Origin of the sequence: Paraglaciecola sp. 25GB23A (assembly GCF_040012495.1) — a bacterium.
In the GTDB taxonomy this organism is placed as follows: Bacteria; Pseudomonadota; Gammaproteobacteria; order Enterobacterales; family Alteromonadaceae; genus Paraglaciecola.
Genome location: NZ_JBDYKM010000002.1, coordinates 115,343 through 173,013, shown reverse-complemented (window position 1 = coordinate 173,013; position 57,671 = coordinate 115,343). Strand labels below are relative to the sequence as shown.

At 39.7% G+C, this 57,671-nt stretch carries 57 protein-coding genes and 4 tRNA genes (2 of these 61 running past the window's edge); 15 read left to right on the top strand and 46 right to left on the bottom strand.

Annotated features, from left to right (window positions below; all coding sequences use genetic code 11):
* The 5 genes from kdsB to ABKW31_RS05975 all read right to left on the bottom strand — a co-directional run.
* A protein-coding gene (gene kdsB / locus ABKW31_RS05995; protein ID WP_348615368.1) for a 3-deoxy-manno-octulosonate cytidylyltransferase crosses the window boundary here: on the bottom strand, nucleotides 1-326 show its beginning. Its footprint begins 433 nt before the window's first position; the window shows 326 of its 759 coding nt (coding positions 1-326); it begins with the start codon at nucleotides 324-326; its stop codon lies beyond the left edge, outside the window.
* Between the two features lie 56 nt (nucleotides 327-382).
* Nucleotides 383-580: a Trm112 family protein gene (locus ABKW31_RS05990; RefSeq protein WP_348615367.1), complete on the bottom strand. Its 198-nt coding sequence runs from the start codon at nucleotides 578-580 to the stop codon at nucleotides 383-385.
* Between the two features lie 16 nt (nucleotides 581-596).
* Nucleotides 597-1,595 carry a tetraacyldisaccharide 4'-kinase gene (gene lpxK, locus ABKW31_RS05985; protein WP_348615366.1) on the bottom strand — a complete coding sequence of 333 codons (999 nt, stop codon included), beginning with the start codon at nucleotides 1,593-1,595 and terminating at the stop codon, nucleotides 597-599.
* Complete coding sequence (msbA, locus tag ABKW31_RS05980; RefSeq protein WP_348615365.1) at nucleotides 1,588-3,360, bottom strand: lipid A export permease/ATP-binding protein MsbA; 1,773 nt, start codon at nucleotides 3,358-3,360, stop codon at nucleotides 1,588-1,590. Before msbA ends, lpxK begins: the two co-directional genes overlap by 8 nt.
* A 207-nt stretch (nucleotides 3,361-3,567) precedes the next feature.
* Nucleotides 3,568-5,802, bottom strand: a complete 2,235-nt coding sequence (locus ABKW31_RS05975; protein ID WP_348615363.1) for a DNA internalization-related competence protein ComEC/Rec2 — start codon at nucleotides 5,800-5,802, stop codon at nucleotides 3,568-3,570.
* Between the two features lie 82 nt (nucleotides 5,803-5,884).
* Between ABKW31_RS05975 and ABKW31_RS05970 the strand changes: the two genes are divergently transcribed.
* Both ABKW31_RS05970 and ABKW31_RS05965 read left to right on the top strand, forming a co-directional pair.
* A complete protein-coding gene (locus tag ABKW31_RS05970; RefSeq protein ID WP_348615650.1) occupies nucleotides 5,885-6,427 on the top strand; it encodes a DUF2062 domain-containing protein in 543 nt (180 codons plus the stop codon).
* Between the two features lie 227 nt (nucleotides 6,428-6,654).
* The gene (locus ABKW31_RS05965; protein WP_348615362.1) at nucleotides 6,655-9,870 is read left to right on the top strand and encodes an SNF2-related protein; all 3,216 of its coding nucleotides are present in this window, start codon (nucleotides 6,655-6,657) and stop codon (nucleotides 9,868-9,870) included.
* Between the two features lie 117 nt (nucleotides 9,871-9,987).
* Here ABKW31_RS05965 and ABKW31_RS05960 read toward each other — a convergent pair whose 3' ends face one another.
* Complete coding sequence (locus ABKW31_RS05960; RefSeq protein ID WP_348615361.1) at nucleotides 9,988-10,407, bottom strand: DUF1801 domain-containing protein; 420 nt, start codon at nucleotides 10,405-10,407, stop codon at nucleotides 9,988-9,990.
* A 165-nt stretch (nucleotides 10,408-10,572) separates the two neighbouring features.
* On the opposite strand from ABKW31_RS05960, the gene ABKW31_RS05955 reads away from it, so the two are divergent.
* Nucleotides 10,573-10,998 carry a DUF805 domain-containing protein gene (locus tag ABKW31_RS05955; RefSeq protein WP_348615360.1) on the top strand — a complete coding sequence of 142 codons (426 nt, stop codon included), beginning with the start codon at nucleotides 10,573-10,575 and terminating at the stop codon, nucleotides 10,996-10,998.
* Between the two features lie 224 nt (nucleotides 10,999-11,222).
* Here ABKW31_RS05955 and ABKW31_RS05950 read toward each other — a convergent pair whose 3' ends face one another.
* The 4 genes from ABKW31_RS05950 to ABKW31_RS05935 all read right to left on the bottom strand — a co-directional run bounded on the left by ABKW31_RS05950 (nucleotide 11,223) and on the right by ABKW31_RS05935 (nucleotide 15,120).
* Entirely contained in the window at nucleotides 11,223-11,642 is a 420-nt protein-coding gene (locus tag ABKW31_RS05950; RefSeq protein ID WP_348615359.1) for a hypothetical protein, read from the bottom strand.
* Between the two features lie 356 nt (nucleotides 11,643-11,998).
* The gene (locus tag ABKW31_RS05945; protein ID WP_348615358.1) at nucleotides 11,999-12,601 is read right to left on the bottom strand and encodes a DUF4202 domain-containing protein; all 603 of its coding nucleotides are present in this window, start codon (nucleotides 12,599-12,601) and stop codon (nucleotides 11,999-12,001) included.
* 796 nt (nucleotides 12,602-13,397) lie between these two features.
* Nucleotides 13,398-14,375 (bottom strand): hypothetical protein, encoded by a 978-nt coding sequence (locus ABKW31_RS05940; RefSeq protein WP_348615357.1) that lies wholly within the window; start codon nucleotides 14,373-14,375, stop codon nucleotides 13,398-13,400.
* A gap of 571 nt (nucleotides 14,376-14,946) precedes the next feature.
* Nucleotides 14,947-15,120 carry a hypothetical protein gene (locus ABKW31_RS05935; RefSeq protein WP_348615356.1) on the bottom strand — a complete coding sequence of 58 codons (174 nt, stop codon included), beginning with the start codon at nucleotides 15,118-15,120 and terminating at the stop codon, nucleotides 14,947-14,949.
* Between the two features lie 220 nt (nucleotides 15,121-15,340).
* On the opposite strand from ABKW31_RS05935, the gene ABKW31_RS05930 reads away from it, so the two are divergent.
* Together ABKW31_RS05930 and ABKW31_RS05925 are read left to right on the top strand one after the other, a co-directional pair.
* On the top strand, nucleotides 15,341-16,249 hold the full coding sequence (locus ABKW31_RS05930; protein ID WP_348615355.1) for an HNH endonuclease family protein: 909 nt from the start codon (nucleotides 15,341-15,343) through the stop codon (nucleotides 16,247-16,249).
* A gap of 167 nt (nucleotides 16,250-16,416) precedes the next feature.
* Nucleotides 16,417-17,361, top strand: a complete 945-nt coding sequence (locus ABKW31_RS05925; protein WP_348615354.1) for a hypothetical protein — start codon at nucleotides 16,417-16,419, stop codon at nucleotides 17,359-17,361.
* 161 nt (nucleotides 17,362-17,522) lie between these two features.
* On the opposite strand, the gene ABKW31_RS05920 is transcribed toward ABKW31_RS05925, so the two are convergent.
* From ABKW31_RS05920 to ABKW31_RS05825, 20 genes are all read right to left on the bottom strand, one after another.
* Nucleotides 17,523-18,458 (bottom strand): HNH endonuclease, encoded by a 936-nt coding sequence (locus tag ABKW31_RS05920; protein WP_348615353.1) that lies wholly within the window; start codon nucleotides 18,456-18,458, stop codon nucleotides 17,523-17,525.
* Nucleotides 18,459-18,879: 421 nt separating this feature from the next.
* Nucleotides 18,880-19,059: a hypothetical protein gene (locus ABKW31_RS05915; protein ID WP_348615352.1), complete on the bottom strand. Its 180-nt coding sequence runs from the start codon at nucleotides 19,057-19,059 to the stop codon at nucleotides 18,880-18,882.
* A gap of 129 nt (nucleotides 19,060-19,188) precedes the next feature.
* Complete coding sequence (locus ABKW31_RS05910) at nucleotides 19,189-19,476, bottom strand: hypothetical protein (RefSeq protein ID WP_348615351.1); 288 nt, start codon at nucleotides 19,474-19,476, stop codon at nucleotides 19,189-19,191.
* A 476-nt stretch (nucleotides 19,477-19,952) separates the two neighbouring features.
* Nucleotides 19,953-20,195, bottom strand: coding sequence for a hypothetical protein (locus ABKW31_RS05905; protein ID WP_348615350.1), 243 nt, complete (start codon nucleotides 20,193-20,195; stop codon nucleotides 19,953-19,955).
* A gap of 254 nt (nucleotides 20,196-20,449) precedes the next feature.
* Nucleotides 20,450-21,526: a hypothetical protein gene (locus tag ABKW31_RS05900; protein WP_348615349.1), complete on the bottom strand. Its 1,077-nt coding sequence runs from the start codon at nucleotides 21,524-21,526 to the stop codon at nucleotides 20,450-20,452.
* 292 nt (nucleotides 21,527-21,818) lie between these two features.
* Entirely contained in the window at nucleotides 21,819-22,184 is a 366-nt protein-coding gene (locus ABKW31_RS05895; RefSeq protein WP_348615348.1) for an HGGxSTG domain-containing protein, read from the bottom strand.
* A 313-nt stretch (nucleotides 22,185-22,497) separates the two neighbouring features.
* The gene (locus tag ABKW31_RS05890) at nucleotides 22,498-22,926 is read right to left on the bottom strand and encodes a hypothetical protein (RefSeq protein ID WP_348615346.1); all 429 of its coding nucleotides are present in this window, start codon (nucleotides 22,924-22,926) and stop codon (nucleotides 22,498-22,500) included.
* Between the two features lie 8 nt (nucleotides 22,927-22,934).
* On the bottom strand, nucleotides 22,935-23,183 hold the full coding sequence (locus ABKW31_RS05885; protein WP_348615345.1) for a hypothetical protein: 249 nt from the start codon (nucleotides 23,181-23,183) through the stop codon (nucleotides 22,935-22,937).
* Nucleotides 23,180-23,425 carry a hypothetical protein gene (locus ABKW31_RS05880; RefSeq protein WP_348615344.1) on the bottom strand — a complete coding sequence of 82 codons (246 nt, stop codon included), beginning with the start codon at nucleotides 23,423-23,425 and terminating at the stop codon, nucleotides 23,180-23,182. The genes ABKW31_RS05885 and ABKW31_RS05880 overlap by 4 nt, the downstream gene beginning before the upstream one ends.
* The gene (locus ABKW31_RS05875; RefSeq protein ID WP_348615343.1) at nucleotides 23,422-23,733 is read right to left on the bottom strand and encodes a helix-turn-helix domain-containing protein; all 312 of its coding nucleotides are present in this window, start codon (nucleotides 23,731-23,733) and stop codon (nucleotides 23,422-23,424) included. Before ABKW31_RS05875 ends, ABKW31_RS05880 begins: the two co-directional genes overlap by 4 nt.
* A gap of 11 nt (nucleotides 23,734-23,744) precedes the next feature.
* Nucleotides 23,745-23,999 carry an AlpA family phage regulatory protein gene (locus tag ABKW31_RS05870; RefSeq protein ID WP_348615342.1) on the bottom strand — a complete coding sequence of 85 codons (255 nt, stop codon included), beginning with the start codon at nucleotides 23,997-23,999 and terminating at the stop codon, nucleotides 23,745-23,747.
* Nucleotides 24,000-24,091: 92 nt separating this feature from the next.
* Nucleotides 24,092-24,667: a hypothetical protein gene (locus tag ABKW31_RS05865; RefSeq protein WP_348615341.1), complete on the bottom strand. Its 576-nt coding sequence runs from the start codon at nucleotides 24,665-24,667 to the stop codon at nucleotides 24,092-24,094.
* Nucleotides 24,668-24,691: 24 nt separating this feature from the next.
* Complete coding sequence (locus tag ABKW31_RS05860; RefSeq protein WP_348615340.1) at nucleotides 24,692-25,936, bottom strand: integrase domain-containing protein; 1,245 nt, start codon at nucleotides 25,934-25,936, stop codon at nucleotides 24,692-24,694.
* 163 nt (nucleotides 25,937-26,099) lie between these two features.
* Nucleotides 26,100-26,186: transfer RNA gene (locus ABKW31_RS05855), tRNA-Leu, on the bottom strand.
* 43 nt (nucleotides 26,187-26,229) lie between these two features.
* A tRNA-Cys gene (locus tag ABKW31_RS05850) sits at nucleotides 26,230-26,303 on the bottom strand.
* A gap of 116 nt (nucleotides 26,304-26,419) precedes the next feature.
* A tRNA-Gly gene (locus ABKW31_RS05845) sits at nucleotides 26,420-26,494 on the bottom strand.
* Nucleotides 26,495-26,703: 209 nt separating this feature from the next.
* A complete protein-coding gene (gene pgsA, locus ABKW31_RS05840; protein ID WP_348615339.1) occupies nucleotides 26,704-27,264 on the bottom strand; it encodes a CDP-diacylglycerol--glycerol-3-phosphate 3-phosphatidyltransferase in 561 nt (186 codons plus the stop codon).
* A 93-nt stretch (nucleotides 27,265-27,357) separates the two neighbouring features.
* Nucleotides 27,358-29,184 carry an excinuclease ABC subunit UvrC gene (gene uvrC, locus ABKW31_RS05835; RefSeq protein WP_348615338.1) on the bottom strand — a complete coding sequence of 609 codons (1,827 nt, stop codon included), beginning with the start codon at nucleotides 29,182-29,184 and terminating at the stop codon, nucleotides 27,358-27,360.
* A 3-nt stretch (nucleotides 29,185-29,187) separates the two neighbouring features.
* Nucleotides 29,188-29,832, bottom strand: a complete 645-nt coding sequence (gene uvrY, locus ABKW31_RS05830; RefSeq protein ID WP_348615337.1) for a UvrY/SirA/GacA family response regulator transcription factor — start codon at nucleotides 29,830-29,832, stop codon at nucleotides 29,188-29,190.
* A 662-nt stretch (nucleotides 29,833-30,494) separates the two neighbouring features.
* Nucleotides 30,495-30,586 (bottom strand) — tRNA-Ser (locus ABKW31_RS05825).
* Nucleotides 30,587-30,853: 267 nt separating this feature from the next.
* On the opposite strand from ABKW31_RS05825, the gene ABKW31_RS05820 reads away from it, so the two are divergent.
* The 5 genes from ABKW31_RS05820 (at nucleotide 30,854) to ABKW31_RS05800 (ending at nucleotide 33,021) form a co-directional block, all read left to right on the top strand.
* A complete protein-coding gene (locus ABKW31_RS05820; protein WP_348615336.1) occupies nucleotides 30,854-31,522 on the top strand; it encodes a Bax inhibitor-1/YccA family protein in 669 nt (222 codons plus the stop codon).
* A 71-nt stretch (nucleotides 31,523-31,593) separates the two neighbouring features.
* Nucleotides 31,594-31,983, top strand: coding sequence for a sulfurtransferase complex subunit TusD (gene tusD, locus ABKW31_RS05815; RefSeq protein ID WP_348615334.1), 390 nt, complete (start codon nucleotides 31,594-31,596; stop codon nucleotides 31,981-31,983).
* Nucleotides 31,980-32,372 (top strand): sulfurtransferase complex subunit TusC, encoded by a 393-nt coding sequence (tusC, locus tag ABKW31_RS05810; RefSeq protein ID WP_348615333.1) that lies wholly within the window; start codon nucleotides 31,980-31,982, stop codon nucleotides 32,370-32,372. Before tusD ends, tusC begins: the two co-directional genes overlap by 4 nt.
* Nucleotides 32,372-32,659, top strand: coding sequence for a sulfurtransferase complex subunit TusB (tusB, locus tag ABKW31_RS05805; RefSeq protein ID WP_348615332.1), 288 nt, complete (start codon nucleotides 32,372-32,374; stop codon nucleotides 32,657-32,659). Before tusC ends, tusB begins: the two co-directional genes overlap by 1 nt.
* A gap of 23 nt (nucleotides 32,660-32,682) precedes the next feature.
* Nucleotides 32,683-33,021: a TusE/DsrC/DsvC family sulfur relay protein gene (locus ABKW31_RS05800; protein WP_348615331.1), complete on the top strand. Its 339-nt coding sequence runs from the start codon at nucleotides 32,683-32,685 to the stop codon at nucleotides 33,019-33,021.
* Nucleotides 33,022-33,172: 151 nt separating this feature from the next.
* Here the strand turns inward: ABKW31_RS05800 and serS are convergent, their stop codons facing one another.
* From serS to lrp, 6 genes are all read right to left on the bottom strand, one after another.
* Nucleotides 33,173-34,462: a serine--tRNA ligase gene (gene serS, locus ABKW31_RS05795; RefSeq protein ID WP_348615330.1), complete on the bottom strand. Its 1,290-nt coding sequence runs from the start codon at nucleotides 34,460-34,462 to the stop codon at nucleotides 33,173-33,175.
* Between the two features lie 10 nt (nucleotides 34,463-34,472).
* Complete coding sequence (crcB, locus tag ABKW31_RS05790) at nucleotides 34,473-34,865, bottom strand: fluoride efflux transporter CrcB (protein WP_348615329.1); 393 nt, start codon at nucleotides 34,863-34,865, stop codon at nucleotides 34,473-34,475.
* The gene (locus ABKW31_RS05785) at nucleotides 34,866-36,215 is read right to left on the bottom strand and encodes a replication-associated recombination protein A (protein ID WP_348615328.1); all 1,350 of its coding nucleotides are present in this window, start codon (nucleotides 36,213-36,215) and stop codon (nucleotides 34,866-34,868) included.
* Nucleotides 36,212-36,847, bottom strand: coding sequence for an outer membrane lipoprotein chaperone LolA (gene lolA / locus ABKW31_RS05780; protein WP_348615327.1), 636 nt, complete (start codon nucleotides 36,845-36,847; stop codon nucleotides 36,212-36,214). The genes ABKW31_RS05785 and lolA overlap by 4 nt, the downstream gene beginning before the upstream one ends.
* Nucleotides 36,848-36,854: 7 nt before the next feature.
* Nucleotides 36,855-39,269: a DNA translocase FtsK 4TM domain-containing protein gene (locus tag ABKW31_RS05775; protein ID WP_348615326.1), complete on the bottom strand. Its 2,415-nt coding sequence runs from the start codon at nucleotides 39,267-39,269 to the stop codon at nucleotides 36,855-36,857.
* Nucleotides 39,270-39,440: 171 nt separating this feature from the next.
* Nucleotides 39,441-39,926: a leucine-responsive transcriptional regulator Lrp gene (lrp, locus tag ABKW31_RS05770; protein WP_306022235.1), complete on the bottom strand. Its 486-nt coding sequence runs from the start codon at nucleotides 39,924-39,926 to the stop codon at nucleotides 39,441-39,443.
* Between the two features lie 139 nt (nucleotides 39,927-40,065).
* Between lrp and ald the strand changes: the two genes are divergently transcribed.
* Nucleotides 40,066-41,199 carry an alanine dehydrogenase gene (ald, locus tag ABKW31_RS05765; protein ID WP_348615325.1) on the top strand — a complete coding sequence of 378 codons (1,134 nt, stop codon included), beginning with the start codon at nucleotides 40,066-40,068 and terminating at the stop codon, nucleotides 41,197-41,199.
* Nucleotides 41,200-41,264: 65 nt separating this feature from the next.
* Here the strand turns inward: ald and pyrF are convergent, their stop codons facing one another.
* The 9 genes from pyrF to gyrA form a co-directional block, all read right to left on the bottom strand.
* Nucleotides 41,265-41,960 (bottom strand): orotidine-5'-phosphate decarboxylase, encoded by a 696-nt coding sequence (gene pyrF / locus ABKW31_RS05760; RefSeq protein WP_348615324.1) that lies wholly within the window; start codon nucleotides 41,958-41,960, stop codon nucleotides 41,265-41,267.
* A gap of 1 nt (nucleotide 41,961) precedes the next feature.
* On the bottom strand, nucleotides 41,962-43,131 hold the full coding sequence (gene lapB / locus ABKW31_RS05755; protein WP_348615323.1) for a lipopolysaccharide assembly protein LapB: 1,170 nt from the start codon (nucleotides 43,129-43,131) through the stop codon (nucleotides 41,962-41,964).
* The gene (locus tag ABKW31_RS05750) at nucleotides 43,131-43,403 is read right to left on the bottom strand and encodes a LapA family protein (RefSeq protein WP_348615322.1); all 273 of its coding nucleotides are present in this window, start codon (nucleotides 43,401-43,403) and stop codon (nucleotides 43,131-43,133) included. The genes lapB and ABKW31_RS05750 overlap by 1 nt, the downstream gene beginning before the upstream one ends.
* Before the next feature lie 160 nt (nucleotides 43,404-43,563).
* A complete protein-coding gene (gene ihfB / locus ABKW31_RS05745) occupies nucleotides 43,564-43,845 on the bottom strand; it encodes an integration host factor subunit beta (protein ID WP_348615321.1) in 282 nt (93 codons plus the stop codon).
* A gap of 92 nt (nucleotides 43,846-43,937) precedes the next feature.
* Nucleotides 43,938-45,608 carry a 30S ribosomal protein S1 gene (gene rpsA, locus ABKW31_RS05740; protein WP_348615319.1) on the bottom strand — a complete coding sequence of 557 codons (1,671 nt, stop codon included), beginning with the start codon at nucleotides 45,606-45,608 and terminating at the stop codon, nucleotides 43,938-43,940.
* A gap of 98 nt (nucleotides 45,609-45,706) precedes the next feature.
* Entirely contained in the window at nucleotides 45,707-46,405 is a 699-nt protein-coding gene (gene cmk / locus ABKW31_RS05735) for a (d)CMP kinase (protein WP_348615318.1), read from the bottom strand.
* A 106-nt stretch (nucleotides 46,406-46,511) separates the two neighbouring features.
* Nucleotides 46,512-47,795 carry a 3-phosphoshikimate 1-carboxyvinyltransferase gene (aroA, locus tag ABKW31_RS05730; RefSeq protein WP_348615317.1) on the bottom strand — a complete coding sequence of 428 codons (1,284 nt, stop codon included), beginning with the start codon at nucleotides 47,793-47,795 and terminating at the stop codon, nucleotides 46,512-46,514.
* Nucleotides 47,795-48,880 (bottom strand): 3-phosphoserine/phosphohydroxythreonine transaminase, encoded by a 1,086-nt coding sequence (gene serC, locus ABKW31_RS05725; RefSeq protein WP_348615316.1) that lies wholly within the window; start codon nucleotides 48,878-48,880, stop codon nucleotides 47,795-47,797. Before serC ends, aroA begins: the two co-directional genes overlap by 1 nt.
* Before the next feature lie 128 nt (nucleotides 48,881-49,008).
* Nucleotides 49,009-51,696: a DNA topoisomerase (ATP-hydrolyzing) subunit A gene (gyrA, locus tag ABKW31_RS05720; protein ID WP_348615314.1), complete on the bottom strand. Its 2,688-nt coding sequence runs from the start codon at nucleotides 51,694-51,696 to the stop codon at nucleotides 49,009-49,011.
* Between the two features lie 278 nt (nucleotides 51,697-51,974).
* Between gyrA and ubiG the strand changes: the two genes are divergently transcribed.
* From ubiG to yfaE, 4 genes are all read left to right on the top strand, one after another.
* Nucleotides 51,975-52,688: a bifunctional 2-polyprenyl-6-hydroxyphenol methylase/3-demethylubiquinol 3-O-methyltransferase UbiG gene (gene ubiG, locus ABKW31_RS05715; RefSeq protein WP_348615313.1), complete on the top strand. Its 714-nt coding sequence runs from the start codon at nucleotides 51,975-51,977 to the stop codon at nucleotides 52,686-52,688.
* A gap of 551 nt (nucleotides 52,689-53,239) precedes the next feature.
* Entirely contained in the window at nucleotides 53,240-55,555 is a 2,316-nt protein-coding gene (nrdA, locus tag ABKW31_RS05710) for a class 1a ribonucleoside-diphosphate reductase subunit alpha (protein ID WP_348615312.1), read from the top strand.
* A 77-nt stretch (nucleotides 55,556-55,632) separates the two neighbouring features.
* Nucleotides 55,633-56,763 (top strand): class Ia ribonucleoside-diphosphate reductase subunit beta, encoded by a 1,131-nt coding sequence (gene nrdB / locus ABKW31_RS05705; RefSeq protein WP_348615311.1) that lies wholly within the window; start codon nucleotides 55,633-55,635, stop codon nucleotides 56,761-56,763.
* 5 nt (nucleotides 56,764-56,768) lie between these two features.
* Nucleotides 56,769-57,038 carry a class I ribonucleotide reductase maintenance protein YfaE gene (gene yfaE, locus ABKW31_RS05700; protein ID WP_348615310.1) on the top strand — a complete coding sequence of 90 codons (270 nt, stop codon included), beginning with the start codon at nucleotides 56,769-56,771 and terminating at the stop codon, nucleotides 57,036-57,038.
* Nucleotides 57,039-57,105: 67 nt separating this feature from the next.
* Here yfaE and ABKW31_RS05695 read toward each other — a convergent pair whose 3' ends face one another.
* Nucleotides 57,106-57,671 carry the 3' end of a cystathionine gamma-synthase family protein gene (locus ABKW31_RS05695; RefSeq protein ID WP_348615309.1) on the bottom strand. It continues 673 nt past the right edge of the window, so 566 of the gene's 1,239 nt are visible here — the last part of the coding sequence; its start codon lies beyond the right edge, outside the window; its stop codon occupies nucleotides 57,106-57,108.

Sequence of the window (57,671 nt, the reverse complement as noted above, 5' to 3'; positions counted from 1 at the left end):
ATATTAATAGCCGGAATAAAAGGTTCGTCGCCTTGCACATTAACCACTAATTCATGGGATAAAAAACCTTCCATATCAATAACTTCAGCTAGACGTTCGGTACCTGATTCGTGATGAGCTGCAGTCATGCAATAGTGACCACCAAAATCACTGACAACTTTGGCAATTCTGAGGTCGTCAGTTGCCACTATTACCCTACTTGCCCCCGACTCGACCGCACGTTCATAAACATGTTGCACCATAGGCTTACCGTTGATATCCACTAAGGGTTTACCTGGAAAACGGGTAGATGCATAACGAGCGGGAATGATCACACTAAAATTCATGGTAAGCCTCTTATCAACATGGAATTATTCAACTGGGGTTGACTGAGCATTGCGCCCTATTTTACTAACTGTTCTAGTTCTTCACTACTGACTGACTTAGCTTCCGACTCAAGTAGAACCGGAATATTATCAATAATGGGATATACTAATCGGTCAAATTTACAAATGAGTTGGGCATTATTCGCTTGATAGACAAGGCTACCTTTGCACGCAGGACAAGCTAGTACTTCCAATAATTTTTTATCAAAGGCCATAATATTCTCTTTATATCTATGTTGATTGTGCAGTATTTATGTTGCGCAACTTGCTTAATAATTGTTGAGCAAAAGACTCAGATAACTGGGCTTGCACTGGCAAATACCAACAATCTTGATGGGCAAATTCACGACATTTCACTGCGTCTTTTTCGGTCATTATAATGGTTTCTGCTGGCAGATCATTAACACTAAACTGATGATGGTCGACAAAACTTAAGGTGTTGTGTAGTTTTAGAGGATACTTCGCCAACAAGTCGAAAAAACGTTGCGGATGGCCAATGCCCGCCAAGGCAGTCACTGGGCCCATTAACTCACTCACTTTGCAGCTAATATTAGGGTTTTTAACGTTAATTAAATCACCCGGTAGCAAACTCATGGCAAATTCATGCTCTACCTTAGTCTGGCCATTTATGACAATAAAATCAGCACTTTTTAATCGCCATGCTCGCTCGCGTAATGGCCCGGCCGGCAATAAAAGTTGATTACCTAAACCCCGTTTACCATCCATTACCACGATTTCAATATCGCGCTGTAAGGCGTAGTGCTGTAAACCATCGTCACAAATTATCACATTACACTGAAATTGCTCGAGTAAATACTGGGCTCCGCGGGCACGAATGGGATCAACGACCAGAGGACAGCTTACATGCTGACGCATTAACATCGGCTCATCGCCTACCTGCGTAACTAAACTTTGCGCAGTCACTGCTAGCGGATATACCGTACTATTGCCGCCATAACCTCGGGTTAATATGCCCGGTTGGAAACCTTGTTTTTGCAGTAACTGGGCCAAATACACCACTAAGGGGGTTTTTCCGTTGCCCCCAACGCTAATGTTACCCACTATGATAACCGGCGCCGCAATTTTGGTTGATTTTTTAAAGCCTGTTCGAAAGGCAAAACGCCGTAATATGGCGAGTAAGGCAAACACTAGGGTCAATGGTAATAATACGATGATCACTGGCCAGTGATACCAACGCGGGGCATACCATAGTTGGGTAAGGCTAAGCACTCGTTAACTCTTCACCAAATTGCATGTTGTGTAATTGTGCGTAGGTACCCTGTTTTCCAAGTAAGTCTTGATGATTTCCCTGCTCAATAATTTGACCACTTTCAATCACCAATATAGTGTCTGCATTTTCAATAGTAGACAGGCGATGTGCCACCACGATACTGGTACGGTTTTGTTGTAATTTGTATAAGGCATCTTGAATCAAACGCTCTGACTCAGTATCAAGGGCCGAGGTAGCCTCGTCGAGTATCAAAACTGGGGCATCAATAAACAAAGCGCGCGCAATGGCTATACGCTGGCGTTGCCCGCCAGACAGCATAAATCCGTTTTCTCCCACTATGGTGTCTAGGCCATTAGGAAGTTGTGTTAAAAATTCCATAACATGAGCCGTTTTAGCCGCGGCTAATACTTTGTCACGATCAACCTTGCCCTGAGTGCCATAAGCAATATTATTGGCAATGGTATCGTTGAATAACACCACGTGTTGTGAAACTAAAGCAAATTGTCGGCGTAGATCTTTCAGTGGAATATCATCTAACTTGATATCGTCTAATAGTATTTGACCCTGCTGATGGTTGTAGAAACGGGTTAATAAACTCGCAATGGTCGATTTACCGCTACCAGAGCGCCCCACTAAGGCGCAAGTTTGTCCTGGCTTGACACTAAATGAGATATTTTTAAGAGCAGGATTAACCTTGTTTGCATAACAAAAAGTGACGTCTTTGAATTCGATGCTGCCTTGAGCACGGGCGAGGTTATGTTGCCCTTTGTCGAGTTCAATCTCCTGATCCATAACATCAAAAATACTACTGCAGGCTGCCATACCACGCTGAAATTCACTATTTACGGTAGTCAGTTGTTTAAGGGGTTTAAGTAACATCACCATATTAACTACTACATTGACAAATATACCGGGAGTTAAAGACTCAACTAAATGAGGGAAACTGGCGACATATAAAACAAACGCCAAGGCAATGGAGGCGATAACTTGAATAGAAGATACGCTGAGAATACGGGCCACAATGAGCTTCATATTCTGTTGGCGATTATGATTATTTTTCTGTCTAAAATGCTCGTCTTCAAGATTTTGTCCACCAAACATCAAAACCACTTTGTGGCCTTTAAGTGCTTGCTCAACCGAAGATGTGAGCGAGCCCATAGTCTGCTGAATACGTTTACTGACGGCTCTAAACCGTTTACTAACGATAGACACTACGATGGCTACAACTGGCCCAATCAATACAAAAATCAAAGACAATTGCCATGAATAATAAAACATCGAAATTAATAATCCGATAACCAGAGCGCCTTCTTGCACCAGGGTTAATAGGGCTTTACCGGCCGCATTAGAAACTTGTTCGGTGTCATAAATGACTTTAGATATTAAGCTACCTGTGCTGTTTTTATCATGATATTCAACCGGTAAGTGGATGTACTGTGAAAACAGGGTTTGACGCATTGTCATCACAATATTACTGCCAATCCAAGCAACAGTATAACTGCCTAAAAAGTTAAAAATCCCGCGCAGAATAAAGATTGGTACAATAAAATACGCGGCAATGCGCAAATACTCGTAATTGCCGTTACCCAAGCTGTCATCTATCACCGGTTTAAGTCGAGAGATAACATAAACGTCAATAGCCGAATAGCCAATCATGCCGATGATCGCCACAAAAAAAGCTAGTTTGTAGGGTTTTAAATATTGTTTAAAACGATAAAAGATCTTGTCTGGATCTGGCGAAATAGCAGAGGTTTCAACTGTCATGCAATATGGGCTTTCTAAAATTTTTAAATTACCATGCTAGTGTAACTGTTTGAGGTTAATTCCCCAACTTTCATCAAGATCTTTTCAACTTTATGCGTAATAAAACCACAAATACCCTAAGTTATACTGTATTTACATAAAACGTAGGATGTAAATCGCTAAAGAAAAGACTAAAGATTGTTAGGAGTTGGCAAGGAATAAAGAAATTCATTCTGGAAAGTTACTGTACCAATACGGATAGTAATCTTGGCGAAAAGTAGACACTTCAATCACTGCGTTAGACTGATAGACAAGCTTAAAACTCACTTGCCCTGCATCTGCGCTGGTATATAGGGTAGCTGGGCTATGGGCAAATCGTGCTAAGACCTCTTGTCGAGGAAATTGCCAACGATTCATAAAACCTTGGGTAAATACTACATAATCTGCTGACACTTGTTGAATAAATAAGCCTGACGATGAGGTATTACTGCCATGATGAGAAGCTATTAGAATATCACTTTTGAGGCGGTCCCCCCAATATTGAACTAAGCCTCTTTCGATGCGAGCATCAATATCGCCTGGCAACAATGCGCTGTGAACGCCATCGCTTATTTGCATTACGCAGGAGCTATTGTTGTCATTATGCAGCACAGGATCATCAGGCCACAGCATGTTTAGACTTAATCCTTGCCACTTTATCGATTGATCTCGTCGACACAATTTATCTGTGGTGATTATTTGCCCTATAGACATGTGTTTTTGTAAGACTGGTAAACTGCCACTGTGATCGTTGTCCCAATGACTAATAACAACATAATCTAAGTGCTTAATTCCGCGGGCTTTTAATAAAGGTAAAATAACACTATCAGCCATATTAAAACCGCTGGGATAAGCTGGCCCCACATCGTACAACAGTGCTCTGCCTTGTTTACTGACAACGACCGCCGTACCCTGCCCCACATCCAATACATCAATTTGCCAATCTGTATTATTCGACGTCAACGCAAAACTCAATACAGGCATAAACAACAAGAAAAGATAAGGCTTGGTTTTGCCAACATGAGGTAGCAGTAAACCCACTAAAGCCAATAAAAACATTACCCATGCGCCTAAGGGGATCGCGGGTAACTGCCAAACTCCCCAGCTTAAGCTTAGAGTTTGTTGTAAATAGTGCAATGCCACATTCAGCAGTTGATCTACCCAGCCAAACAATAAACTTCCTGCACTTTGCCAGTATACCAAACACATTATTGCCAAAAGACACAACGGCACTAAAAGGAGCGTCACAAAGGGCACCGCGACTAAATTGACTAAGGGTGAAAGCAAAGAAACATAGCCAAACTGCCAAGCAATAATGGGCAACATCAATAAACTCAGAGCCAGTTGTATGCGTAGCATCAGCTTAAAACTAGTCAACAAGTTAAAACCACGTGCTTGACTTGGCCACCGCCAAGACACAAAAATGATAATAGCCACGGCCGAATAACTGAGCCAAAAACTCAAGCCAAATAAACTGAGGGGAAACAGCACAATAAAGCACAACAAACATATGAGTAAGACACGACGTAAGGTGACGCTTAAATTGGCTAAAAATAAGCAAACCAAGAGCAAAAGGCTTAACCACGCTCTTAGAGTAGGTAAACCAAATCCGGCCAATGCAGCATAAGCGTAAGTGGTAAATAGGGTCGCGACAATGGCCAATTTGTGCAGATTCAGACCATGTAACTGATAAAAACGACTGATGATCAGGCCCATTAACCAAGCGAGAATAAAATAGCTCATGGTCGCGACTAAAGCTAAATGTAGCCCAGAGATAGCAATTAAATGTGCAATACCCGTGGACTGCACCAACGACCAATCCTCAGTCTGCAGCAAGCCTCGATATCCTAAGGTTAGAGCGATAATCCAACGCTCATTGTGGAGCTTAAGTTGCATCAATCGCTCCAAAGCTTGTTGTCTAAAACTGATATTATTGTCGAGCAGTTGATTAAGAGTGTTAGTTTTGACATATCCTGTTGCAGTTATATTTTCGCTGAACAACCATTGCTGATAATTAAACCCCGCTTCATTAGCAAGCCCATGCGGGGGTTTGAGTTTGACCAGCAAGCGCACTTGCTGGCCTTGCTTTATTGGCCATAACGCATTGTTCCAGCTCACTCTTATTAAGCGCTTAACCGACAAGGGTCGTGTTTCAATTTGCTCAATACTGAGATTAAATCGTGGATGAGTTGTTTCATGATTCAAAGACTCTATTCGTCCTTCAACCCAAACGGCTTGTTGAATTTGCGTTAAAGGGAGTTGCAAAGAGTATTGCCAATGACCTACACTCGCCATCCACGAGAAGCCGACAAAGGCAAAGGCTGCTGTTCGCGTTTTTCGATACAACAAACTAATTATAGTAAAAAAAAACAAGCACAAGGTAATGGTGAGGCTGGGTAAATTAATCCAGTATAACGAACTCATACTGGCCAAAATGAAAATAAAAAGTTTACTGTCCATAGTATGTAGAAATAATAATCCCATCAGAATGTAAGTATAGAGAATTATCCTGAAAAAGTTTATTAAGCGCTTTTTACCTAATCCACACACGGTTAAGCAACATAAAGTATTGCTGGTTTTTGGTACCTTGCTGCATGATCCTAATTTATGGCATTTAAATCGCCGCTCAGCTGCCGGAGCCTTTGGTATTGGCTTATTTTTTGCGTTTTGGCCGGTACCCTTTCAGATGTGGTTAGCCGCTGCAGTGGCAATACCTTTAAGAGTCAACCTGCCACTGGCAGTCGCTACCGTTTGGTTAACTAACCCCTTTACTATGCCGCCTATTTTTTATGGAGCATATTTGGTTGGCGTTAAAGTACTCGGCGCACCAGAACAAAAATTTACCTTCCAACTAAGTTGGCAGTGGGTGTTAGAAAGTGTTGAAACCATTGGCCCTGCATTTTTATTAGGTTGTGGTATTTGTTCAATATTTTTTGGCTTGCTGGGATATTTCAGTCTAAATTATATTTGGCGCTGGTCAGTAGTAAAAGCATGGCGATTGCGGGTAGAAAAGAGACGAGAATGTAAACAAAATAAGCTAGGATCCTAGTTTTCAAATTGTCATTAGTCGAAGTTTTATAGACGATTAACATCGCAACATCCCCAAAAAAAGTCATTGCAAAAAAATTAGCTCAAATCCATGTTATAATACGCGGTCAAAATAATGAGTGGTATTAGACCCTCATTTATAGCTCAACTACAACGCAACCAGTTTAATCGACTTTGCGTACAGTTACTTCTCAATTACCCACTAGCCTTAGGTTTCTTGATTTAAACATGTTTAACAAAACAATTTTACACGCTGCATTTAGTAAACAAACTTGGACCAAGGGAGAAAGACTCTATCAAGGTCAATATGTGGTAAGTGCCGCTGTGAGTGATAATATATTAAGGGGTTCGGTTAAAAGTGAATCGCACCAAAACGAAACGTATCTTACACGCTTTGAATACAAAGCTAACACTGACAGTGTAAAAGCTTATTGTAATTGTTATCTGCATTTTGATTGCAAACATGCCGCCGCACTGGCTCATTATTATCTCAAACATATGCATGTCAATGTCGCTTCAAATCACCATATTGAAGAATGGCTAAACAAGTTTTCAGGCCAACAAACCTTAAGTTTTCAAAGTGAAAAAGCCTTGCTGTATTTTCTGCGTGAAAACACTTACTCGCCCAATGACTACTTACAACTGACGGTTAAAACTTCGAGTCAAAAAAAGAATGGCGGTTGGAGTAAAACATTAAGTTACGAATATTTAAATAGCGATCTTATTGAGCAATCTTTTGTTAATGACCAAGACGTGCAAATTATAAGTAGTGTAATACGTGGTCGCCATATTTCCGATGCCATAGAACAACATGATACCTTGTTACAATTGATCAACACTGGCCGATGTTTTTGGCAAGATGAAAGTAATCTCAACCATGCAATAACCCTAGGTACTCCCTTAAAAGGGCATTGGCAATGGCGAAAACTAGGCTCGGCACACAAGTTACATCTGCAACTTGACCATCCTTCTGCTGAGCTTATCCGCGTAATTAAATCACAACCGATTAGCTACTATGATCCTAGCAGTAACCAGCTTGGTCTAGTAGAAACCGACCTAAACAGTGAATATGACGCTGAATTTTTGCATAGCCCCGCTTTTTCTGAAGAAAAGTTGCCGTGGATATTAAGTAAATTAGAAATGACCTTAGGCGAGATAGTCGAAAAACTGCCTAAGCCTCAATTAAAAAAAGGATTTGCCTTAAGTCGCCCTATTCCCCACCTTTATTTGGCCAGCCCTAATAAACAGCAAGCCTATAGCGCACAGTTAACATTGCAGTTTGATTATCAAGGCAACCTTGTTCATCCACTGGATAAACAACCTCAGGTACACGTGAGCGATGATACAGCTAAGCTCTATCGGGATTTTGCTTTTGAAAATAAGGTTATCGACACCTTACAAAAATGGCATTTTATGCCACCTGTGCCTTTATTTAAGAATCAAGATAATACCGATACAGATTATGTCATGAGCTTGCAAGGTCGCCATACGGTGCTGGCTTTTTTACATAACCAGTTGGCAGTATTAAGGGAAAAAGGCTGGGACATAAGTTTTGACGACAGTTTCCAATACGAAGAACTAGAAACTGACAGTGTTTTTGATGCTGAAGTAAAACAAGAAGATGGTCACGACTTTTTTTCCATCGGTCTTAATTTACAAATTGATGGTCAAAGTATGGCGGCTTTTCCTATTTTACTTAGTGCTTTAGAACAATTACCCAATGATATATTGCTCAATGATCAAGATTATTTAGACACTGACAAAAAGATTTTTGTTGATATTGAAGACGGCAAATTTATTGCTTTGCGTTATCAAAGTATTCAACCACTGCTTAAGCAATTTGTTGAGTTGTTTATGCCTGGTGCTTTGCAAAAAGATGGCACCATGCGGCTTTCCCGTTTCCAAGGCCACCAAACTCTCAGCGAATTAGATAATCAAGGGATCATTACTACTGGCGCTAACAAATTACGTCAACTTGCCGAAAAACTGCGTGACTTTGACGCCATTCAAACTGTTGCTGTACCAAAGTTACTATTAGCCGAGCTGCGCGAATATCAACACCAAGGTCTAAATTGGTTACAGTTTTTGCGTGAATATGAACTTAACGGTATTTTGGCCGACGATATGGGTTTGGGTAAAACCATTCAAACCCTAAGTCACTTACTGGTAGAAAAAGAGCAAGGGCGATTAAAAGGACCCACTTTAATTATTGCCCCGACCAGTGTGTTATTTAATTGGGCTAATGAAATTGATAAATTTACCCCAAGCCTTACTTACGTTGTGATTAACGGGGCTAAGCGTCAGGAAGATTTCGATACGCTAGAGCAATTTGATATTGTTATCACCAGCTATCCGCTTTTATTAAAAGATAACGAACTGCACCACAAGCAACTTTATTATTATTTAATTCTTGATGAAGCGCATTACATTAAAAACCCTAGTACCAAGCTTTACCAAGCGGTGTTAAAAATAAAGGCATCCCATAAACTGTGTTTAACTGGCACGCCAATGGAAAACCATTTGGGTGAATTCTGGGCCCAGTTTAACTTTTTGTTACCCGGCTTTTTAGCGGGTTATAAACAGTTTAGTAAGCTATTTAAAACACCCATTGAAAAACATAACGACCATGAACGTAAAGTCATGCTTAACCAACGCATAAAACCGTTTATTCTGAGGCGCACCAAAGAGCGGATCGCTAAAGAATTACCTGAAAAAACTATTATTGTGCAAAAACTACAATTATCAGGCAAACAAGCTGAGCTATATGAATCAGTGCGCCTGACCATGGACAGCCGATTAAAAGAAGTGATTGCTCAAAAAGGACTGCAACGCAGTCAAATTGAAATTCTCGATGCATTGTTAAAACTGCGCCAAGTGTGTAATCACCCGCAGTTACTGTCGCTACCCAGTGCTAAATTAGTTACACAGTCAGCTAAGCTTGAATTTTTGATGGAAACCCTACCCGAGATGATCGACGAAGGTCGCAAAATTCTCATTTTTTCGCAGTTCACTAGCATGCTAGCCCTAATTGAAGTTGAACTAAAAGAGCAGAATATCGCTTTTGTAAAACTCACAGGTAGCAGTAAAAACCGCCAAGAATTGGTTGAGCAATTTCAATCTGGCCAGGTGCCAGTTTTTTTGATCAGTTTAAAAGCTGGTGGCGTAGGTTTAAATTTAACCGCTGCAGACACAGTTATTCATTTTGACCCGTGGTGGAATCCTGCGGTAGAAAATCAGGCCACTGATCGTGCTTATCGTATCGGGCAAGACAAACCCGTTTTTGTTTATAAGCTCATCATCGAAAATTCTATTGAACAAAAAATTCAGCAGATTCAAGAGAGAAAAGCCGAGTTGGCCAATGCCCTGTTATCCGAAGAAGTCACGCAAGGTAAACTAAGTTTAACTAATGATATTCTTACTAGCCTGCTGGCGCCTTTGAGCTGAGCGATAGATAGATAATGTTGACCTTAGCTTAAATTAAGCTTTTGGCCCTAATAATAGGGCCAACTGAGTCTAGACACAAACGTGTTAAGTCATAATGCGGACGGGTAAATAGTCAAGTTAGTGAGGATAGCGTGAGTTCATTTCCGCCCAAGACGCAAGAATTAGTTGTTCTAGTACCGCTAAATCTACATCGGTTAATTTATTGATATATAGACATGATTTACCGACTGTATGTTTTCCTAATTGAGATAATAGTTCGGCATGCTTAGAAAAACCCGCCATGATATAAACGGCTAAATTTTGCTTACGGGGAGAGAATCCTGTGCGCATAAATTGCTGAGTTTTATTATCAGTCGTTTGATAATGATAAACGCCATAACCGACGATGCTTTGCCCCCACATCAGGGCTGGTAGCTGAGTAATATCACTAAACAAACGTTGCAAAACTTCTGCATCCAGCCGACGTTGCTCATGCTCAAGGCCACTGATGAAGTCATCAACTCTGCGATCGATTACTTGAGTTTTAATGCTAGCCATTACCTTGCCTTCTTTATCTGGCTCAATTCTCTAGCTTAGAAAATTATCCAACAAGGTGCAAAATATTTTATTGCAGGCTTATTAAAATACCGTGTACTATGTTATTAACTGATTAGATAAATATCAGTACTACTACGAAAAATAAGACTACGTCAGGGAATTACAATGACAAACGAAGTATATGCAAGTCCTGAGGCAAATTTACAAGAGCCTCAAACGGAAACTCAAACACTCACAATCAAAGAAATACTTTTTTCATTTAAGGGCCGAATTGGCAGAAAAACTTACTGGCTCTCATTACTCGGTACCATTTTGATTTATGCAGTGTTTGTAGGAATACTTACTGCAATGACAGGTGGAAAATCAGAGCCCAGTGGAATTATTATGGTGCTTTTTGCGCTACTTTATATTCCGCTTATCTGGATATGTTTAGCAATCCCTATAAAACGCTGGCACGACCGCAATAAATCAGGCTGGTGGATCCTAATTGGGTTTGTTCCGATTATTGGCGCTATTTGGAGTTTTGTTGAAAATGGCTGCTTATCAGGTGATGAGGGCCCTAACAACTATGGGCCTGTGCAAAAGCAATAGTAATTAATCAAAAGTGAAACCAGCCATCTGCATAGGTGGCTTTTTTATGTTCATTTTATAGTATCGGGGATAACTCGTCTTTTAATTGCATCTTGAAGGGATGTTCATGACACAAAGTAGTCCTCATACTTCCTCTTCACTTAGTGAACATCAGCTTGTGATAGCGTTGAAGGCTTTACCACAGTCAGAGTCTATTACTAATGTTAGGTTTTACTCTTTATATTCTATAACGTTTCTAAGTCTATTGAATTATTGTTGCTTCGTTCAAACCCTCGTGCTGCCAGCCAATCTAGTGCATCAACCTGTTTATCAAAACGCCGAATAGACAAGTTACCTTTTACACCAGCTGTTGCTTTATTAAGAATAAATTCTTTTAAATGGTCAGGACTAAACACTTCTGCACAAACACTCATTCCTTTGCTGACTAACCAACTTACGGTTCTTTCAGTAATAAACTGAGATTGAGGTGTACCTAGTTCCCATTCATCAAAAAACAATAAATGCGCAAAATTAGGTACCGATATACCAGCCACAAGCTCCCTAACCTCCTCTGCGTAACGCAGTGCTGTGGTGCCAGACCATTGCCCCTGAATGTGGGAAATGAGTATTTGTCCATCTAAAGACAATTTATAATGGCCTTTCATTACCTGAATACCTAAAACTCTATTATGCACTCACTATACTACAATATAAGGCACAAAGATGATGCGTAATTAACCCACCTAAGTGCCCAAAAGCAAAATGGCTAGCTGTCAAACTAGTAATTATTAAAAATCGAACATACATCCGCCGCTCAACTAAACTTTTTTTAGTGCAACGACTGAGTTCCTACCAGGCTATATTTAATGTCTTTCCCAAACTAAAGCCTGTCAGTGAGACTTAAAAAAATCAAAGTTATTTTGCTCATCATTTCATTTAATTGAAAACTAAGCTCCTAAGAACTCCTTTCAAAGTTTAGCAGATTTGCTCTTATTATCTGAGATTGGTTTAGAACTATTGATTATGCTTTCACAGCTTTTAAAATTACTGGCGTCAATGATTCTGGTAGCCTTATTTTGCCAGCTAATACAAAAGCATGGGCATCTTCTGACATTTTTGCCCACGTTTTACGGATGATATCTATCCATTTTTGTTCAGTATAATCTGCATGTTTTGCGGCAAAATTCAGCAGGTAATGCTCCATAAACACCAAACCAACCACATCCTCGAGTAACTGAGTATCAGGATTTGATTTGATACCCACTTTGGCCACGGCATTTTTTGCCCGCTCAATCTCTTCTGCATTAAAACCCGCTTGCAACATCACGTCTGCGACTTTATCGGCATGGAAAATATAAAGGTCACTACGCCAACGATGATATCCCTGTCTGTCCATAGGATACGCACTGCGAGGAGATTGCCAGCGCTGAATATGTTGACCGCGGATTGCTAGCTTTATCACATAGTCAGAATCACTTCTGTAACGTTCCAACATGTTAGACATACGCTGACTATAGAGGCGCTCTTTTGGCCAATCTTTGCCCTCAGCGTGTTCAATATTTGGATCTTGACTATTGGCTCTATCGATTAGATTAACCGCGTGTTCATAAGCAGCGAGGGTCATGGTGCACTCCGTGAAAATAAGTGGGTCTAAAATGGTGTAAGTGAATATGTTAACCCGAACCTAAATAGTATGCGTATTGATTTTCACGGCGTCATGAAATTAGTAAAACTAACACAGAAAAACTTTTAAACGACTAACTAGATATTGTGTCGAAGTGAAAAACATTATTTTGGACTTGTGGCTTTGGAAGTGCCGAAGATTAAACTGACTGAAACGTTATCTACAAAGCTTTAAAACACAATCTAACACCGCGTAGGTGTGTTTGCGAAAAAAGAACAGTATAAGAATTGGGATTTGAATTTAAAACTTAGAAATGGTGCCCGGAGCCAGATCAATTTATAGAACTTAAGCTATTGTTTTTAATCAATATAATAAATTATATTGATAGCAATGTTACTTCTAGTGTTACTAAATATCCTTTTGTAACCTTTTAAATTTACATACTGCTCTGACCAGAAAAAATTTTTAGGATTTAGTCATAACCTACCTCAGAGCCATCTAATGACAAGACCTTACTAACATCATGTATTTGAGGAAATAAATTTTGTCCATGGGTAAATATATTAGGTTTTTAAGAAAAAATTATATTGGAATTAATTTCTATATGAAAATGCCCACAATGATGTGGGCATTTTGATGTTAATACTTAAAGATTAGATTGTCTCTGTTGAGTTCATATATATTATCCTTCCACCTCTGGTCTAAACCTACTTTACTTAGAGTAGTATCTTTTTATTAAGTTTCAATACTAACAAATATACATAAGTGTAATTACCTATGTCTAGTAAAATTGCAGTTATATTATAGATTTTGTTATTACAAGCATATATCCCTGCCCGGGTAATAGCAAGTCCCCGCGTTCAGCTAAAGTCCAACTTAGGTAGCCGTCGTAATGCTCTATTGAATCATCTGTATCGGCACCTAATCCGAATTGCTGAAAAAACAAATTGTAACCCTCAGTAATCCTAGCTCTTACGCTACCACCTTGAATATACCTACTGATAATTCCATGAACAAACGGTTCATCAGCTAAGTTTTGCGAATATCTTATAACCCTCACGATGTTAAATTTACTACCATTAATGTTGGAAACGTCAATTTTTAACCAATAAAGCCCCTCATCCTCAACATCCATATAAAAATGTTCATCCGTGATCTCAAATTTTTTCCCATTTATCATTACTGAAATTAATTCGACTTTATTTTCTTTATTAAGCGGTCGAATGCTTTGTTTAAATTCAATTTTAGGGCAGTTTAGATTTTTAATTATTTCAGCTTGGAATTTGTTGGTAATAGAAATTTGATTATCATCTAAAACTTTAATGTCATAATCATGAGAGTAGTCTGTAAAATGATACTGTAGCTCTTCATCAAAAAACTGTTCTTGAATCTTTTTTGTTGCCTGAACATGAAAATCAGGTAGCACTGATTTTAGTCGAGATTTTGTTAGTAGAGACCATCTACCGCTAACATCTGCTATCTCATTTAGCTCTGCAGGGTCTGTAAAAACTGTCAATATATGTTTTTGGAACAAGTTAGTAAACTGCCAAGACTTCATGATTGCTGCGAAGACGCCTGCTCCCAAAATTGCACTACCGCTACTGAACATGACCTCACCCAGAAATTCTAAATATACATTAGTGATTAGCCTAAGCAGTAACCCCACTATAATGCAGAAGATCCCTGCCGCTAACATTATTTCAACTGTGTGTTTTTTAACTAAAGAAACGGCCCCCTCATAAAGGTAATTAAATACTGTTTTCGACTTTCCCATTTTTTATTTCCTTATAAGAATCTAAATAATCCAACTTAGTTAAGTGTATTAAATATAAAAGCCTGTGGAAAGGTAAAAATTAGTTACAAAGCTCGAATTAGTACAAAATATTTCTAAAGTTGCGGGAGTATAAATAAATGGGGGCTACGGTGTTGCAAGTCAAAAGGTGGAGGGATTTTGGGTGCCCCTCCCTGTTAAGTTGGTTGTGGTATTGCCTCGCTCAGTTTAGTTATTGAATTTAGCCTAGATTAGATTTTCTATTTTCTCCGCTTTACTTTTAGCCTTGCTGATTATTAATTGAGATGCTGCATAGAATCTGGTCCAGCGACAAGTAGCCCAAGTATCGAAATAAACAAAAAGTAGAGTTTTAAAATTCTGGCACAAGGCGTTTGTTGCGCTGCTACGTACCCATGTTGTTATCTAGTCAGAGGGACCCATAATATTTTTAGCCATACCAAATAACGACGATGAAATGACTTCGGTAATTTTGCTAGAAATGAATATGTGCGCTGCTACGTACCCACCTAGCAAAGGCCTAGGGAGGACCCTATAAATATTGATTCCTCAGTTGTTATCCTGCTTTCTTCAATTGGCATTGCTCAAGATACAAAACAGCCAGATCTACACTTCCAAAGTTTCGATTAATCATTCGTTTGGCGTGTGCTGCTGCTTCTGGTTCTGAATTTAAACCAAGTAATTGAAGCCAAGTTTTTACTAGAAGGGGGGGTGGAGTATATGCGGTCATAACGTTCTTCCTTGAATAGTTTGAATGTAAATCTAGTTCAAGATTTTTTATTCGTCAAATATTTTGACCTGCAACTAAACAACAACCCAACCCTAAATTAATTCGTAACTAGAGCTGGTTTACGCTGCTACTTACCCGTATAAATTGAGATTATAGGAAGTACCCTTTGTTCCTATAACGTGGCAATATAACTGCCTATATCGCTTTTCCTGAGTCAACAATGTTTAACTCTTCATCAATCAAATTTCTAAGATTATTCTTTTGTTTATTCGTTGCCGTTTACAACAACAACACTGTCCTAGCCAATACCAGCAGCGAACCCGAAGTAAAACAATCAAGTTCAGGTATTTGTCACGATAAAAGCAGTGCATCATTTGAACGGACTAAGAACTATAAACCGTTTGATAATATTGCTGACTGTTTAGATGATGGTGGACGACTACCGAAGGGCAAAGTTGAACAGGTAAAACAATCATCATCAGGTATTTGCCATGACAGGACTAGCGCCTTCTATGAAAGGACTAAGAATTTTAAACCGTTCGATACTATAGCGGCTTGCATTGATGCGGGTGGACGTTTACCAGAGGGCAAAGTTCAACAAGTCGAGAGAGCTACTGCAGAAGCGATTGAGGAAAACAGGGCCTTTGTCACGCTTTATAACAGAGATGATTGGCCGCATTGGTTGGACACAGATAATGATTGTCAGAACACTAGACACGAAATACTAATTCAAACATCACTTAAACCAGTTGAGTTTAAAACCGTTAATCAATGCATCGTTTTGGGTGGTGAATGGTACGACCCTTATTCTGGTGGTACGTTTACTACATCGAATGATTTAGACCTTGATCACATTGTTCCTTTAAAGTTTGCACACGGTCATGGTGCAGATGGTTGGAGCAGAGAACGTAAAGCAATGTTTGCCAATGACCTTGATAATCTAATACTCACTCATGCTACTTTAAACAGGCAAAAAGGGGCAAAAGGACTTGATGAATGGCTTCCACCTAACCATTCCTATAGATGTGAATATATAAGCCGTTTTAATGCTGTAATGGAAAAGTATAGCTTAGCTTATATTCCTTCAGAAAAACGAGTAGTCAATAACATGGTTAACGCTTGCCTTTAAATTCCAGATTGTAAAACATTACGTTATTGACGAAGATATTAATTTTATCTAAAGTAATTATTCAAAGGATGATGTGACTATTTAGATGGACCTTAAAATCAAATATTCTCTCTATGTTGTAAGCCTATCTTTTGTGTTTCTTAAATTATTTAACACAAGGATATACCATGAAAAAACTTCTATTAATTTCCTTAACTTCATTATTTTTTAGCAATGCTTTTGCTGAAGACGAGGATAAATACAACCCATCTCAATCCGCTATTTTGTTTAAAACAAGTAATATTTGTCATGCTGAGAATTTAGGTAATAGCTATAAAAATATGCTGGCGAAAGCTTCTGTAGGAGGCGCTATCTATGAGTTAAAAAATTCACTTACAGAGTGTATAACAGATGGGGGGCAACTCGATAAGCGCTACTCAAAGCACTTTCCTGAATTGGAACTTATGGCAACTCAAATTGCAAAATCAAAACAAAAAGCTAAATTAGAAGCAGAATTAAATAAAGCAACTCCTGATCCAACTGTAGTGAAAGATACACAAGAGGCTATTGAGATAACTCAAAAGCTAGAAAATAAAAACGAGGAAAAAGTCAAAGAAGTTCAGGAAACGGCAGAAAAAGCGAAAGAAGATGCAAATAAATTTTACGGATTTAACTGGGCGCCCGGTATTGCAGTAATGAGTTATGACTCAGCTTACATAGATGATGTAAGAATTGATTCGACTGGTGAAGGTGATGCAAAAATCAATAAAGTCTATATTGATAGGGAGGTCAAAATGAATTTAGCAGTCTTACTTGAGACCCACTATTTATGGCCTTGGAAAGTTGATTCAATTGCCAGAGATACAGGGATTGGTTTTTTTGCAGCCACCAATTTAGTAAAACAAGAAGGGGCCCCTCTTAGTGTGTTTGCATTTGGTCCTATGTTTTCAGTTAGGGATAAAGATAGTGCTAACGGCTTTTCCGTCGGAATTGCATATTTTGTCGATACAGACTTCAAAGTTCTTCGTGATGATTTATCTGATGGTGATATTACAACTTATGAAGATACAGCTAAAATTATAAGAAAAGTTGATGAGTCAGGTTGGCTATTGATGATTTCTTCAAAATTTTAAATTAACATCAAAAAACTTCAGGCTTTGCTATCTTCGAAGGCCTGAAGATAATTTATATTAGAATATTCATAGTTTATGAGTAAAAAATTTTACAATGAATAAAATCAAAAATAATTTGTCGTAAAAACCTCGATTGTTGGAGGCGGAGTACTTGATAAGATTTAGTTACTTTTAAAGATATTTTCTCGGTGATATTTCATGTAGTAAGCTTGCTTATCATTGAACTTGGCAAATTTACCCTTTTTGACAGCTAAAGCATTCTGAACCTGATTCGATAGTTCTTTTGAAAATATGATTTCCCCATGTTCATTAAAGGTTATATAGCCTTTGTCGAATAAATGGTCTATGTGCGGTGCTAGAAGAAGTCCATTATTTCCATCCAATCTTTCTTTATTTGTCGCGTAACGCCAAGGCTTAATGTGACTTGCTATTAGGTGAGGTTTTTCACTTATTTTAGTCACAGGGCAAAAAGGACTAATTTTCTCAACTCTCGTTCTAAATATTCCCTGACCAATCCGTGATTTAACAAGTTGTTCCTTTTCAGTTGCATTTAAGAAAGTACTAGTTTCAATATCGGTTAAAATAGACTCTTCTTCCTTTTGCTTAGTTAATTCCAAATTCAATCCCGAAATTAATTGTAAGCTCTCTTCTCCTATTAATAAGTTGAGTACATTTGCTAAAGGGCCTTCAATTGGAAAAAGATAAGCTTGATTTCCTCTTCCAGATTTTGGGTTTATTGGGGAATAACGACTCGGAAGCACTGGCTTTAGCTGCTCTAAGTGACTACTTGGTCTAATTACATTATCTAACTTGTGAAACTCAACATCAATACGCCACCCATCATCTTTTATCCACTCATTTTCAGAGTTAATATGCGTTTTTGGAATGTTCGAATTATAACTTTTAGATTGAATTATACCAATTGCAGATATTTTGGTTTTTGCGAAGGAATATACAATATCACCGGGCATTACCATTTTCATATTGTCATAATATGGGTTTTTACCTCCGTTACGGTTCGTCTTTGGAGACCAAAGAAACCCTCCACTAATTTCGTGCATACAAGTTTTTGAATGACTTACCCACCAATACTTCATAGCGTTAAAACTCCTTTTATTTACTTAAACTAAGCATTCAATAAAAGCAAAAATTTTGCAAATTTGTCGCCAATTGATTCAATTTGCTTTTGTTGTCTACCAATTCTTTTTTATAGACGGGAATTTCTTTTTATCACTAAAGCTTCGAGACTGATTATACCGGCACTATGGGAGGCAATGACGTCCTCGCTTCCCTTAGCTGCGATGGTGTAAGTCCTTCTGCCAAGCGTTTGGCGTAATATTCCTTCTGACTTAGCCTTTTCTTCGGTGGGGTTATTTGATTTGAAGTAGTTGACATAATCTTGTACCTTACTTTGATTGTCTCTAACGTTTGATATTACATCAAGTTGTGCTGAGTAATCAGCAGTTAACAATCTTCTTCATAATCTTGTAAAACAGGCAACTAACAAAAGTTATTCCATCAACTAAAAAATGCAATCAGTTTTTCTTTAAACGTACGTTTATAAGGTGTATAGCCATAGTTGATATGCAAGCCACTCCAATCAGTTCTGGTGGAATTATCAATTTCGCTTAGCTCATAAATTCGACCACCAGTAACGGTGCGCTTTACGTTTTGCTCATCAAGGTATTGTTCCGTCATTGTATAGGCTCTCACGTTGTTTTATGACCCTTTTAAGGCGTCAAAATGAGGTTATTTAGCTGATTAAATCGTTTTGTGGTCTATTTGCCTAGGTTTGCATTTAAAAATGCTTTAAAGCGAGTTACTAGACTATTTAAGTTTTTTACCAATAACGGTAACGCCTCCACTACTCGCTATGCTAGAGCCGTCTCGCATGTGGAAGCAAATAAAGTCGTCATTAGTTTTATCATCTGGCCTAGTGGCGATCTTGTTGTTCACATGGGGTTTGTAGTCGTCTTGTAGTTCAGTGACCACTTGCCGCTTCAACTTTCGGAACAGTATAACTAACTTTGATTTTGTTGGTCTGTCTCCAGGTTGGATTGTTGCGTAAGCTGATTTTTCATTAACAGGTGTTTTTTTATCTGAGTTATTGGTCATGGCTCTTGAACATTCCTTTTCAATTATATGGTGAGAAAGGTTAACGCCTTACCGTAACCTTACCGTTTCACAATTAATTTAATTTACCCAATACACTAAAATCAACCTCAAGTTTTTACAGGTCAACATAGGTTTTTTTTGTTTTGCATGAAAATCATGGCAATTAATGAACGGGCAAAGGTTGGGGTAATGTTAGTGTTTACATGGGCTTTGACCTTGTCCTAATATTGCCGTCAACATGGGGTTTGGTCTATTTACAACGAAAACAATTGTCAAAACTTCAAAGGATTTGTTTAACCAATAACGTTACCGTTCACATGGGCTGTTTTTTACTGATATAAATGAAATTAACGTCGCATACTAAAAGGCTCTAATGTGGTAATTCCTGCCATTTAACTGTTACTTTTTGACAGTCTCAAAATAGCAGAAACAGGCTTACAAGTTTTGCGCTTATATCCGGTTACTAAAACTTTACGCTATTTGTCATTTACATTTTTAGATGCAGATTCAATTGCTGATCTATTTTTAATTTCGTTAATTTCTTTTTGAACACAATTAGCAAAACTGTCGGTCGATTCCGCGAAACCATATTTACTGCAAGATTCTTTTGCAAGATTTAATAATTTTTGATCATTTTCAGCTTTTATTTGTTTTAAAGTCTCACAACCAGACAACGCGATTACAGCGCAAATTAAAATAAATGATAATTTTAGTTTCATATTAATCCTTCAAACAAGAGCAAAATTAGATTGTTTTGCTAAACGTTATTGTGTAGATGTTTCAGTCATGTCTCAACGCCCACACTTTATAATTTTTAACAATTTGGCATAGCAACAAAAAGTAGGAAAGAATTAATAGCAACAAACTTAGCTTACTTTTAGGGTGTTATTTTGAAGTACCAGTAATCTAATTTAAGTTTGCAATTCCTATCACGTATCATATTAAGACTTCTCCCAAATAAGGCATTAAAAGGCTATAAAGTGAAATTGCAGGAGGCAATATTTTGTTTAGGTTCCCACGTTACATCATCTAGCTTATCGTAAGTTATTTCCTTTCGCTTGTAAGTCCTCTTAGGACGCTTGCCAAAAAAGTACCCTTGTGGCTCATATCTTACTTTGCCAGCCCAAAGAACTTTTTGATTTCCGTCGACAATTTGATCTATGTACCCCATCTTGTTGGTATAAGTACATACCTGATCACCTAGCTTGTAAGATGTTGCATTTCTATTGTCCCAAATACTCGTTTTGACAGCTACGTACCCCATATAATCCACATTAGCTTTTGCTTCCATTTCTGTCTTTCTTTCTCTGGCATCTGCAAACCTCGCCCTGATTTCGTTACCGCGAGGTAATCTGACTTCCTTCGCATAGATAACAGCGTTATGAAGTTGCTCATTAATTAAATTTGTTAAAGTTTCTTCTCCTATGTAGATGACAACTTGTTTGTCAAACGTTCCGACTAGACCAACGGCGATAGCTTCTTTAATTTTTCCATCCAGTGAGCACATGAATAGATAATTTAGGTCTTGTACTTCAGAGCCAGCTTTGTTGAGTAATTTAACTCCGTAAACATTAAGATCTTTGAGATATAAATTTTCTCCAGAAGTGTTAAATACTTCCGGCGCTCGTTTACCATCAGGAGTGATTAGTTCTACATCAGGAGCCCCATTTAAAAGTGTTGTTAGATCTTCTATCGTAATATCATAAAGCCTTGGATTAAAATACTTACCTCTAAAAGCTATGGACAATGAGCCAACATTATCAAACTGGCCGGCACAAACGGATTTCAGCTCCCGTCCAAATTTCAGATTCACAGCATTATCGAACTCCCATGAATTACTTTTATTCTCGTACTCAAACCAAAGTGCCTTGCCATACTCACTTTGCACAATGTGCTGAGTGACACCGAATTTTTCAACCATACTTTTCATTACATCTAAAAAATTTTTGTCTTCGCTGAAGTTAATATTTTTAAATTTAACCGATGATTGACAAGCAGATAAAGTAATTAAAATTAGAGCAAGAAAAGATGTTAGCCTAGCAACCCTCATATATTATTCCCTTTTGTTTTCATTGTTCTCAAACTGATATTAAAATTCAATTATTTTCATCTCACAGCTTCAAACCGATACTCTGCAAAAATTAATTTATTTCTGAGCTAGGCAAGATAGTGTAAAAACTTTCCACGTTTTACAACAATTATTTAAAATAATGGGAGACCAATTTTAATTTTAGGGTAATAGAAACTTATTGCGACAATGACACACACGGTTACTTAATTTAAGATCCTCTTTTCGCTTAAACCAGTCACTCTAAATATAAAATATGTAACTCTTCTGCAGGTTATTGGGTATTAAGCTTAAAGTTGGCTTTAAATTTAATTACAGGTTTTGACAAGTGTAAATAATGTTTAAAGTTATCAGTTACTTTTTTCTTGCCCTCGGGCGTCACTGGCCCAGTGCTAGCGCCTCCATGATACTTACATCGACCATTTGCCCAATTGGTGCCGTCATTCTTGCAAGGGTAACCTGAGCGCGTTTTAGCTTCGCATTTCATGCCATAGCAAAATTCAGGATAAGGTAAATGCTCTCTTGGTTTACCTCTATAGCCACCAGCCACCCATTCATCAAAACTAGCAGTAGAATCTTTGTAATGAGCCTTTAACGCTTTGACCTGTTTGGCTCGTAGTTCTGGGGTTGTTATTGGCATCGGTTAGCCTCTTTTTTGGTATTTAGTTTTTGCGCAAATTTTATCAAGACTGTTTTTTCTAATGATTTAAGTCTGTTTTTTAGTTGGTAATCATTGCCTGTGTTGTTACTTCTAAATACAGGTATGGTAAAGATATATAAAGGTGCCTATATTCTGGGGTTGGATGGTTTGTAAGCACTATCGATAAAAGCCAATGAAATTAATAATTACTTATTTACTCCATCCCCATATTCTGGTGCCGACACACTTCACAATCCCCATATTCTGGTGCCGAAAAGGGCTTTCCATGCCCATTTTCTGGGAGTAGCTTTTTTTATGCTGCCTTGTCATTTGTAACCAATCGCAATTCAATACTAAATTGTCTTGGCGGTGTATTAGTTGGCTTTATATCCATTTCAAAACCTTTTATGTCGTTAATTGGACGCCATGTTACTGCGTAGTAATTTGGCTGCTTTTTACCACGGCCAAACATACCAACTTTTGTGCAAACGATTAGATTTGCATCTAACAGTTCTCGCAAAGCATTTGTAATGGTGTCGCTACCTTTACCAAAGCCTCGTTTAATCAACTGAGCATGTATCGCGCATAACTTCCCGTTGTTGTGGCCATAACACTGCAAAGCCAGTTCAAACAAAAGTGAGCGAGCGCTGTACCCCAGTTTTATATAGTCGGGATGTTGCATTACCACAGCAGGAACACCAGCAAAGTGTCCCTTACTCTTTTGGTGTTTGATTTTTGCCATAATTAAACCTAGGGCTCAGTCGTGCCGTTAACGCAATCATTCACAATTGATAACTGAATAACACTTTTGGCTATCAATTGTTGATTACTTAAAGACTCGTTAGTTAAGTCGCTAACAATGCTTAAACAGGCGCATAGGTCACTTTTTGAAGGGTTAGGCAGTCTACCCGCACTCATCAATAAACTAGATAAACCTTGAAGCTGAGTAAGGCGCTTAACTTGCTTGTCCATCGTTAAAAACAGTTCAGGTTTTTTCATGCTGCTTCACTCAAACTATTCGACTTTGGCCTGTGGCAATACAAAGGGCAATTAGCACTGGGGCAAGCTTCGACTTGTTGTCGCCATGTTCCCTGCTCTGACTTGTCATATATGCAATCGTAACACTGGGCATTTATGGCTAATCTTAGCGACTTAGGATTTAACTTAGCCTTTTGTATCGGGGTAATTGTTTTAACGGCTATTTGCTCGTTTAAATCGGGCGTTACGGTACCAAAATTCATGATGCCACCTCGATTAATAAGTCATTAGCTGGTGGAACGTTAGATAAATAATATCTAGCAATGCCACGGTGCAAACGTCCGTCTGGTGTTCTTACATCTTCTCTGTGAGATTTGATGTCATGACCTTGTTGTCGAAGCTCAAGTAGTCTAGGAGCTGGCGATATAAATCCAAGATCTCTAAACTCCAAAGTATTGATTGATGGGGTACGCTTCAAGTGTGCTAAGATTTGATTACGTTGCGTTGCTGCGCTCGTATCTTTACTGTTAATTAAATCGCTGCTTACTTGGTTGGGAGTAGCGTTTTTCATTTCTGCTTCTCCTATGCTGCAAGCTTGCGTTGAGCAACTAAATCAGAGACAAGTAACTTAACTTCTGCGTTACTTTTCCCGGCTACCATTGCAGCTATTACAGCGTCAATTTCGTGCTGCAAATAACCTACTGCTCGTTGCCCTAAACTAATTGGCGGTGGCAGTAGGTTTTGATTTATGCGAGTGTGAAATGTGGCTTTAGAAATGCCAAGTCGTTTAATCACTTCTGGCTTGCGGTTGATGATCAGTTGAATATTTGTTTTCATATCAGTCTCACTATGTTGGTTAAGAACTGATATAGGATTTTAAGCATATTTTTTAACTTTTCAGCGGGGAAATAAATTTTTAATTTTCCCTACTACCAAATTGGGTCATTCGCAGCAGCGAATATATATTTCTCCGTATTATTTTCCTTTAAATACCGTTCGTACATTCTTCTTATCGTATCTACAGATTTTGAATTTTTATCCGCAACAATTTTAAAAGCATCCATTTTTTGAATGCCACGCTCTAAATGACTAAAGACATCTCTCAACATTTTGAACTTTAAATTGTCGTTTTTAACTCTTCCTCTTACCGGAGGTTTAATAAAGAAAGAGTCAACTTTATATTTCTTTTTTATTATTTCAGTTAACCCTTCAATCAATATTAAAGACAAAGTTTTTTGAAGCTCGATAGGTAATTTTTGTTCGTAATTTAGTACTGTAATTACTAATAGTTCATCAAAACCTAAACAGTATTTTTTCGGATCACTTTCTTCTTTAACGCGGCTATCTATTTCAGCAATCAATTTACGAACTATTTGAATGATACTATGGGAGTCGATAAGCGAATTAAAAAGTTTTAACAATTCAGGGTTAGCAAGCGAAAGCAGGTTCTCACCCAATATTCTACTTGGCTTTCTTTCATCCATTTCGTTGTCATTCATCATCATTCCCTATTTGCTGGTGGCTGATTACTAGTTTATTAATCTTAAAGCTTGCTTAGCATTGGCTAAGCTCATGTTGCCCATAGCGGCTTGCTCAATATGTGAAGACCACCATTGCATCATGACTCTGCGTTGCTCAAGGTATGTTGCCCGGTTATAAGCTGCCCTTACATTATCTTTGTCACCATGAGCTAATGCGGCCTCGATAACATCACGATCAAAACCTTGTTCATTCAAGCTTGTAGAAGCTAAAGCGCGTAAACCATGCGCCACAAGCCGACCAGCAAAACCCATGCGTTTAATTGCCATATTTGCCGTTTGTCTGTTAGCGGGTAGCTTGGGATCATTGTGTGATGGGAAAACAAATTTTCTATGACCACTTATTGGCCTAACTAATTCTAGTATTGCTAATGCTTGTTCTGAAAGCGGTACATGATGCTCTCTATCCATTTTCATGCGGCTAGCTGGTATGACCCATAACTTACGATCTAAATCTATTTCTGACCATTCGGCTTCGGCTGCTTCACCGGGTCGCACCATAGTATGTAACTGCCATTCAATAAGGCATCGAGTCACCATTTTAATACTGGCAAAATTCAACGCTTTCATCAGGTCAGGTAATTCACTGGGTAGCAATGTGGGACGATTTTCTACTTTAGCCGAAGGTATAAGCTGTTTAATACCACTGAGCGGATTATGGTGAACAATCCCAGCATTAACTGCATAGGTCATAACATTGTTTAATCTACTGGCTACCTTTCTCGCTATTTCCAAACTGTTGCGGTCTGTAATTTTCTTAATAGCTTGAATAGCCTTTGGTGCTGTTATTTGGTCAAGTGGGATTTTGCCTATATGCGGGAAAACATCTTTTTCAAGCGACTTTAGAATATTGTGTGCGGTACCTTCGGCAATAGTAGTTTTATGAACGGCCAACCACTTTAACGCCACTACTTCAAAAGTATTGATAGCAGCTTCTTGTTGCATCTTTAACGCTTCGTCCCTGTGGGATTTAGGATCAAGGTTATTAGCAAGTAGAGCTTGGTTTTCTTGTCTGCGTTTTCGAGCATCGGCAAGTGAAATAGTAGGGAACGAACCTAAACTAATGTTTTGGCGTTTCTTAGTGTGCGGATGAGTGTAGTTAAATAACCAAAGTTTTGAGCCTGTAGGCTTAATTCGAAGCATTAGCCCCTGCCCGTCTGCAAGGTTATATTCCTTGTCTTTAGGCTTTGCTTGGCTAACTTGTGTTGCATTTAACTGTGCGGTTTGACGTGCCATTGGTAACACTCACAATTTAATTTTTGCTTGATGTTACTAAGGATGTTACCTAAATAATTGGATAATACTAGACCCTATAAAACCATACTGGACCCTATAGGCCAATGAAAATGGTGTTTTAGATAAGTATTTGGACGTTATTGGATGGTATAAAAAGCGAAAATGGTGCCCGGAGCCAGACTTGAACTGGCACGACCTTACGATCGAGGGATTTTAAATCCCTTGTGTCTACCGATTTCACCACCCGGGCATGGGATACTTGCACTTTGCAAGTTGGTGCTGCTTTAGCGTTATGGAGGCGGAACCCGGAGTCGAACCGAGGTCTACGGATTTGCAATCCGCTGCATAGCCATTCTGCCATTCCGCCAAATTTAACATTTCAAATTTGGAGTGTCATCTGCTTGCAACTTAAAGCATTTATAAAATGCTATGCTACCTAGATAAAGCTCTGACAATAAATATTTATTATCACTTTTACAAATTTGGAGCGGGAAACGAGATTCGAACTCGCGACCCCAACCTTGGCAAGGTTGTGCTCTACCACTGAGCTATTCCCGCATCACTATTCTTGTCGCAGTGACTTAACTATTTAGTCTTGAATGACCGGTTTAATTAAGTTGCTTGCTGCTCCTCAAACTGTGGCGTGCATTCTACCTTCAAAGTATTAGCTGTCAACTACAAAAATGTTGTTTTATGACTGACTGCTTAATTTTTGGCTTATACGCCCTATTTTTAAACAAACTATCACTTCTAATGGCATCGTTTGGTTACGATTTTAAATCTTTCCATGCGGCTAAGGTGTAAACCACCATAGACCACAAAGATAAAATAGCCGCGAGGTACAAAAAGCCGTACCCCAAAGTCACCCAATAAATAGGGATACCCATAAAATATTGCATTTCTGATAGCAAACCGATGAGCGCTAACATCTGTGCCATGGTTTTCGCTTTGCCCGTAAATGACACTTTAACCAGTTCATGTTTACCTTGTTGGCCCATCCATTCGCGCAAGGCTGAAATATAAACCTCTCTAGCCAACAACAAAATGGCTGGAATAGTTATCCAAATGTTGGCATAGGTATGGGTAATCAGCAACAAAGCAGTAGCGACTATTAGTTTATCGGCAACCGGATCTAAAAACGCCCCAAAGGGAGTAGTTTGTTTTAATTTACGCGCTAAATAACCGTCGACCCAATCGGTTATGGCGGCAAACCAAAAAATAAACGCCCCTGCTTGGTGTGCCCATTTCCAATCCAAAAAATACACAACAACAAACACAGGGATCAATAAAACACGAATCATGGTAATAATATTTGGAATAGTCCACATGTGGTTATTTTTCACCCTAATTTTAACAACTTAAACTCAACGCCACGTTCTACCTTTATATGTTCAGTGCTACAAGCTTATTTTACAAATCAATTAATGATGAAGTTGGTCATAAATAATTTCTGCCAAGTCTTCACTAATGCCTGGTACTTTAGCTATTTCATCTTTACTGGCCTGTAATATACCCTGTAAGCCGCCCATATATTTAAGTAAACTTTGCCGCTTTTTAGCTCCAATTCCAGGGATAGATTCCAGTTTAGAGGTATTTTTATCTTTTTGACGACGTTCTCGGTGCCCGGTAATGGCAAATCGATGTGCTTCATCTCTGATATGTTGAATGAGGTGTAAAGCAATTGAGTCACCTGCCATGGGAATAGTCTGGTGACTACCAGCTAATATCAATGTTTCTAATCCTGCTTTACGACTAGTGCCTTTTGCAACGCCAATAAGCAGCGGTTTTTTACTTTGCGTCCAATTTTCAAAATAGTCTTCAGCTTGAGCCAACTGTCCCTTACCACCGTCAATAAACAGAATATCGGGTATTTTAGCTTCATCTTTTACATCACGATAACGCCTTGCTAGAGCTTGTGCCATAGCGGCATAATCGTCACCTGGGGTAATGCCTTCAATGTTGTAACGTCGATAATCAGTTTTATACGGCCCATCACGATTGAATACCACACACGAAGCAACCGTTAACTGTCCGGAAGTATGGCTGATATCAAAACATTCCATACGCTGAATAGGCTGCTCAAATTCAAGTATCTGCTCTAATTCTAAGAATCTGGCATAAACCGATTTTTGCTGACTCTGCTTAGCAATTAAAGCATTTTCGGCATTATTATTTGCGATTTGTAAATAGCGCCGTTTTTCATCTCGGGCACCTTTAAAAAACTGGATTTTACGCCCGGCTTCTTTACTGAGCAGTAATTCAATCGCTTCTTGTTCGGCTAACTCCTGTGGGATAACAATTTGTCTGGGTATCAACTTATTACCGGCCAAATAAAATTGCAAAATAAACGATTGAAAGACTTCTTCCTCACTCGACTGCGCAGGCACCTTTGGATAAAAACTTTTACTGCCTAGCAGCTTATTGTCCCGAATAAACAAGCCATATATGCTGGCAATGCCATTGCGATAGGCAAAACCAAAAACATCGAGTTCTTGTTCGTCGCCACTGACCCATTGCTGCTCTTGAATTTTATTTAATGCACTGATTTGATCGCGATAACGTGCCGCTTTTTCAAACTGTAATTGTGTACTGGCTCCTTCCATATTTTTGACCAAAGAATCAATAACTAACTTATTTTTCCCCTTTAAAAATAAACGGGCCAGTTCCACTTGTTGAGCATATTCTTCATCACTAATCAGGCCCTCTACACATGGCCCAGCACAACGTTTTAACTGATACTGCAAACAAGGCCGAGTGCGGGCGCGGTAATAGCTGTCTTCACATTGACGAATAGGAAACAAACGCTGCATGGTGCGTAAACTCTCACGCACAGCCCACGCACTCGGGTAAGGCCCAAAATACTCACCTTTGAGTTTACGCGGGCCTCTATGATTACTCAGGCGGGGATGCTCATGGGCCGAAAGAAAAATAAAAGGATAGGATTTGTCATCACGCAGCAAGACGTTGTAACGTGGTTTGTACTTTTTTATATAATTATTTTCAAGAATGAAGGCTTCTACTTCACTGTTAACTACCGTGACATCCATTTCATGAATTTGGCTCACCAATGAGCGGGTTTTAATGCTATCCAGATTTTTTCGAAAATAACTACTAACACGTTTTTTAAGATTTTTCGCCTTACCGACATAAATCACTTCTTGTTTCTGATTATACATCCGGTAGACACCCGGTTGGTTAGTCAGATTCTTTAAAAAGTCACTGTGATTAAATGCCTCGGGGCTTAACATAACTTAAAGTTGGTCAGAATTAATTAACTTGTTTCTGAGTGCTAGATGCGTCAATTCAACATCGTTAGAGACAGCAAGTTTCTCAAACATACGATAACGATGAGTATTGACCGTTTTAGCACTGATATTTAAAGATGCCGCGATATCGGGTACTTTTGCCCCTTTTGTCAACAGCAGCGCAATTTCTAACTCTCTCTCTGACAGCTGTTCAAAAGGATTGCCTTCTTTTAGATTCAATTGACCAATAGCAATCTGCTGGGCAATATCTGGAGACACGTACTTTTGGCCTGCCGCCACTTTTCGAATCGCGCGGATCATTTCTTCAGGATCAGAATCTTTAGTCAGGTAACCAAAAGCCCCCATTTGCATGACTTTGGCAGGAATTGGATTTTCTTTGTGGACTGATAAAACAATAATACGCAAGTGCTCTGAAAAACGCAGAATTTGTTTGGTGGCTTCTAATCCACCCATGCCTGGCATACTCATGTCCATCAACACAATATCAGGATCATTTTTACGACAGAACTTAACTGCCTCTTCACCATTGATTGCAACACCAATAACGTTAAAGTCAGCGACATCTTCAAGTATTCGACGAATACCTGTTCTGACTAATTCATGATCATCAACTAATAACAACTTTATCAACTTTTACCCCAACCATATTGCAAACAGCAAACATACAAAACAGATTAAAACTTTAGGTATAAAACAAGTTGCAGGATTTGAAAGACGAAAACATCCTAGTTAACAATAATTACAAATCTTTACGCGCATTTAAACTATCGATAAAAATGCAGACTGAGTCTATTCCAACCTAGAATAGTGTCACTCAGACCTTGTCCCTCATTTCTTGCGCAGCAATGCTCTATCTTGCAACGTATTCGCCATCGATTAGAACAATTTGCGACTAACTCTGGTTTAGTGGGTTCACCACCACAACGACAACGCGCAGGAACATGAGCAACTTGACTGATGTGATGAACTACACTTTTTTTCTTTTTTAAAGGCAACATAAGGGATCAGTGCACAATATAACAAGATGGGTTAAGCATAAGGTAACTACACCTAATTAAACAACCTAAAAATCAATTAAAGCCACTCTAAACCCATTACTGCTTAAGGTTTATACAAGGTTGGCGATGCGCACATAAACTTAAGACCTCTAAAGCACTACATTTTTATTTTATTATCAGGACATCCATGTTTATATTTTTTGACAAACAGCGGGAACGTCTCTCTTTCAATTAGCTAAGTTACTTTTTTTCAGACAATAAAAAACCCGCAGCAAGTGCGGGTTTTTTATAATATGGCGGAGAGCGAGGGATTCGAACCCCCGGTAGGTTTGACCCTACGTCTGATTTCAAGTCAGGTGCATTAAACCGAGCTCTGCCAGCTCTCCTAAAACTGTTATCTTCACATTTATTACGCTTGCTGTGCTTGCGCTATAAACTGTGGAGCGCATATTAATGACGTTTTTTTGCCTTGTAAAGTTTTAATTTAATAAAAAGGTTTGTTTGTTCATAGTTTGGTCAAGCTGGGTGTTTTTGCAGCGCGTTGCTATTTGTAACAGTTTTTTCGCACGATATGACTTGAAAAAATGAACCAAAACCCATACAAATACACTATTAGTGGTACAGTATTGTTTATTTTATTAATGGAGTTTCAAATGGATCAAAGATCAGTATACAGCGGTAGTGGTGAAACCTCAGTATTGCAAACTAACAAAGTGTTGCGTAATACTTATATGTTGTTAGCGATGACATTAACTTTCAGCGCAATCTGTTCAGGCATTACAGCAGCGATGAATATCTCTCCAGGTATGGCGCTGGGCATGAACCTTGCCGCTTTGGTGATGATCTTCTTTTTAAATAAAGCGTCACAAAGCTCCATGGGCATCTTGTTTGTGTTTGCTTTCACTGGATTACTCGGTGGCTCTTTAGGCTACACTTTAAATTATTACGCAGGTATGCAAGGCGGTTCTGAATTAATCATGCAGGCCTTTGGCGCTACTGCATTGGTATTTTTTGGACTATCAGGTTACGTATTAACGACTAAGAAAGATTTCTCCTTTATGGGCGGATTTTTAATCGTGGGTTTAATCGTGGCGGTTGTTGCGTCTCTGGCTAATATCTTTTTCCAGATACCAGCCTTAAGCCTAGCGGTCAGCGCTGCTATAGTATTTATTATGTCTGGCTTCATTTTATATGATACCAGCCGCATAATTAACGGTGGCGAAACTAACTACATCAGAGCAACGGTCTCTATGTATTTAAACATCTACAACCTATTTACTTCTATTTTGCATTTGTTGGGCGCCTTCGGTAGCGACGATTGATAAGCTAGGATAAATTATTCTAAAACACCTCAGCTTGCTGGGGTGTTTTTTTAAGTGGAACAGACTCTTTTATGGCAACTATCAGTTTATTAGTGATGTCAGCGCCGGTCGCTTCTCAAAATGCACAAACTGCCTTACGTTTTGCACAGACAGTGGTTAATTCAGAGCACAGCTTAGCTGGGATCTTTTTTTATTTGGACGGTGTGCATAATGCTAATTGTTTGCAATTAAACCCCTCTGATGAAGCAGCGATTTATCTTAATTGGTGTCAACTGGCCGAACTTAATCACTGCCCATTATTAGTTTGTGTCACTGCTGCTACAAAACGCGGCATTTTATCTGAAATGGATGCACGGGATAACGAATTAAGTCAATTTACCCTAAAACACCCTTTTCAATCTGTTGGACTAGGCGAGTTGTCGGAACTTATCCATACCAGCGACAGGCTGGTGCAGTTTTGAACACAATAATGCAAACTGATCATCAAGAACTCAACACGCATCTAGGCGTCATTAATCGTCAAGGGCCTTACATGGGCAGTAATGCGCAAGAAAGCCTAGATTTAGTGATGGCCATGTCGAATTTTGGCCAACAAGTAAGTGTCTTTTTTCTTGACGACGGGGTCTTTCAATTACTCAATAATCAGTCGGCCAGTGCTATTGAGCGTAAACAGTTCACCAAAGGCTTTGCTGCTCTTGAATTCTATGATGTCGAGAATATTTACGTCTGTGCTACCAGCCTTGAAGAACGGGGGCTAAGTGCGAGCGATTTAATTATAGGTGCGATTGTCGTCGGCAAAGATGAATTGTCAGATTTGTTGCAAGCCCACAAACAAGTGATAAATTTTTAATGAACTTACACCAAGTCTTTACTAGCCCTAGCAGTGACAATCAACTGCAACAATGTATCAGGCGCTGCCAATCGGGCGACGGGATATTGTTACTACAAGATGGCATATACAGCCTTAAACACCCCCTATTGGGCCTAGCCCTTAAACTTGGTATAGTTTTGTATGTTTTACAAAAAGACTTAGCGGCCCGTGGTTTAGCCCTCGACAATCAATCCATACAAGTAGTCGATGATAAACAATGGCTGGAATTGTGTGTGCAGTATGACAAGGTGCTAAGTTGGGCCTAAATCGAGATGAGTAAACCCATAAAATGAGTTACCACATAGAATTTGCTGAGCACAAGATTGAAACTGATAAAGCAGGGTATTTATTACAAGTAAATGATTGGCATCCCGCTTTGGCTCATACCTTGGCTCAACAAGAGAATATAGAGCTCAGCGATGCGCATTGGGAAGTTGTTAATTTTGTCAGGGATTTTTACTTAGAATTTGAAACAAGTCCTGCTATGCGAGCCCTCGTTAAAGCCATGGCGCAAAAATTAGGTCCAGAAAAAGGCAATAGTCGCTATCTTTTTAAACTTTTTCCTTTAGGACCCGCCAAACAAGCCACTAAAATAGCTGGTTTACCCAAACCAGCCAAATGCTTATAACAGGCAGATTAAGCGCAACACTGCGAAGTGACACCTGGTTTTTTCAATATTGAGCAGGATTAACATGTTTTACTGCATTAAAAAAGGGTGAATGCCAAAGTAGCCCACCCTTAATATTGCTTTGTAGTGCAAAAAAGAAGTAAAAGTACTTCTAGCCAATAAGCTCAACACCACCCATATATGGCTGCAAGACTTTAGGAACAACAACAGAGCCATCAGCTTGTTGATAGTTTTCCAATATGGCCACCAAAGTTCTCCCCACGGCTAAACCAGAGCCATTTAAGGTATGTACCAATTCAGGTTTGTTTGTCGCAGGATTGCGATAACGCGCCTGCATACGACGGGCTTGAAAATCCAACATATTTGAGCATGAAGATATTTCGCGGTAGGTATTTTGCGCTGGCAACCACACTTCCAAATCATAGGTTTTGCACGCACCGAAGCCCATATCACCGGTACAAAGTAACATTTTGCGATAAGGTAAATCTAATAACTGGAGAACCTTTTCTGCATGGGACGTCAGTTCCTCTAATGCATCGAAAGACGTTTCTGGGTTTACAATTTGTACAAGTTCAACTTTATCAAACTGATGTTGACGAATTAAACCTCGCGTATCACGACCATAAGAGCCTGCTTCGCTTCTAAAACATGGGGTATGCGCAGTCATCTTCATAGGAAGTTGCTCTGCAGTAACAATTTCATCCCGTACGATATTGGTTAAAGGCACTTCAGAAGTAGGAATAAGCGACAAGCCCTGCCCTTCTTCAGTTGCCGGTTGGGTGTGAAATAAATCTGCGCCAAATTTAGGCAGTTGCCCGGTACCAAATAAACTATCTGCATTGACCAAATAAGGTACATACATTTCTTGATAGCCATGTTCGTTAGTATGCAAATCCAGCATAAACTGGGCAATAGCACGGTTTAAGCGCGCTATTTGCCCACGCATTACCACAAACCGTGAACCGGTTAATTTGGTTGCCGTTTCGAAATCTAAGCCATTTCCAATCTGGCCTCCTACATCGACATGATCTTTAGGCTCAAAATCAAAGGTACGAGGCGTACCCCAACGTAAAATCTCGAGGTTCTCATTTTCATCTTTACCTTGTGGTACTGATTCATGAGGCAAATTTGGAATGTCTAATGCGAGATTTTGAATGTCTTCTAACAAGACAGTTAATTCAACTTTAGCACTATCCAATTCAGCACCAAGTTGCCCTACTTCAGCCAGTAATGGCTCGATGTCTTGACCGGAGGCTTTTGCTTTACCAATTGACTTGGAACGCACATTGCGCTCGTTTTGCAATTCTTGGGTGCGCATTTGTAGCGTTTTGCGTTTTTCTTCTAACGCGTTAAACGTTGCCACATCGAGTTTATAACCACGTTTTTCTAATGTAGCAGCCGTTTGTTCAATTTCACTGCGGAGATATTTTGCATCTAACATGTTGGATTAATTAGCCTTTAACAAAAAAAGTAACAAAAATGGTGCCTAACCAAGCTGCCAATAAACACCCCAGCGTATTCAGCAATACATTAAGTATGCCTTTTAGCCACAGGCCTTGTTGAAGCAGATACAAGGTATCAACAGAAAATGTAGAGAAGGTGGTAAATGCGCCTAAAAAGCCAATACCTATGGTCGCCCGCCACAAGGTTGCTTCCATTTGCCCATGTTCAATTAACGAATATAAAAAGCCTAAGCTAAACGACCCCACTACATTGACCAATAGTGTACCAAAGGGAAAGCCTTTGCCAAACCATTGAAAGACCAATTGTGATAGAAAAAAACGCATGCAAGCGCCTGATGCTCCACCTATAGCAATATAAACGTAAATCATTGCGCCTTGCATTTATTCATACCTTTTTAAGGGGCTCTGTTTATTGAGTTCATTAAGAAAGTCTAGTTTGGCTTTCAACTTAATTTCTAGGCCCCTTTCATTGGGCTGATAATATTGAGTATGTTTAATTGACTCGGGCAAATAGCACTCACCAGCAGCAAAAGCATGCTCTTCATCATGAGCATAACGATATTCTGCGCCATAGCCCATGTCTTTCATCAAACTAGTGGGTGCATTGCGTAAATGTTCAGGTACAGGATAATCAGGTAATTCTTTCGCATCTTTCAGCGCTTGCTTAAAAGCAACATATACAGCATTACTTTTTGCCGCACTGGCACAATAAAGCGTGGCTTGAGCAATCGCTCTTTCGCCTTCAGCCGGCCCTACTCGCTGAAAAATATCCCAAGCATTTAAACACACTTGCATTGCCCGAGGATCGGCATTACCAATATCTTCGGTGGCAATAGCTAGAAGTCGCCGTGCAATATACAAAGGGTCACATCCAGCCACTAACATACGCGCATACCAATACAAAGCAGCATCAGGTGAAGAGCCTCGTACTGACTTATGAAAAGCAGAAATTAAATCGTAAAACTGATCACCTTGTTTATCAAACTGCGCTACTTTTTCACCTACCGCTTTTTTAACAAGCTCAATGGTTAATACTTTAGACTCTGCCTCTGCAGGTAAAAAATCAGCACTTAATTCAAGATAATTTAATAATCGCCGTGCATCACCGCCACTGAGTTCTATCAACAAGGTTTGAGCCTGAGGTTCGATATCAAGTTTTAATGCTCCTAAGCCTAGAACACTATCATTTAGTGCTCGGCCTAGTACTTCTGTTAATTCCAATTCAGTGAGGTTTTTTAATACGTAGACCCGAGCGCGCGACAACAATGCACGATTAAGTTCAAAAGAAGGGTTTTCGGTGGTGGCGCCAATAAATATTACTGTACCGTCTTCAATATAGGGTAAAAATGCATCTTGCTGACTTTTATTAAAACGATGAACTTCATCAACAAATAAGATAGTGCGCTTGCCTTGTTCTTGATAATACTTTGCTGACTCAATGGCTTGGCGAATGTCTTTGACCCCAGCGCTGACAGCGGATAAACGTTCAATATGCGCGTCACAATGCAACGCCACTAATTCGGCGAGTGTGGTTTTACCGGTACCGGGCGGCCCCCAAAGAATCATTGAATGACATTGTTTACGTAACAAAGCGTTACGCAAAGGCGTATTAGGGCCAATAATATGTTGTTGGCCAAAATATTGATCAACCGTTACTGGTCGCATTTTAGCCGCTAAAGGTAAAAACTCAGCTGAATTCACACCTTGGTTAAATTCAAATCCGCTATTCATGGGGTGCGTTGATCATCTAACTCAAAGGCTTGAGAATTAGTAAAAATAAACAACGTTTCGGCAATACTTTGATTTTGTTTAATTTGATTAAATGTCAACGCACTGACTTGCTGCTGGCCATCAATGATTTTCATTGCCACTAGTGAGGACTCTTTAAAGCTTAAAATTAACTCAACCACATTAGCTTGTTGCTGTTTAGGCTTGATACTGAACTCATTATTTTTTTCAGTAACATTAAAGTCGTCCCACGCAGCACCTTTGGGGTTGGTCAACAGAATCAGTGGATTATTATCAATTGCCGCATCTTGATTAAGTGCAACTACTTGCTCCATAAAGGGGTCTATTTGCCACAGGGTTTGGCCATCAGCAATCAATTCACTTTCATTGGGCGCATAGAGTTGCCAGTAGAGCTTATTAGGATATTGCAGTGCAATCTTGCCCGTGGCTTCTTGTAATACTGTCGCATTTGCATCGGTAACTTTTTGACTAAACTCTGCTTGAAAGGTATGCAACTGCGTTAAACGTTGTTGTAACAACAATGATGCGTCTACCGCTTGGGCAAACACCTGAGAACTAATAAAGGCACTAAGCAATAAGCTCAATGCAGGAAACAACTTATAGTGATGACGCATAAAGATATTAATCTCTTGGTGGGGCAGCCGCGAGCACTTCGCGATTACCATTGTGACCTGGTGAAGTTACGACGCCGCTTTGTTCCATTTGTTCAACTAAACGTGCCGCTCTATTGTAACCAATTCTGAATTTACGTTGGACGCCAGATACTGATGCACGACGAGATTCAGTAACAAAGGCAACCGCTTCATCGTAAAAGGCATCAAACTCTTGGTCAGCGCCATCAGCTTGCTCGCCGGGCAACAAAATTTCAGCGTTAGCATCGCCATTTAAAATTTCTTCAATATATTGTGGTGCACCCCGTTTTTTCCAATCAGCAACAACGGCATGAACTTCGTGATCATCTACAAAGGCACCATGTACACGGGTTGGCACACCGGTACCTGATGGTAAATACAACATGTCGCCCATGCCTAATAAAGCTTCAGCTCCCTGCTGATCCAGGATAGTGCGAGAATCGATTTTTGAAGAGACTTGAAAAGAGATACGAGTGGGAATATTGGCTTTAATCAATCCAGTAATAACATCTACCGAAGGACGCTGGGTGGCAAGAATTAAATGAATACCCGCCGCTCTTGCTTTTTGTGCGATCCGCGCAATCAATTCTTCAACTTTTTTACCTACGATCATCATCATGTCGGCAAATTCGTCAACTACTACCACGATGGCAGGTAACTTTTCTAAAAATGGCGCTTCAGTAAGCATGCTTTCTTCAAATCGCCATAAAGGATCACGAATTGGCGTGCCATCTTCAATTGCTTGTTTAATTTTTTGGTTATAACCCTTGAGGTTACGCACACCGAGGGCCGACATCAGCTTATAGCGACGTTCCATTTCACCCACACACCAGCGCAGTGCATTTGCTGCTTCTTTCATATCGGTGACAACTTCAGCCAGTAAATGGGGAATTCCCTCATAAACGGAAAGTTCTAACATTTTCGGGTCGATCATGATCATACGCACATCTTCAGGCGTTGATTTATACAACAAACTGAGGATCATGACGTTCACCCCAACAGACTTACCCGATCCTGTCGTACCAGCCACCAATAAATGCGGCATTTTTGCAAGGTCGACGACCACTGGCTTACCTGAAATATCAGCACCAAGTACCATGGTTAAAGCTGATTCAGCAGATTGGAATACCTCACAACTGATCACTTCACTGAGCCTGACCATATCACGATTTTTATTCGGTAATTCCAAACCAATAACCGATTTACCTGGTATAACTTCTACTACTCGAACTGACATAGCCGACATGGCTCTGGCTAAATCTTTAGACAAAGTAGAGATTTTGCTTACTTTGACTCCGGGCGCTAATTCCATTTCAAAACGAGTAATAACCGGGCCCGGATATACTCCAACCACACGAGCTTCAATATTAAAATCAGCCAGTTTTTCTTCTAATAAGCGTGAAACAATTTCAAGCTCTTCTGGTGTAATGGGGTTCTTAATTTTGTCAGCCCGTTGTAATAAGTCAAAAGAAGGCAAAGGCTGTGATAAGTCTGTTTCGCCGACTTGTTCATCAGACTCGGTAGTTTCGGCGACAAAAGCATCTTTAGTTTTTATTTTACGCGCACTATCTGCTTTTGCTCGAATATCACTGGTTGTTTGGATATTGGGCTCAGGGTTTTGTTGCTGCTCAAACACGTCGTCAGGGATCGTTATTTTAGGTTCGCTACGAACAAAAATGTCTGCTCTGGGTTCAATCTTAGGTTTATCTCTAGGGGTTTTAACCGGGGAATCAAATGCGCTTAGGACTACATCAGCAGACTCATCCTCTGTACTTTCTTTACTTTTAAAACTTAACAAAGGCACGGTAGTTTGTTTGATTTTACTAGGCGTACGGTAAATAAGTTTGCTGATTGCTATAGTAACAGCGCCGAGTTTATCCACTATGGTTAACCATGAGATGCCACTGACCAAAGTAAACCCCGTGCAAAAAAAGCACAGAAGCAGCAACGTTGTCCCTACTAGACTAAAGTACGGAACTAATGCCGTACTCATTACATCACCCACTAACCCACCGGCTGAATAGCTATAAATATCATCAATATTCATGCTCAATAAACCCGTCGCTCCTAATATCAGTAAAAAAACACCAATAATTCTTAGGCCAATCGTTAAGTAGTCAATATCTAGAATACTTTTGGTTTGTTGAAACAAAAACCACCCCAGAAAAGCGGCACAAAAGGGCAAACTATAGGCAAACCAACCTAAGGTAAAAAAAAGTATATCAGCGAACCAAGCGCCAATTGGACCCACCCAATTGTGCACATTACTTTGCAGCCCAGCTTGACTCCAACCAGGATCGGCCGGATGAAATGAGGATAATGCCAATAAAATGAAAAAAGCAAATGCACAGCTAAGTATCATGCCTACTTCCATTATCCTTTGAATACCTGTAAGTCGTGCCATAGTTATAATTTTCGTATTAAGTGTTTATCTACTAATTTCAGATTCATAAGATACCAGTGCAAAGTCTAAAATCCTAGCTAAGCCAATGCTTTCGCTGGTTATTTCACCAATATGGAGCGACTTATAGCTAAGTGACTCAAAAATGTCGGGGTTAAGTCGATTGGGCATAGCCTATTTGAGACTAATTTTTACCTGCATAGATTCTTTAATCTCTTCCATAACTACATAGGTGCGAGATTCACTCACCCCAGGCAATCTAAGCAAGGTATCACCTAATAGTTTACGATAACTCGACATGTCTGCAACCCGCGCTTTAAGTAAAAAATCAAAATTACCTGATACAAGGTGACATTCTTGAATATCTTCTTGGGTTCTCACCGCAGCAGAAAAATCTTCAAAAATATCGACCGACGTTTTTACTAAGGTTATTTCAACAAAAACTAACATTGATGCCCCAAGTTTAGTTGGGTCGACTCTAGCATGATAGCCTTTAATATAACCTTGCTGCTCTAAGCGTTTTACTCTTTCTAAACAAGGGCTTGCGCTTAACCCTACCTTTGTCGCCAAATCAGTATTAGATATTTTTCCATTCTTTTGTAATTCAATAAGTATGTTTCTATCAATCCTATCAAGGTGTTTTGGCGTTTTAATCAGCATATATAATTCTGCAATATTTAACTATCACAGCATAATATACTTATTGCCTTTTAATTTCAGGATAAATTTCTAGCAAAGTTACCCTATACTGCGGCTGCAAATTTAAAACCCATATTTATCCTACTGAAAGGGCGAAGCTATGTTAATTGGTGTACCAAAAGAAATAAAAAACCATGAGTATCGTGTTGGCCTAACGCCGGCTGCAGTCAAAGAATTCGTTACTTTCTCTCATGAAGTATGGGTAGAAACAAATGCGGGTATAGACATTGGATTTACCGACGAAGAATATATTGCTTCTGGTGCTAAAATAATTGCCGACGCAGCTACTATTTTTGCCAAAGCTGACATGATTGTGAAAGTGAAAGAGCCTCAGCCCGATGAATGTCGTATGCTGCGAAAAGGACAAACTCTTTATACCTACCTACATTTAGCACCTGATCCCAAGCAAACTCAACTGTTGGTAGAGTCAGGTGCGACCTGTATCGCCTATGAAACCGTAACTGATGTAAAAAATGGATTACCCTTGCTTGCTCCAATGAGTGAAGTAGCTGGCCGTATGGCAGTGCAAGCTGGCGCACATTATCTAGAAAAAGCCCACGGTGGCAGCGGCACACTATTAGGTGGTGTACCAGGAGTAGCTCCAGGAAAAGTATTAATTATCGGCGGTGGCGTAGTGGGCACCAATGCCGCAAAAATGGCCTTAGGTTTAGGCGCAGACGTTACCATTCTAGACCGTTCATTACCCCGTTTGAGGGAGTTGGATGATATTTTCGATGGCCGTCTAAAAACCGTATTTTCTACTGTCGATGCTATTGAGTATTACTCTAGTAAAGCCGACCTAGTGATTGGCGCAGTATTAATACCTGGTGCCGCCGCCCCCAAAATGCTCACACGCGAACATATCAAGAATATGAAAGAGGGATCTGTGGTGGTCGATGTTGCTATTGATCAAGGTGGTTGTTTTGAAACATCAAAAGCAACGACTCATCAAGACCCTGTTTATATGGTTGACGGCGTAGTGCATTATTGTGTGGCTAATATGCCAGGTGGTGTTGCAAGAACCTCTACCATGGCATTAAACAACGCTACCCTACCCTTTGGGTTAGCTTTAGCTAACAAAGGCCCTAAACAAGCTATGTTAGATAATCCACATTTACTTAATGGCTTAAATGTACATCAAGGTAAAGTGACCTATAAAGCAGTAACAGACGCCTTAGGTAGTAGCTTAAATCTCGAATATATGGACGCTAAGTTAGCTTTAGAAACCTTATAATCAAGGCAAAAAACGAATATTAAAAAAGCCACTTAAAGTGGCTTTTTTTTGGATGTAATAGAGGCCTATAAAAGTCCGTTATTAATTTCTATTAAGGTCGCAATAGGATCGTCAGATTGTGTTACTGGACGACCAATCACCAGATAATCAGACCCTGCTGTTACAGCCTGCCTAGGCGTCATAACGCGCATTTGATCCCCTTTATTACTGCCCTCTGGTCTAATTCCAGGGGTAACCAAGACAAAATCCTGACCCAGTTGTTGTTTTAGCATACTGGCTTCTTGTGCCGAACACACTACCCCATCCAAGCCACTGTGTTTTGTTAATTTTGCCAGATTCAATACATGTTCTGCTGGGCTGCAGTTTATGCCAATTGCGCTTAATTGCGCTTGATCCATACTGGTCAATACGGTGACCGCAATTAACAAAGGTCTATCAAGACCAAAACTGTCTAAACTTTTATACGCCTGCTCCAACATCACTGGTCCACCGGAAGCATGCACATTAAGCATCCAAACACCCAAATCAGCAGCAGCAATACACGCCTTTACTACTGTATTAGGAATATCATGAAATTTTAAATCTAAAAAAACCTTAAACTCTTTATTGACTAAATACTTGACAAAATCAGGGCCAAAATGCGTAAACATTTCCTTGCCAACTTTCAATTTACATAAGCTAGGATCAAGTTTATCTATAAAATTATACGCCTGCTTCAACTGGTTAAAATCCAGTGCAACCACAACTTTTGAATCTACCATACTATTCACCATCTAGACCTTTAATGGGTTTAACCACTCCCCACTTTTTACAAGATGGGCACAACCAATGTATTTGACTACCAGAAAAGCCACAACTATGGCACCGATACTTAGGTCGCATTTTTATTTGCTCTTCTACTAACTCTTTGAGTAATCGTAGACTATTTGTTGAATCTTCATCTTCTTGTTGTTCAATGTACAAACCCATTAAAGTTTTAAAACCTTTCATGGTTGGATGCTTTTTAAGTTGTCCTAACAACAATTCTGCTGCTTTGACTGATGATTCATCTTTAGCGACTAATTTAACTTTGGCAAGATAAGCAGTTGCGCATTGCTGCCAATATAAATCGAGTATATCGCTCAACTTACTCTCGTCAGCTAATTTTTCACTGCACTTTTCAATTAATGGAATGGCTTCAGATAGCCAGGTAATATCGCGTAGAGGAACTTGTGAGAGATGCGCAATTGCAACCTCATATTGTTCATTATCGATGGCCAGTTCACCTAACATCAACCAAGGTCTAACGGCTTTTTCATCCACTTTAGTGGCTTGTTTTAAATAATCTTCGGCCTCAATTAAATTGTCTTTGCGCCATTCGATAAGAGCCTGTTCACAATAAAAATGTGCTACGCGGGCACACAGTTCATCACTGTCACCACCGGCGTTAATCATATTCTCGGCTAACTCGATTGCCCGCCCCCATTCCTTGGTGGTCTGGTAAATATTAAAAAGTTGAGTTTGGGCTTCAACAAAGTGCTTTTCACTGTTGAGCAACTGCAGAAACGCATTTTCAGCCCTTTCCAAGAACCCTGCCAATACATAATCGCGACCTAATTCTTTGAGGGCAGATTCACGTTGGCTGGCTGAAATTTCTTCTTTACTGACTAAATTTTGATGTACTCGGATAGCACGATCCAACTCACCACGATGCCTAAAGAACTTGCCCATAGCGATATGAGTTTCAACCGTATCACTATCCAAATCGATCATTTTAATCAGCGTATCTACAGCTTTATCTGGCTCATCTGAAAGTAAAAAATTTAAACCGCGATAATAATGTTTGGATAATATACTGGATTGTTTACGTTGGGCTTGGCGAACACTATTTCTGCCCATCACCCATCCATAACCGGCAGCAACAGGTAATAACAAAAATAATAGTTCTAGCATTAGGAATCAGTATTCCGTTGTAGAAGTTTTTTATTTTTGCGATTTAACATGGTGATTTGCCACTTTAAACGAAGAATATAAGGAATAAAGGCCAACAAGCACATTAAGAAGCCTAGCAAAAACGTTATCCCTAACAAATAGGATAATTTAATGTCTGCTTTAGCTATCAGATAATGAATCGAAACAAGATGGCTGTTATATGAACCAATAAAACTAGCCAAGATAAGCAGTATCAAAATAGCAATTAGAATTAATAAACCTTTAACTTTCATTGTTGCCTGTTTGCAGTTGAGGTAAAACACATTTAATCGCAGCCTAAACAAGCCGCTTTCTATTAATGCTTTATAGAATAATCACTTATTTACTACTGTAACAAAAACGGCACCCAAATTGGAGTGCCGTTTAATAAGAATTCAATAAAAACTAATTTAACTAAAATTCATTTACCCGTTCGCGTAATTCCTTGCCTGGCTTGAAATGAGGAACGTATTTTCCGTCCAATCTCACTGTTTCACCAGTTTTAGGGTTACGGCCAACTCGTGGAGCACGAAAATGTAAAGAGAAACTACCAAATCCGCGTATTTCAATGCGTTCACCCTTTTGTAAGGTTTGCGCCATTTGCTCTAGCATCTCTTTAATAGCCAACTCAACATCTTTAGCCGGGATATGACGTGCTTTATCGGCGAGTCTTTCGATAAGTTCTGATTTGGTCATGTAACCTCTCCGTTAATCAAAAAAACTGTTGGATCCGATAATAAAGTGCGTATCAATTAATGTAAAACTAATTGTACGCACTCACACATAGTTTAGTCGTTTTTAGCTGCTTTGAAAGCGTCAGCGAAAGCGTTAGTGAAAGTCACTTCTTCTTGCTGATTTACTTTATCAATTGCGTCTTTTTCGTCAGCTTGGTCTTTCGCTTTAACAGAAAGGTTTACGATGCGATTCTTACGATCAACACCCATAAACTTAGCTTCGATTTCAGCACCAACACTAACAACTTCAGATGCATCTTCAACTCTATCACGAGCTAAATCAGCAGCACGAATATAACCTTCAACTTCATCTGCCAACTTAACAGAAACGCCTTTAGCATCTACCGCTGTAACAGTACCAGTAACGATAGTACCTTTCTTGGTATCATTCAGATATTGGTTGAACGGGTCTTCTTCAATCTGCTTAACGCCTAAAGAGATACGCTCGCGCTCTGGGTCAACTTGTAATACAACAGCTGAGATCTCGTCACCTTTCTTATAGTCACGAACCGCTTCTTCACCTGTTTTATTCCAAGAGATATCAGATAAGTGAACCAAACCATCTATGCCGCCATCAAGACCGATGAAGATACCGAAGTCAGTGATAGATTTGATTTTACCTGATACTTTATCGCCTTTGCTTTGTGCTTTAGCGAACTCTTCCCAAGGGTTAGGGATACATTGCTTAAGGCCTAGAGAAATACGACGACGCTCTTCGTCAATTTCAAGCACCATAACTTCAACCACGTCACCTAAGTTAACAACTTTAGATGGGTGGATATTTTTGTTGGTCCAATCCATTTCAGAAACGTGTACTAAACCTTCAACGCCATCTTCGATTTCAACGAAACAGCCGTAATCAGTTAGGTTAGTTACAGCACCACTTAATTTAGCGCCTTCAGGGTAACGGTGTGCAATTTCTTGCCAAGGATCGTTGCCCATTTGTTTCATACCTAGAGAAACGCGAGATTTATCTTTATCGAATTTCAATACTTTAACATTGATTTCATCACCAACATTCACAACTTCACTTGGGTGCTTAACACGTTTCCAAGCCATATCAGTAATGTGTAGTAAACCATCAACGCCACCTAAATCAACGAATGCGCCGTAGTCAGTTAAGTTCTTAACGATACCTTTAACTTCATGGCCTTCTTCTAGGTTAGCAAGTAAAGAATCGCGTTCTGCACTGCTTTCTGCTTCGATAACAGCACGACGAGAAACAACAACGTTGTTACGTTTTGCATCAAGTTTAATAACTTTGAATTCTAGTTCTTTGCCTTCAAGATGCGTAGTATCACGCACTGGACGAACATCAACTAGTGAACCAGGTAAGAATGCACGCACTGTGTTCACTTCAACTGTAAAGCCACCTTTAACTTTACCGTTAATAATACCTATGATGGTTTTCTTTTCTGTATACGCTTCTTCTAATTCAACCCACGCTTCATGACGTTTAGCTTTTTCGCGAGATAGAATAGTTTCACCGAAGCCATCTTCAATAGCATCAAGTGCAACATCAATTTTATCACCAACAGCGATATCTAAACTGCCGTCTGCATTTCTGAACTGCTCAACGGGAATAGCACTTTCAGATTTCAAACCGGCGTCTACCAATACAATGTCTTTATCTATAGAGACGATGGTACCTTTAACGATAGAACCAGGACGGGTTTCGAGTTCTTTCAAACTCTCTTCGAATAGTTGAGCAAAATTTTCAATCATAGTTTTCAGTAGTTTCTTTAATTGACAGCCACATTACATCCAGTGAACGCGGGGTTGTTATTCAAGGCCAATATCTTCCTGACGTCGGCATATTAGTTTTACAGCGTTTTTTGAATTGGAGTATCGGATAACTTCAATTCAATAAATTCTTCAATTTTTTCAATTACTTGGTCAACAGTTAAATCTGTAGAATCAATAATCAACGCGTCTCCAGCAGCCACAAGAGGTGCAACACTACGGTTGGCATCCCGCTCATCACGAGCTGTGATGTCTGCTAAAAGGCGCGATATGCTAACACCATGACCAGCATCTTTCAACTGATTAAAGCGTCTAGAGGCTCTTTCTTCTGCACTTGCCGTCAGAAAAATTTTGACCTGGGCATTAGGAAAAACCACGGTGCCCATGTCTCTGCCATCAGCGACTAAGCCAGGTGCTTGTTTAAATGCACGTTGACGTCGCAACAAGGCTTCGCGAACCGCAGGTAGAGATGCGATTTGCGAGGCAACAGCCCCAACTTCTTCTGTACGAATAGCGTCGGAAACATCCTCTCCTTCAAGTATGGTACGGGTACCAAATTCAGAGGTTTCAAAATTGACATCAAGACCTGAAGCTAATGGTAATAAACCTGCTTCGTCGTCGGCTGGTATTTGATGATGAATAGATGCTATCGCCAATACCCGATAGATGGCGCCACTATCTAAAAAATGCCAACCCAACTTTTTGGCCAGTAAGACACTAATCGTTCCTTTACCAGCACCACTTGGTCCATCTACAGTTATTATGGGTTCAGAATACATACCCTCTCCTGAGTGGTGAAAATCGGGCGCAATTATACTCATTGGCCATATATAAGCAATGAAACTAATGTTGCAGAAAAAATCATTAGACTTTTTCGAACCTTATTTAATCCCTACAAAGGGTTGCAAAACGACTAAAATAGTCAGGAAAAGTTTTTGCAGTGCAACCAGGATCATTAATAGTAACAGGCGTATCGCTTAAGGCGACCAGTGAAAAACACATGGCCACTCTATGATCGTTATAGGTATCAATAGAGGCATGTAGTAATTTGGTTGGTGGGGTGATAGAAATAAAATCATGCCCTTCTTCTACTATTGCACCCACCTTACGCAATTCACAGCTCATTGCCGCTAAACGATCGGTTTCTTTAACCCGCCAATTATAAATATTTCGAATCGTTGTCGGCCCTTGTGCAAACAAAGCAGTAGTGGCAATAGTCATCGCCGCATCAGGAATATGGTTTAGATCGAGGTCAACGCCTTTTAATGCAGCACCTTGCACTTCGATGTAATCGTCTCCCCAAGTAATCTGAGCACCCATTTTTTCGAGCACATCGGCAAACTTAATATCACCTTGGATACTGGCTCTGCCCACTCCAGTTACTTTTACCTTGCCGCCTTTTATTGCGCCAGCAGCTAAAAAATAAGAAGCAGACGAAGCATCCCCCTCGACCAAAAATTTACCTGGTGACTGGTACTTTTGATTTCCTTTGACATGGAAGGCTTGGTACTCGAGATTTTCAACTTCGATGCCAAATTTTGCCATGGTGTCTAAGGTAATATCTATATAAGGCTTTGATACCAACTCGCCTTTAATTTGAATCACAGAATCATTTACAAATAGTGGCGCGGCCATCAATAAGGCAGTTAAAAATTGACTCGATACACTGCCATCTACGCTAATTTTACCACCTTGCAAGGGTGTGCCTTGTATTTTAAGCGGCGGATAACCGCTATTTTTTAGATATTCAATTTGTGCACCAGCTTGTTGCAATGACTCAACCAAAGCACCAATCGGTCGCTCTTCCATGCGAGGCTCACCCGTTAATTCAAAGCTACCTCGACTACAAGCGAGTGCGGCACACAGTGGACGCATCGCGGTACCCGCATTACCCAAAAATAAATTTAGTTCTTTATCCGAAGTAAATGCAGCCCCATTACCTGTCACCCAACATTCGGTTTTATCTGCAGACAAGCGATAGTTAACCCCTAAAGCACTTAAAGCATTGAGCATATGATGGATATCTTCACTGTCTAACAGATTAGTTAGGTGAGTCTCGCCTTGCGCAAGCGCTGCAAGCAATAAGGCTCGATTAGACAAACTTTTTGAACCAGGTACATTCACTGTTCCAGAAACATATTTAATTGGTTTTAGTAACAACTGTTCCATTAACCGTGTCTCCTAACAAACTCGTTCATAAACTCTGTAAGTGCTACAAGCCCTTCAAACGGCATAGCATTGTAGATACTGGCTCGCATTCCACCGACAATTCGATGGCCTTTTAATGCTCTTAGACCTGCTTTTTCTGATTCACTGATGAACAATGCATCAAGTTCTGGATTGGCTAAATGGAAAACAACATTCATTCTTGAGCGATAATCGGGATGGATATGATTGAGATAAAAATCAGAGTTATCAATGCACTTATATAAATGAGCCGCTTTTTGCGCATTTATTTTTTCCATTGCTGCCACGCCGCCCTTTGCTTTTAACCACTTAAATACTAAGCCTGCTAAATACCAAGCATAAGTTGGCGGGGTATTATACATTGACTGAAATTTAGCCATGGTTTGATAATGCATAAATGAAGGTGTGGTATCCCGCGCTTGATCCAACAAGTCATTGCGAACTATTACCACCGATAAACCTGAAGGACCGATGTTTTTTTGCGCACCCGCGTAAATAAGACCAAATTTGGACACATCAATTTGTTTCGACAGAATACACGACGACATATCCGCCACAAGCGGTACTTTACCCGTTTCAGGTAACCAATTTATCTCCATTCCCTCAACAGTTTCATTAGGGCAGTAATGATAAAAAGCAAAATCTTGATCAACATCTGCTGCCTGAATTTTTGGCACGTAGGCTAAACCTTGCTCTACCACTGAACGACCCACAACCTGGGCGTTGAGGTATTTACCGCCTTCCTTGTGCGCACCTTCAGACCATGAACCATTCACTAAATAAGCAGCAGACTGTTGCGCATGAGCTAAGTTTTGCGGCACGGCTGAAAACTGTCCACGACCTCCACCATGGGCAAATAAGACTGAATAGTGATCGGGCACACTCAGTAAGTCCCGTAAATCTTGCTCAGCTTGTTCTGCTACAGCAATAAATTCTTTACTACGATGACTAATTTCCATCACCGAACAACCTAAGCCCTGCCAATTAATAAATTCAGCTTGCGCTTGCTGCATGACTTCTGCAGGCAACATTGCTGGACCCGCACAAAAATTATATATGTCTGACATCTGATACCTGCTTAGCCCTAATACAAACAAAACGAGTGGCACAAGCCACTCGTTTTTAACTTTAGAAAAAGAATATTAATATTAAATATTCTTTTTGATAGTCTTTTTATAGATCAAATTACGCTGTCTTATTCAGCGTCATTACCTTCTTCGATATCAGGAGCGGTGCTTTGAACATCAGTTGTTTCTACTGCGTTCTCTGCATCTTCAATCTCGTCAATCTCAAGCTCTTCAATTTCATCAATACGCTGTAAACCAACAACATGTTCGCCTTCGATAGTCCGGATCAAACGCACACCTTGGGTATTACGCCCAACGGTAGACACTTCACTAACCCGAGTTCTAACCAAAGTGCCTTTGTCGCTGATTAACATGATCTCGTCACTTTCGTTAACCTGAACCGCACCAACCACTTTACCGTTTCTATCAGAAACTTTAATTGATACAACACCTTGAGTTGCTCGGCTCTTAGCAGGATAGTCTTGGACTGGTGTGCGCTTACCAAAGCCATTTTCAGTGGCTGTTAGGATAGCACCTTCACCATTGGGTACAATTAACGACACTACTTTCTGACCGTCTTGTAGCCTAATACCACGAACACCCGTAGCCGTTCTTCCCATAGGACGTAAGGCTAATAATTCTTCACCTGTTTCAGGGTCAAGTTTGACTTCGCCAGTTTCAGAATCCCGTTGTTTTTCATTAAATCTGACCACTTTGCCTGCGTCAGAGAACAACATAATGTCGTTACTACCGGTGGTAATATCTACGCCAATCAATTCGTCACCATCATTGAGATTAACCGCAATGATACCGTTTGAACGGGGACGAGAGTATTGGGTTAACGGGGTTTTCTTAACCGTACCATTGGCCGTTGCCATCAATACGTATTTACCTTCTTCAAACTCTTTGATCGGTAATATGGCGGTAATTCGTTCGTTTTCTTCTAAAGGCAGTATGTTAATAATCGGACGCCCACGAGCATTACGACTCGCTAAGGGTAATTGATATACCTTTAACCAATACAATCGGCCACGAGTTGAGAAACACAAAATATGATCGTGAGTATTAGCAACTAACAACTTCTCGATAAAATCTTCATCTTTCATCTTGGTTGCCGATTTACCACGACCACCACGACGTTGAGATTCATAATCATTGAGTTTTTGGTACTTAACATAACCTTCTCGTGACAAAGTCACTACCACTTCTTCTTGCTCAATCAAATCTTCAATATCAATATCATGAGAAGCAGAGGTAATTTCAGTACGACGAGCATCGCCATATTCATCACGAATTTTTTCTAATTCTTCTCGAATCACTTCCATTAAACGTTCAGGACTGCCTAATATATGCAATAACTCAGCAATAACGTTCAATAGTTCTTTGTATTCGTCGAGGATTTTGTCGTGTTCTAAACCGGTTAACTTGTTCAAACGCAAATCAAGGATGGCTTGAGCTTGTTGCTCAGTCAGATAATAAAGATTCTCACGAATCCCATATTGTGGTTCTAACCAATCAGGACGAGCGGCGTTATCACCCGCTCTTTCGAGCATTTCAGCTACATCGCCAAGTGACCAACCTTGTGCCGTTAAACCAACTTTTGCCTCGGCTGGACTTTTAGACGCTTTTATTAAAGCAATGATAGGGTCAATATTAACTAAGGCTATGGCTAAACCTTCTAATATATGAGCCCGCTCTCTGGCTTTTTTCAATTCGTAAACAGTACGTCTGGTGACCACTTCACGGCGATGTAATATAAACGCCTTGAGGATGTCCATCAGATTCATTATTTTGGGCTGGGTTTTATCCAAGGCCACCATATTGATACCAAACACAGTTTGCATTTGAGTTTGGGTATACAGATGGTTCAGTAATACTTCGGCTGACTCGTTACGTCTAACTTCAACAACAATACGCATACCATCTTTATCAGATTCATCACGTAATGCCGAAATACCTTCAATTTTTTTCTCTTTAACTAATTCGGCTATTTTTTCAATTAAGCGCGCTTTGTTCACCTGATAAGGAATTTCATGAACAATAATGGTTTCTTTGCCATTGGCTTCGGTTTCGATTTCTGCCCGAGCACGCATGTATATTTTACCACGGCCAGTTCGATACGCGTCATCGATACCTTTTCTACCACTGATAATTGCTGCGGTAGGAAAGTCAGGACCAGGAATATAGGTCATCAACTCTTCAATAGTTAAGTCAGGGTTATCAACGAGTGCGATACAACCATTAACCACTTCAGTTAAGTTATGAGGAGGGATGTTGGTCGCCATACCGACAGCGATACCCGACGAACCATTGACGAGTAAATTAGGTACTCTGGTAGGCAGTACCTCAGGGATCATTTCCTGACCGTCATAGTTTGGCACAAAGTTAACGGTTTCTTTATCTAAATCAGCAAGTAACTCGTGGGCAATTTTTGCCATACGAATTTCGGTATAACGCATTGCTGCAGCCGAGTCACCGTCAACAGAACCAAAGTTACCTTGGCCGTCAACTAACATGTAACGTAAAGAAAAAGGTTGTGCCATACGAACGATAGTGTCGTAAACCGCAGAGTCACCATGAGGGTGATACTTACCGATAACGTCACCAACCACACGGGCAGATTTTTTATAAGGTTTATTGAAATCGTTTTTTAGTTCATTCATGGCGAATAAAACGCGGCGATGCACCGGTTTCAAACCATCTCGTACATCAGGCAGCGCCCTGCCTACAATAACGCTCATCGCATAATCGAGATAAGAGTTCTTTAGTTCTTCTTCTATATTTACTGGAAGAATTTCTTGGGCGTGATCAGTCATATACAGCCTTGTCCCTAGTCATTATTATTGGAGAATTGATTTAGAAGTTTTCGCGTTATATCTACTAAGCTAGGATTTTGAAAAGATATAAACATGGAAGCTAAAATACTTCGTTAAACATTCGCATGATTCTATCATCGACTGAAAAAAATAAACAGTCAGAGATCGTCTATATAGTGCGCAGTCAGCACTTAACATCTACCTATTACTACTTTTTATAGTGGATACCTAGTTCACTAGCTGGCTATAATGGCCATACTTGGAAACAGGACATATAAATGACTAATCCGCAAAACGTTGACCCGATTGAAATCCAAAAATTTTCTGAGCTTGCTAATCGATGGTGGGATTTAGCAGGTGAATTTAAACCTTTGCATCAAATAAACCCTCTAAGAACCGATTTTATTGCGCAACATGCTGAGGGCTTAACGGCAAAAAAAATAGTTGATGTAGGTTGTGGTGGCGGTATTTTAGCAGAAAGCATGGCCAAACTAGGTGCGCTTGTTACCGGAATAGATATGGGACAAGCGCCATTAGAAATTGCCCGTTTACATGGATTAGAGTCAGGTGTAAACGTCGATTATCAGCAGACAACAGCCGAGGAATTTGCCGAACAACATGCCGCCCAGTTTGACATCGTAACCTGCATGGAAATGTTAGAGCATGTGCCTGACCCTGCTTCTGTAGTACAAGCCTGTTACAAGTTAGTAAAACCAGGCGGTCATGTGTTTTTTTCAACACTTAATAGAAACATTAAATCCTATTTGATGGCTATTGTTGGCGCTGAATATATTCTGGGCCTCGTCCCCAAAGGCACACACCAACACAGTAAATTTATTAAACCTTCAGAACTCATGCACTGGATAGATCACACACCGCTTTTAATCAAACACATGACAGGTTTGCATTTGAATCCCCTAACACAGGAATATTATTTGTCTTCACAAAATGTTGACGTCAATTATATTTTGCATTGTAAAAATAGTCTTTAAATTACGCCTTACTGCATTAACAAATGCAGTAAGGCCAAACAAGCTATGTGATTAAGCAAAAAAAAAGCATAGTTACTGACCAAAGCGTTAGCACTGAATAGCAAATAAGCACAACACTGATGAAAATATAAACAGGCTGATTTTCCGCTCTACTACGACATGTAGTACTAAAACCCCAAACAACACACTATATATCGTAAAAACATAACGAAGCACTTTTTGTAACTAAAATAATTTATAAGAAATATTAGTTAAAAATTTTGCTTGCAATTGTCTTAGCTGCACTAAGAAAAGCCTTTTTAGGTGAGTCAATACTAACATAATTAAAACTGCACTATATCTGGGCAGCGCAACACTACATATTGGGTTGCATTCACTTTAAAACCTCACTATCTTGTGTTCTGTTGTTGATTACACCACAAACGAGAGCGGTCATTTTTGCCGTAATAGCTAGAAAGAGTGAATTAACGACAAACTAAAGATAATGGGCTTGGATGCACCTAAATCCCCTTTCCATTTTGAAGTTAAACTAAAATAAAAACGGCAAATACATGACTAATGATCTCTACGTCACTAAGCGCAATGGCGAACGCGAAATTATCGATTTAGACAAGATCCACAAAGTAGTTGAGTGGGCAGCAAATGATCTAAATAATGTGTCAGTTTCACAAGTTGAAATAAAAGCACATATTCAGTTTTATGATGGTATTAAAACCGCTGATATCCATGAGACGTTGATCCGCTCAGCTGCTGACTTAATTTCTACTGAGGCGCCAGATTATCAATATATGGCAGCCCGTTTAGCTATTTTTCATCTACGTAAAAAAGCCTATGGCCGCTTTGAGCCTCCTACATTACTCGAGCAAGTCAAAAGCATGGTTGCCAAAGGCAAGTATGACAAACACTTGCTCGAAGATTACAGCGAAGCAGAATTTGCTGAAATGGATAAGCATATGGACCATTGGCGTGATATGAACTTCAGTTATGCCGCAGTTAAACAGCTTGAAGGCAAATACTTGGTACAAAACCGAGTGACTGGTGAAATCTACGAGAGTGCGCAGTTTTTATATATACTTGTGGCCGCCTGTTTATTTGCCAACTATGAAAAAGAAACGCGTATGGACTACATCAAACGTTTCTACGATGCCACCTCCAAATTTAAAATATCCTTGCCTACGCCAATTATGGCGGGGGTTAGAACACCTACTCGACAGTTCAGCTCCTGTGTTTTGATTGAAGCGGGCGACAGTTTAGATTCTATTAATGCCACAGCAAGCGCCATTGTAAAATATGTCAGTCAGCGTGCTGGAATTGGCGTCAATGCCGGTCGTATTCGAGCTTTAGGCAGCGCAATTCGTGGTGGTGAAGCCTATCATACCGGCTGTATTCCTTTTTATAAGCATTTCCAAACCGCAGTTAAAAGCTGCTCTCAAGGTGGCGTTAGGGGCGGTGCTGCAACCTTATTTTTTCCTCTTTGGCACTTAGAAGTTGAATCGTTATTGGTGCTTAAAAACAACCGTGGTGTAGAGGAAAATCGGGTTCGCCACTTAGATTACGGCGTGCAATTTAATAAATTAATGTACACACGATTGATCAAAGATCAGTACATTACATTATTCAGCCCCTCTGATGTGCCTGGTTTATACGATTCATTTTTTGCCGACCAAGATGAATTTGAAAAGCTTTATGTACAATATGAACAAGATGCAAGCATTCGTAAAAAGCAAATTAAGGCTATCGAATTATTTAGTCTATTTATGCAAGAACGTGCCAGTACAGGGCGCATCTATTTACAAAACGTCGATCATTGCAACACTCACAGTCCTTTCAATCCGAAATTAGCGCCGGTGCGTCAAAGTAATTTGTGTTTAGAAATAGCCTTACCGACTAAACCTCTACAGCATGTAAATGACGAAAATGGTGAAATTGCTTTATGTACCCTATCTGCCTTTAACTTAGGGGCAATTGAAAGCCTAGATGAGTTTGCTGAAATGGCGGATTTATCTGTACGAGCCTTAGATAGCTTATTAGATTATCAAGACTATCCGGTTCCAGCTGCATTTAATGCCACGATGGGACGCCGAACTTTAGGCATAGGTGTTATTAACTTTGCATATTATTTAGCTAAAAATGGCGTTAAGTATTCCGATGGCAGTGCCAATGGCTTAGTGCACAGAACCTTTGAAGCCATGCAATATCACCTGATGCGAGCATCTTGTAATTTAGCTAAAGAAAAAGGCGCCTGTCCTAAGTTTAACGAAACAACTTACTATCAAGGCTTAATGCCGATTGATACCTATAAAAAAGAATTAGATAAAATTTGTAATGAACCATTGCATTGTGATTGGGATAGCTTGCGTGCAGATATAAAACAATACGGCTTACGTAACAGTACATTATCAGCCTTAATGCCCTCTGAGACATCTTCGCAAATATCGAATGCCACTAATGGTATTGAACCACCACGCGGTCATATCAGTATTAAATCAAGTAAAGATGGCGTACTGAAACAGGTTGTACCTGAATATGAGCGCCTAAAAGATAAATACGAATTATTGTGGGATTTACCTTCAAATGAGGGTTATTTGCAACTGACAGGTATCATGCAAAAATTTGTCGACCAAACGATTTCTGCTAACACCAGTTATGATCCTAATAAGTATGAAGGCGGTAAAGTACCGATGAAGTTGTTACTTCAAGACTTACTGACCACTTACAAATTAGGCATCAAGACGCTGTACTATCACAATACCCGTGACGGTGCGAATGATGCGTCACAGCAAGCCTTACCTACTAGTAAATCAGTAGCTCAAGAAGTGATCATTGAAGAAGATGACGATTGTGCAGGTGGCGCCTGTAAAATATAACGCCTAATAACGCCACCCTCGAGTGACAACTTTGGGGTGGACGTGGTTTTAATCTGATATGGCCGCATAAATCAACTATGAAATATACAACGTTTAACCAAATTAGTAACAACCCTTTGACTGAGCCGATGTTTTTTGGCAACCCGGTCAATGTGGCACGCTACGATCAACAAAAACATCAAATTTTTGAAAAGTTAATTGAGAAACAAATCAGTTTCTTTTGGCGCCCAGAGGAAGTTGACGTCAGTAAAGATCGGGTTGATTTTCAAAAATTAAGCGAGTCAGAAAAGCACATTTTTATTTCTAATTTGAAATATCAAACTCTCCTTGATTCAATTCAGGGGCGCAGTCCAAATATCGCTTTTCTGCCGATCATTTCTATTCCAGAACTCGAAACTTGGGTTGAGACCTGGTCGTTTTTCGAAACGATTCACTCACGTTCTTATACTCATATATTACGTAACCTGTTTGGTGATCCTAGTAGCATTTTTAATGATATTGTTGAAAACCAAGAAATTAAAAAACGCGCAGCCGATATTTCTAAATACTATGACGATCTTATTTTTGCTACTCAGTTATGGCAAACTCAAGGTGAAGGTTTACACACGGTAAATGGTGTAGCTCACACTATTTCTATGCGTGAATTAAAGAAGAAACTTTTTTTATGCATGAACTCAGTTAACGCATTAGAAGCGATACGCTTTTATGTTTCTTTTGCCTGTACTTTTGCTTTTGCCGAACGGGAGTTAATGGAGGGTAATTCTAAAATTATTCGTCTGATAGCACGTGATGAAAACCTGCACCTTACTTCAACTCAGCACATCTTAAATTTATGGGCCAAAGGGAAAGATGATCCGGAGATGGCTGAAATAGCAGAAGAATGTAAAGAAGAAGCGACTCAAATCTTTTTAAATGCGGTACAGCAAGAAAAAGAATGGGCTGCATATTTATTTCAGCAAGGTTCTATGATCGGCCTCAACAAAGAAATATTGTGTCAGTATGTTGAGTTTATTGCTAATCACCGCATGTCAGCTATTGGTTTGGGTCAGCCTTTCAAAATCAAAAGTAACCCACTACCTTGGATGAATAATTATTTAAATTCAGATAATGTGCAAGTGGCACCGCAGGAATCGGAAATAAGCTCTTATTTAGTAGGTCAAATAGACTCTGAAGTGAATGCAGAAGATTTTGGTGATTTTGACCTTTAATCAATATGAGTAATAACAAGGATAGTTTGCAGGTTTGTATAAAGCACCATCAAACTATCCTGCATCAGCCACAAAAATCTTTACTAGAAAGTATTGAGATTCAAGACATTACTGTGCATTTTCATTGCCGGGAAGGTTTTTGTGGCGCTTGTCGTACAAAGTTAATTAAAGGTGAGGTTGAATACCTCACCTTCCCTTTAGCTTACATTGATGACGACGAAATACTGCCCTGCTGCTGTTATCCTTTAACTGATTTGGAAATAGAACTCGCCTAATCGGTTAGTTGAGGTTTATATCAATATTTAAGCGGTAAACATTGATGTTAAGTAAACTACACCTGTTTTACAGTGAGGCAAACGCTTGTTCAAAGTCAGCGACAATATCCTCAAAATCTTCAATACCAATCGACATCCGTATCATATTGTCATTTACCCCCATCTCTTTTCTTTGTTCTGCACTGCACTCAAAGTAAATAGTTGAAGCGACAGGCAGAGCTAAAGTACGAGTATCACCCAAATGTGTGGCACATATCACTAATTTAAGCTGATCTAAAAAGGCGATAGGATCGATGCCCTCAACTAAGTCCAAGCTCAGTACACCACCAAAACCTCTAAATAACTGTTTGGCTAGCAGATGCTGAGGATGTTGAGGCAATCCAGGATAATACACGGCAGATATTTTTGTATGGGATTGAAGATAGTTTGCCAAACGTAAAGCGTTGTCGCAGGTTCTTTGGGTTCGCAGTACTAAGGTTTCTAAACCAATAGAAATAGCGTGGGCCGACTCAGGAGCAAGGGTGGCGCCCATATCGCGCAAACCGCGCTTACGTATCTGGGTTAAGCCCCACATCTTCGGCTCAGTACCACGATAGATAGGCAGTATATTGTCAAACTTTGTCCAATCATATA

Bases quoted from the DNA above. Each gene is read 5' to 3' on its own strand.
- ABKW31_RS05990 (WP_348615367.1), bottom strand. From the start codon at position 580: ATGGCCTTTGATAAAAAATTATTGGAAGTACTAGCTTGTCCTGCGTGC.
- msbA (WP_348615365.1), bottom strand. From the start codon at position 3,360: ATGACAGTTGAAACCTCTGCTATTTCGCCAGATCCAGACAAGATCTTT.
- ABKW31_RS05975 (WP_348615363.1), bottom strand. From the start codon at position 5,802: ATGAGTTCGTTATACTGGATTAATTTACCCAGCCTCACCATTACCTTG.
- ABKW31_RS05965 (WP_348615362.1), top strand. From the start codon at position 6,655: ATGTTTAACAAAACAATTTTACACGCTGCATTTAGTAAACAAACTTGG.
- ABKW31_RS05960 (WP_348615361.1), bottom strand. From the start codon at position 10,407: ATGGCTAGCATTAAAACTCAAGTAATCGATCGCAGAGTTGATGACTTC.
- ABKW31_RS05955 (WP_348615360.1), top strand. From the start codon at position 10,573: ATGACAAACGAAGTATATGCAAGTCCTGAGGCAAATTTACAAGAGCCT.
- ABKW31_RS05950 (WP_348615359.1), bottom strand. From the start codon at position 11,642: ATGAAAGGCCATTATAAATTGTCTTTAGATGGACAAATACTCATTTCC.
- ABKW31_RS05945 (WP_348615358.1), bottom strand. From the start codon at position 12,601: ATGACCCTCGCTGCTTATGAACACGCGGTTAATCTAATCGATAGAGCC.
- ABKW31_RS05940 (WP_348615357.1), bottom strand. From the start codon at position 14,375: ATGGGAAAGTCGAAAACAGTATTTAATTACCTTTATGAGGGGGCCGTT.
- ABKW31_RS05935 (WP_348615356.1), bottom strand. From the start codon at position 15,120: ATGACCGCATATACTCCACCCCCCCTTCTAGTAAAAACTTGGCTTCAA.
- ABKW31_RS05930 (WP_348615355.1), top strand. From the start codon at position 15,341: ATGTTTAACTCTTCATCAATCAAATTTCTAAGATTATTCTTTTGTTTA.
- ABKW31_RS05925 (WP_348615354.1), top strand. From the start codon at position 16,417: ATGAAAAAACTTCTATTAATTTCCTTAACTTCATTATTTTTTAGCAAT.
- ABKW31_RS05920 (WP_348615353.1), bottom strand. From the start codon at position 18,458: ATGAAGTATTGGTGGGTAAGTCATTCAAAAACTTGTATGCACGAAATT.
- ABKW31_RS05915 (WP_348615352.1), bottom strand. From the start codon at position 19,059: ATGACGGAACAATACCTTGATGAGCAAAACGTAAAGCGCACCGTTACT.
- ABKW31_RS05910 (WP_348615351.1), bottom strand. From the start codon at position 19,476: ATGACCAATAACTCAGATAAAAAAACACCTGTTAATGAAAAATCAGCT.
- ABKW31_RS05905 (WP_348615350.1), bottom strand. From the start codon at position 20,195: ATGAAACTAAAATTATCATTTATTTTAATTTGCGCTGTAATCGCGTTG.
- ABKW31_RS05900 (WP_348615349.1), bottom strand. From the start codon at position 21,526: ATGAGGGTTGCTAGGCTAACATCTTTTCTTGCTCTAATTTTAATTACT.
- ABKW31_RS05895 (WP_348615348.1), bottom strand. From the start codon at position 22,184: ATGCCAATAACAACCCCAGAACTACGAGCCAAACAGGTCAAAGCGTTA.
- ABKW31_RS05890 (WP_348615346.1), bottom strand. From the start codon at position 22,926: ATGGCAAAAATCAAACACCAAAAGAGTAAGGGACACTTTGCTGGTGTT.
- ABKW31_RS05885 (WP_348615345.1), bottom strand. From the start codon at position 23,183: ATGAAAAAACCTGAACTGTTTTTAACGATGGACAAGCAAGTTAAGCGC.
- ABKW31_RS05880 (WP_348615344.1), bottom strand. From the start codon at position 23,425: ATGAATTTTGGTACCGTAACGCCCGATTTAAACGAGCAAATAGCCGTT.
- ABKW31_RS05875 (WP_348615343.1), bottom strand. From the start codon at position 23,733: ATGAAAAACGCTACTCCCAACCAAGTAAGCAGCGATTTAATTAACAGT.
- ABKW31_RS05870 (WP_348615342.1), bottom strand. From the start codon at position 23,999: ATGAAAACAAATATTCAACTGATCATCAACCGCAAGCCAGAAGTGATT.
- ABKW31_RS05865 (WP_348615341.1), bottom strand. From the start codon at position 24,667: ATGATGATGAATGACAACGAAATGGATGAAAGAAAGCCAAGTAGAATA.
- ABKW31_RS05860 (WP_348615340.1), bottom strand. From the start codon at position 25,936: ATGGCACGTCAAACCGCACAGTTAAATGCAACACAAGTTAGCCAAGCA.
- pgsA (WP_348615339.1), bottom strand. From the start codon at position 27,264: ATGTGGACTATTCCAAATATTATTACCATGATTCGTGTTTTATTGATC.
- uvrC (WP_348615338.1), bottom strand. From the start codon at position 29,184: ATGTTAAGCCCCGAGGCATTTAATCACAGTGACTTTTTAAAGAATCTG.
- ABKW31_RS05820 (WP_348615336.1), top strand. From the start codon at position 30,854: ATGGATCAAAGATCAGTATACAGCGGTAGTGGTGAAACCTCAGTATTG.
- tusD (WP_348615334.1), top strand. From the start codon at position 31,594: ATGGCAACTATCAGTTTATTAGTGATGTCAGCGCCGGTCGCTTCTCAA.
- tusB (WP_348615332.1), top strand. From the start codon at position 32,372: ATGAACTTACACCAAGTCTTTACTAGCCCTAGCAGTGACAATCAACTG.
- ABKW31_RS05800 (WP_348615331.1), top strand. From the start codon at position 32,683: ATGAGTTACCACATAGAATTTGCTGAGCACAAGATTGAAACTGATAAA.
- serS (WP_348615330.1), bottom strand. From the start codon at position 34,462: ATGTTAGATGCAAAATATCTCCGCAGTGAAATTGAACAAACGGCTGCT.
- crcB (WP_348615329.1), bottom strand. From the start codon at position 34,865: ATGCAAGGCGCAATGATTTACGTTTATATTGCTATAGGTGGAGCATCA.
- ABKW31_RS05785 (WP_348615328.1), bottom strand. From the start codon at position 36,215: ATGAATAGCGGATTTGAATTTAACCAAGGTGTGAATTCAGCTGAGTTT.
- lolA (WP_348615327.1), bottom strand. From the start codon at position 36,847: ATGCGTCATCACTATAAGTTGTTTCCTGCATTGAGCTTATTGCTTAGT.
- ABKW31_RS05775 (WP_348615326.1), bottom strand. From the start codon at position 39,269: ATGGCACGACTTACAGGTATTCAAAGGATAATGGAAGTAGGCATGATA.
- lrp (WP_306022235.1), bottom strand. From the start codon at position 39,926: ATGCTGATTAAAACGCCAAAACACCTTGATAGGATTGATAGAAACATA.
- ald (WP_348615325.1), top strand. From the start codon at position 40,066: ATGTTAATTGGTGTACCAAAAGAAATAAAAAACCATGAGTATCGTGTT.
- pyrF (WP_348615324.1), bottom strand. From the start codon at position 41,960: ATGGTAGATTCAAAAGTTGTGGTTGCACTGGATTTTAACCAGTTGAAG.
- lapB (WP_348615323.1), bottom strand. From the start codon at position 43,131: ATGCTAGAACTATTATTTTTGTTATTACCTGTTGCTGCCGGTTATGGA.
- ABKW31_RS05750 (WP_348615322.1), bottom strand. From the start codon at position 43,403: ATGAAAGTTAAAGGTTTATTAATTCTAATTGCTATTTTGATACTGCTT.
- ihfB (WP_348615321.1), bottom strand. From the start codon at position 43,845: ATGACCAAATCAGAACTTATCGAAAGACTCGCCGATAAAGCACGTCAT.
- rpsA (WP_348615319.1), bottom strand. From the start codon at position 45,608: ATGATTGAAAATTTTGCTCAACTATTCGAAGAGAGTTTGAAAGAACTC.
- cmk (WP_348615318.1), bottom strand. From the start codon at position 46,405: ATGTATTCTGAACCCATAATAACTGTAGATGGACCAAGTGGTGCTGGT.
- aroA (WP_348615317.1), bottom strand. From the start codon at position 47,795: ATGGAACAGTTGTTACTAAAACCAATTAAATATGTTTCTGGAACAGTG.
- serC (WP_348615316.1), bottom strand. From the start codon at position 48,880: ATGTCAGACATATATAATTTTTGTGCGGGTCCAGCAATGTTGCCTGCA.
- gyrA (WP_348615314.1), bottom strand. From the start codon at position 51,696: ATGACTGATCACGCCCAAGAAATTCTTCCAGTAAATATAGAAGAAGAA.
- ubiG (WP_348615313.1), top strand. From the start codon at position 51,975: ATGACTAATCCGCAAAACGTTGACCCGATTGAAATCCAAAAATTTTCT.
- nrdA (WP_348615312.1), top strand. From the start codon at position 53,240: ATGACTAATGATCTCTACGTCACTAAGCGCAATGGCGAACGCGAAATT.
- nrdB (WP_348615311.1), top strand. From the start codon at position 55,633: ATGAAATATACAACGTTTAACCAAATTAGTAACAACCCTTTGACTGAG.
- yfaE (WP_348615310.1), top strand. From the start codon at position 56,769: ATGAGTAATAACAAGGATAGTTTGCAGGTTTGTATAAAGCACCATCAA.